This window comes from Emergencia sp. 1XD21-10, assembly GCF_009936045.1.
GTDB classification, from domain to species: Bacteria; Bacillota; Clostridia; order Peptostreptococcales; family Anaerovoracaceae; genus Senimuribacter; species Senimuribacter intestinalis.
Genome location: NZ_QWEQ01000019.1, coordinates 1 through 57,671, shown reverse-complemented (window position 1 = coordinate 57,671; position 57,671 = coordinate 1). Strand labels below are relative to the sequence as shown.

51 protein-coding genes and 1 riboswitch are annotated in these 57,671 nt (G+C 46.7%); of the genes, 39 read left to right on the top strand and 12 right to left on the bottom strand.

Features of this window, described 5'->3' with window-relative positions; translation table 11 throughout:
* Window positions 1-52: 52 nt before the first annotated feature.
* The 13 genes from D1151_RS12190 (at window position 53) to D1151_RS12130 (ending at window position 12,044) form a co-directional block, all read left to right on the top strand.
* Complete coding sequence (locus D1151_RS12190; RefSeq protein WP_161909073.1) at window positions 53-997, top strand: dimethylarginine dimethylaminohydrolase family protein; 945 nt, start codon at window positions 53-55, stop codon at window positions 995-997.
* A 31-nt stretch (window positions 998-1,028) separates the two neighbouring features.
* Window positions 1,029-1,988, top strand: a complete 960-nt coding sequence (locus D1151_RS12185; protein WP_202620433.1) for a dimethylarginine dimethylaminohydrolase family protein — start codon at window positions 1,029-1,031, stop codon at window positions 1,986-1,988.
* Window positions 1,989-1,992: 4 nt separating this feature from the next.
* Window positions 1,993-3,621 (top strand): amidohydrolase, encoded by a 1,629-nt coding sequence (locus D1151_RS12180; protein WP_161909072.1) that lies wholly within the window; start codon window positions 1,993-1,995, stop codon window positions 3,619-3,621.
* A 2-nt stretch (window positions 3,622-3,623) separates the two neighbouring features.
* A complete protein-coding gene (locus D1151_RS12175; RefSeq protein ID WP_161909071.1) occupies window positions 3,624-4,442 on the top strand; it encodes a polysaccharide deacetylase in 819 nt (272 codons plus the stop codon).
* Between the two features lie 601 nt (window positions 4,443-5,043).
* Window positions 5,044-5,478 (top strand): EamA family transporter, encoded by a 435-nt coding sequence (locus D1151_RS12170; RefSeq protein WP_161909070.1) that lies wholly within the window; start codon window positions 5,044-5,046, stop codon window positions 5,476-5,478.
* Window positions 5,479-5,596: 118 nt separating this feature from the next.
* A complete protein-coding gene (locus tag D1151_RS12165) occupies window positions 5,597-6,289 on the top strand; it encodes a hypothetical protein (protein ID WP_161909069.1) in 693 nt (230 codons plus the stop codon).
* A gap of 277 nt (window positions 6,290-6,566) precedes the next feature.
* Window positions 6,567-6,782: a ferredoxin family protein gene (locus D1151_RS12160; RefSeq protein WP_160201736.1), complete on the top strand. Its 216-nt coding sequence runs from the start codon at window positions 6,567-6,569 to the stop codon at window positions 6,780-6,782.
* Window positions 6,783-6,787: 5 nt separating this feature from the next.
* Complete coding sequence (gene vorB / locus D1151_RS12155; RefSeq protein WP_160201737.1) at window positions 6,788-7,870, top strand: 3-methyl-2-oxobutanoate dehydrogenase subunit VorB; 1,083 nt, start codon at window positions 6,788-6,790, stop codon at window positions 7,868-7,870.
* Window positions 7,870-8,619, top strand: a complete 750-nt coding sequence (locus D1151_RS12150) for a thiamine pyrophosphate-dependent enzyme (protein ID WP_160201738.1) — start codon at window positions 7,870-7,872, stop codon at window positions 8,617-8,619. The genes vorB and D1151_RS12150 overlap by 1 nt, the downstream gene beginning before the upstream one ends.
* A gap of 3 nt (window positions 8,620-8,622) precedes the next feature.
* The gene (locus D1151_RS12145) at window positions 8,623-9,171 is read left to right on the top strand and encodes a 2-oxoacid:acceptor oxidoreductase family protein (RefSeq protein WP_160201739.1); all 549 of its coding nucleotides are present in this window, start codon (window positions 8,623-8,625) and stop codon (window positions 9,169-9,171) included.
* 551 nt (window positions 9,172-9,722) lie between these two features.
* Window positions 9,723-10,091, top strand: a complete 369-nt coding sequence (locus D1151_RS12140; protein ID WP_161909068.1) for a BlaI/MecI/CopY family transcriptional regulator — start codon at window positions 9,723-9,725, stop codon at window positions 10,089-10,091.
* Between the two features lies 1 nt (window position 10,092).
* The gene (locus tag D1151_RS12135; protein WP_161909067.1) at window positions 10,093-11,244 is read left to right on the top strand and encodes a CCA tRNA nucleotidyltransferase; all 1,152 of its coding nucleotides are present in this window, start codon (window positions 10,093-10,095) and stop codon (window positions 11,242-11,244) included.
* Window positions 11,241-12,044, top strand: coding sequence for an EFR1 family ferrodoxin (locus D1151_RS12130; RefSeq protein ID WP_161909066.1), 804 nt, complete (start codon window positions 11,241-11,243; stop codon window positions 12,042-12,044). Before D1151_RS12135 ends, D1151_RS12130 begins: the two co-directional genes overlap by 4 nt.
* Window positions 12,045-12,163: 119 nt before the next feature.
* Here D1151_RS12130 and D1151_RS12125 read toward each other — a convergent pair whose 3' ends face one another.
* Entirely contained in the window at window positions 12,164-13,783 is a 1,620-nt protein-coding gene (locus tag D1151_RS12125; RefSeq protein WP_161909065.1) for a PucR family transcriptional regulator, read from the bottom strand.
* Between the two features lie 256 nt (window positions 13,784-14,039).
* On the opposite strand from D1151_RS12125, the gene D1151_RS12120 reads away from it, so the two are divergent.
* From D1151_RS12120 to D1151_RS12110, 3 genes are read left to right on the top strand one after another with little or no spacing between them, the layout of a single operon-like run.
* Entirely contained in the window at window positions 14,040-15,329 is a 1,290-nt protein-coding gene (locus D1151_RS12120) for a cytosine permease (protein WP_161909064.1), read from the top strand.
* Between the two features lie 3 nt (window positions 15,330-15,332).
* Window positions 15,333-16,274: an aminopeptidase gene (locus tag D1151_RS12115; RefSeq protein ID WP_161909063.1), complete on the top strand. Its 942-nt coding sequence runs from the start codon at window positions 15,333-15,335 to the stop codon at window positions 16,272-16,274.
* Window positions 16,275-16,301: 27 nt separating this feature from the next.
* Entirely contained in the window at window positions 16,302-17,426 is a 1,125-nt protein-coding gene (locus D1151_RS12110) for a DUF917 domain-containing protein (RefSeq protein WP_161909062.1), read from the top strand.
* Between the two features lie 61 nt (window positions 17,427-17,487).
* On the opposite strand, the gene D1151_RS12105 is transcribed toward D1151_RS12110, so the two are convergent.
* Window positions 17,488-18,168: a TIGR00266 family protein gene (locus D1151_RS12105; RefSeq protein ID WP_160201746.1), complete on the bottom strand. Its 681-nt coding sequence runs from the start codon at window positions 18,166-18,168 to the stop codon at window positions 17,488-17,490.
* A gap of 145 nt (window positions 18,169-18,313) precedes the next feature.
* On the opposite strand from D1151_RS12105, the gene D1151_RS12100 reads away from it, so the two are divergent.
* Window positions 18,314-19,963, top strand: coding sequence for a glutamine--tRNA ligase/YqeY domain fusion protein (locus D1151_RS12100; RefSeq protein WP_161909061.1), 1,650 nt, complete (start codon window positions 18,314-18,316; stop codon window positions 19,961-19,963).
* A 328-nt stretch (window positions 19,964-20,291) separates the two neighbouring features.
* Here D1151_RS12100 and D1151_RS12095 read toward each other — a convergent pair whose 3' ends face one another.
* Window positions 20,292-21,698 carry a basic amino acid/polyamine antiporter gene (locus tag D1151_RS12095; RefSeq protein ID WP_161909060.1) on the bottom strand — a complete coding sequence of 469 codons (1,407 nt, stop codon included), beginning with the start codon at window positions 21,696-21,698 and terminating at the stop codon, window positions 20,292-20,294.
* Window positions 21,699-21,836: 138 nt separating this feature from the next.
* Between D1151_RS12095 and D1151_RS12090 the strand changes: the two genes are divergently transcribed.
* From D1151_RS12090 to D1151_RS12065, 6 genes are all read left to right on the top strand, one after another.
* A complete protein-coding gene (locus tag D1151_RS12090; RefSeq protein WP_161909059.1) occupies window positions 21,837-22,544 on the top strand; it encodes an A24 family peptidase in 708 nt (235 codons plus the stop codon).
* 136 nt (window positions 22,545-22,680) lie between these two features.
* Window positions 22,681-22,977 carry a ribosome assembly RNA-binding protein YhbY gene (yhbY, locus tag D1151_RS12085; protein ID WP_160201753.1) on the top strand — a complete coding sequence of 99 codons (297 nt, stop codon included), beginning with the start codon at window positions 22,681-22,683 and terminating at the stop codon, window positions 22,975-22,977.
* Window positions 22,978-22,993: 16 nt separating this feature from the next.
* On the top strand, window positions 22,994-23,803 hold the full coding sequence (gene truA, locus D1151_RS12080; protein WP_160201754.1) for a tRNA pseudouridine(38-40) synthase TruA: 810 nt from the start codon (window positions 22,994-22,996) through the stop codon (window positions 23,801-23,803).
* Entirely contained in the window at window positions 23,796-24,269 is a 474-nt protein-coding gene (locus D1151_RS12075; RefSeq protein WP_160201755.1) for a cytidine/deoxycytidylate deaminase family protein, read from the top strand. The genes truA and D1151_RS12075 overlap by 8 nt, the downstream gene beginning before the upstream one ends.
* A 30-nt stretch (window positions 24,270-24,299) precedes the next feature.
* Window positions 24,300-25,415 (top strand): glycosyltransferase family 4 protein, encoded by a 1,116-nt coding sequence (locus D1151_RS12070; protein ID WP_160201756.1) that lies wholly within the window; start codon window positions 24,300-24,302, stop codon window positions 25,413-25,415.
* Window positions 25,412-27,262, top strand: coding sequence for a S8 family serine peptidase (locus D1151_RS12065; RefSeq protein WP_161909058.1), 1,851 nt, complete (start codon window positions 25,412-25,414; stop codon window positions 27,260-27,262). Before D1151_RS12070 ends, D1151_RS12065 begins: the two co-directional genes overlap by 4 nt.
* Before the next feature lie 60 nt (window positions 27,263-27,322).
* Here the strand turns inward: D1151_RS12065 and D1151_RS12060 are convergent, their stop codons facing one another.
* On the bottom strand, window positions 27,323-27,586 hold the full coding sequence (locus D1151_RS12060; protein WP_160201758.1) for a helix-turn-helix domain-containing protein: 264 nt from the start codon (window positions 27,584-27,586) through the stop codon (window positions 27,323-27,325).
* Window positions 27,587-27,827: 241 nt separating this feature from the next.
* Here D1151_RS12060 and D1151_RS12055 point away from each other — a divergent pair, with 241 nt between their 5' ends.
* The gene (locus tag D1151_RS12055; protein ID WP_161909057.1) at window positions 27,828-30,128 is read left to right on the top strand and encodes a vitamin B12-dependent ribonucleotide reductase; all 2,301 of its coding nucleotides are present in this window, start codon (window positions 27,828-27,830) and stop codon (window positions 30,126-30,128) included.
* 115 nt (window positions 30,129-30,243) lie between these two features.
* A riboswitch (TPP riboswitch) is annotated at window positions 30,244-30,354 on the top strand.
* An 84-nt stretch (window positions 30,355-30,438) separates the two neighbouring features.
* Complete coding sequence (thiC, locus tag D1151_RS12050) at window positions 30,439-31,743, top strand: phosphomethylpyrimidine synthase ThiC (protein WP_161909056.1); 1,305 nt, start codon at window positions 30,439-30,441, stop codon at window positions 31,741-31,743.
* A gap of 44 nt (window positions 31,744-31,787) precedes the next feature.
* On the opposite strand, the gene D1151_RS12045 is transcribed toward thiC, so the two are convergent.
* Window positions 31,788-32,465 carry an aspartate/glutamate racemase family protein gene (locus tag D1151_RS12045; protein WP_161909055.1) on the bottom strand — a complete coding sequence of 226 codons (678 nt, stop codon included), beginning with the start codon at window positions 32,463-32,465 and terminating at the stop codon, window positions 31,788-31,790.
* A gap of 310 nt (window positions 32,466-32,775) precedes the next feature.
* Between D1151_RS12045 and D1151_RS12040 the strand changes: the two genes are divergently transcribed.
* The 13 genes from D1151_RS12040 (at window position 32,776) to D1151_RS11980 (ending at window position 47,591) form a co-directional block, all read left to right on the top strand.
* Window positions 32,776-33,693, top strand: coding sequence for a DMT family transporter (locus D1151_RS12040; protein ID WP_161909054.1), 918 nt, complete (start codon window positions 32,776-32,778; stop codon window positions 33,691-33,693).
* Between the two features lie 59 nt (window positions 33,694-33,752).
* A complete protein-coding gene (locus tag D1151_RS12035; protein ID WP_161909053.1) occupies window positions 33,753-34,052 on the top strand; it encodes a nucleotidyltransferase family protein in 300 nt (99 codons plus the stop codon).
* 4 nt (window positions 34,053-34,056) lie between these two features.
* Window positions 34,057-34,380, top strand: coding sequence for a DUF86 domain-containing protein (locus tag D1151_RS12030; protein ID WP_306770898.1), 324 nt, complete (start codon window positions 34,057-34,059; stop codon window positions 34,378-34,380).
* 287 nt (window positions 34,381-34,667) lie between these two features.
* Window positions 34,668-36,047, top strand: a complete 1,380-nt coding sequence (locus D1151_RS12025) for an aminopeptidase (RefSeq protein ID WP_161909051.1) — start codon at window positions 34,668-34,670, stop codon at window positions 36,045-36,047.
* Between the two features lie 68 nt (window positions 36,048-36,115).
* Window positions 36,116-36,997 (top strand): EamA family transporter, encoded by an 882-nt coding sequence (locus tag D1151_RS12020; RefSeq protein ID WP_161909050.1) that lies wholly within the window; start codon window positions 36,116-36,118, stop codon window positions 36,995-36,997.
* Between the two features lie 87 nt (window positions 36,998-37,084).
* Window positions 37,085-38,290: an L-serine ammonia-lyase gene (locus tag D1151_RS12015; RefSeq protein WP_161909049.1), complete on the top strand. Its 1,206-nt coding sequence runs from the start codon at window positions 37,085-37,087 to the stop codon at window positions 38,288-38,290.
* Between the two features lie 150 nt (window positions 38,291-38,440).
* Window positions 38,441-39,334, top strand: a complete 894-nt coding sequence (locus D1151_RS12010; protein WP_243151216.1) for a YitT family protein — start codon at window positions 38,441-38,443, stop codon at window positions 39,332-39,334.
* Window positions 39,335-39,429: 95 nt separating this feature from the next.
* Complete coding sequence (locus D1151_RS12005) at window positions 39,430-40,314, top strand: YitT family protein (RefSeq protein WP_160201767.1); 885 nt, start codon at window positions 39,430-39,432, stop codon at window positions 40,312-40,314.
* Window positions 40,315-40,695: 381 nt separating this feature from the next.
* Window positions 40,696-41,643 (top strand): MoxR family ATPase, encoded by a 948-nt coding sequence (locus D1151_RS12000; protein ID WP_161909047.1) that lies wholly within the window; start codon window positions 40,696-40,698, stop codon window positions 41,641-41,643.
* A gap of 10 nt (window positions 41,644-41,653) precedes the next feature.
* On the top strand, window positions 41,654-42,745 hold the full coding sequence (locus tag D1151_RS11995) for a DUF58 domain-containing protein (RefSeq protein ID WP_161909046.1): 1,092 nt from the start codon (window positions 41,654-41,656) through the stop codon (window positions 42,743-42,745).
* Window positions 42,735-44,915: a transglutaminase domain-containing protein gene (locus D1151_RS11990; protein WP_161909045.1), complete on the top strand. Its 2,181-nt coding sequence runs from the start codon at window positions 42,735-42,737 to the stop codon at window positions 44,913-44,915. Before D1151_RS11995 ends, D1151_RS11990 begins: the two co-directional genes overlap by 11 nt.
* 10 nt (window positions 44,916-44,925) lie before the next feature.
* Complete coding sequence (pepT, locus tag D1151_RS11985) at window positions 44,926-46,143, top strand: peptidase T (protein ID WP_160201771.1); 1,218 nt, start codon at window positions 44,926-44,928, stop codon at window positions 46,141-46,143.
* A gap of 170 nt (window positions 46,144-46,313) precedes the next feature.
* On the top strand, window positions 46,314-47,591 hold the full coding sequence (locus D1151_RS11980; RefSeq protein WP_161909044.1) for an ATP-binding protein: 1,278 nt from the start codon (window positions 46,314-46,316) through the stop codon (window positions 47,589-47,591).
* Window positions 47,592-47,685: 94 nt separating this feature from the next.
* On the opposite strand, the gene D1151_RS11975 is transcribed toward D1151_RS11980, so the two are convergent.
* The 7 genes from D1151_RS11975 to D1151_RS11945 all read right to left on the bottom strand — a co-directional run bounded on the left by D1151_RS11975 (window position 47,686) and on the right by D1151_RS11945 (window position 56,201).
* Window positions 47,686-49,194, bottom strand: coding sequence for a carboxypeptidase M32 (locus tag D1151_RS11975; RefSeq protein ID WP_161909043.1), 1,509 nt, complete (start codon window positions 49,192-49,194; stop codon window positions 47,686-47,688).
* 32 nt (window positions 49,195-49,226) lie between these two features.
* Entirely contained in the window at window positions 49,227-49,763 is a 537-nt protein-coding gene (locus D1151_RS11970; protein ID WP_160201774.1) for a LuxR C-terminal-related transcriptional regulator, read from the bottom strand.
* Between the two features lie 442 nt (window positions 49,764-50,205).
* Entirely contained in the window at window positions 50,206-52,095 is a 1,890-nt protein-coding gene (locus D1151_RS11965) for a Xaa-Pro dipeptidyl-peptidase (RefSeq protein ID WP_161909042.1), read from the bottom strand.
* An 18-nt stretch (window positions 52,096-52,113) separates the two neighbouring features.
* Window positions 52,114-53,394, bottom strand: a complete 1,281-nt coding sequence (locus D1151_RS11960) for a nitrate/nitrite transporter (RefSeq protein ID WP_161909041.1) — start codon at window positions 53,392-53,394, stop codon at window positions 52,114-52,116.
* A 198-nt stretch (window positions 53,395-53,592) separates the two neighbouring features.
* Window positions 53,593-55,308 carry an aminopeptidase P family protein gene (locus tag D1151_RS11955; RefSeq protein ID WP_161909040.1) on the bottom strand — a complete coding sequence of 572 codons (1,716 nt, stop codon included), beginning with the start codon at window positions 55,306-55,308 and terminating at the stop codon, window positions 53,593-53,595.
* Between the two features lie 13 nt (window positions 55,309-55,321).
* Window positions 55,322-55,846, bottom strand: a complete 525-nt coding sequence (locus D1151_RS11950; RefSeq protein ID WP_161909039.1) for a Gx transporter family protein — start codon at window positions 55,844-55,846, stop codon at window positions 55,322-55,324.
* Window positions 55,830-56,201, bottom strand: a complete 372-nt coding sequence (locus D1151_RS11945) for a NusG domain II-containing protein (protein WP_161909038.1) — start codon at window positions 56,199-56,201, stop codon at window positions 55,830-55,832. The genes D1151_RS11950 and D1151_RS11945 overlap by 17 nt, the downstream gene beginning before the upstream one ends.
* A 31-nt stretch (window positions 56,202-56,232) precedes the next feature.
* On the opposite strand from D1151_RS11945, the gene D1151_RS11940 reads away from it, so the two are divergent.
* Window positions 56,233-57,252, top strand: coding sequence for an FAD:protein FMN transferase (locus tag D1151_RS11940; protein ID WP_243151215.1), 1,020 nt, complete (start codon window positions 56,233-56,235; stop codon window positions 57,250-57,252).
* The last annotated feature ends 419 nt before the right edge of the window (window positions 57,253-57,671 follow it).

The following is a 57,671-nucleotide window of genomic DNA, read 5'->3' as shown; positions in this document are numbered from 1 at the left end:
GGCACGGGAATTGCTATATAAATTGATAAATGAAAATGGAGGTGAAGGCAATATGAGCCAAATAAAACAAGATATTGATGCTATACCTGGTGAAAGATGGTTTCCAAAAGAAACTGCTTTTGAAGACGATATGAACGAATACTGGGGTGATTTCGGCGTTTGTTCCGAAGTCGACACCCTGCGGGCAGTACTGATGAGAAGACCCGGCAAAGAAGTAGAAGATTTTGATGCTGCGGCAGTTAGATTTTCTGATGAACCCATCGATGTGGAGCTGATGAGAAAACAGCATGACGATGTAGTAAAGGTCTACACAGACTTTGGCGTCAAAGTACATTATGTAGAAAATCAGAGAGAAGACAGACCCAATGCAATTTTCTGCCGCGACCTGATGTTCATGACACCGGAAGGCGCTATCCTGACAAGACCAGGGATGGCAGCTCGCAGAGGGGAAGAACGCTATATTGCAGAAGCACTGGGAAAGCTCGGTGTACCGATTCTGCGCACGATCGCAGGTGACGGCATGTTTGAGGGTGCAAATGGCATGTGGGTGGATAGACATACCTGCGTCTTATCTACTGGCAGCCGCTGCAACCAAAGCGGCTTTGAGCAGGTAAAATATGAACTGGAACGCATGGGAGTCACTGTATATCACATGCAGCAGCCTTACAGCAATATTCACATCGACGGACTGATGAACCCACTGAGCCACGAACATGTTCTGGTTCACGCTTCTCAGGTACCTTACGATATTCTCGATATGCTGAAGAAAAAGGGTTATCGCATTTTAGAGGCACCATCACAGACCGAAGTCAGAGAGACTTTTGCATGCAACTTCGTAGCATTGGAACCTGGTCATATCCTCATGCCGGAGGGCAGTCCTAGAACTCAGGAGCTATTGGAGAAAAGCGGTATCAAAGTGCAAACTGTCAATATTTCTGAAATTATCAAAGGAAAAGGTGCGCTCCACTGTATTACCGCTTATCTGAAGAGAGGCTAATTTGACATCGATTATATACAAGGAGGAAATTATGAACGAAAAACAAGGAATGAACAACACTGTAGATATTGATGCGCTTCCAGGAGAGCGCTGGTTTGCGAAAGAATCTTCTATCATTGACGATATGCCGGAGCTTTGGGGAGACTGGGGCGTCTGCTCCGAGGTCGATACCCTGCGCGCCGTGCTCATGCGCAGACCGGGAAAGGAAATTGAAAACTTTGACTGGGAAGCAGCCAGATTTAAAGCTCCTATCGATCCTGAGCGTTTTCGTCAGCAGCACGATGCACTAGCGCAGATTTACAGAGATCACGGTGCGACTGTGCACTATATCGAAGAACAGCGGGAAGACAGACCGAATGCTTTGTTCTGCCGCGATCTGGTCTTCATGACCCCAGAAGGCGCCATCGTTACACGTCCAGCGATGGAGGCAAGACGCGGCGAAGAACGTTATGCTGCAAAAAAACTGGCCGAACTAGGTGTGCCTATCATTAGAACTGTCTGCGGCAGCGGAACCTTTGAAGGGGCTATGGGGCTTTGGATTGACCGTCATACCGTTGTCCTGGCTTCCGGTGTGCGCACCAACCGTGAAGGCTACGAAATGGTTGAATCCGAACTTCGCAGAATGGGTGTTACAGAAATTCTGCACATGCAGATTCCTTACGGTCATGCACACATTGACGGGCTGTTAAACATGGCAAGCCATGACGTTGCAATGATTCACGCATCGCAGGTGCCTTATGACGTGTGTGACGCGCTGAAGAAAAAAGGCATCAAGCTGCTGGAATGCCCTTCCAGAATTGAAGCAAAAGAGAGCTTTGCCATCAACTTTGTTGCCATAGAACCAGGCACGATTGTAATGCCTGCAGGTAATCCGCGCTCACAGGAGTTGCTTGAAAAGAACGGCATCAATGTCATTCCTGTAGAATTTGATGAAATCATGAAAGGATTCGGTGCAATTCACTGCTGCACTGCATTTTTGAAGAGAGGTTAGAACAATGAGAAAAGCATTTGTAAATGGCAGAATCAGAACTATTGATACTGAAAATACCCTCGTGGAAGCAATGATTTGTGAAGATGGAAAGATTTCTGCTCTAGGAACCACTGAAGAAATCGAAAAGCTGGCGCAGGGCTGTGACATCATTGATCTCGAGGGAAAGGATGTACTGCCCGGCTTCATCGATGCACATATTCACCTTTTAAATCACGCAATCTTTGAAAAGAAAACAGCATCGCTGGGCGCTGCCCGCAGTGCGGACGAAATGGTAGAAATCGTAAAGCAGTATATCAAGGATAACCAGATTCCGGACGGCGAATGGGTCACCGGGTTCGGCTGGGATCAGGAAGTATTTCCAGGCGGAGAATTTCCAACGGTTAAAGATTTAGATCGGATTTCTGATACCCATCCGATTATGCTGGACAGACGCTGCGGAACAATCTGCGCCGCAAACTCAATGGCGCTGAAGATCGCCGGCATCGACAAGAACACACCTGACCCCCAGGGCGGCGAACTGGTACGTTTTCCCGATGGCTCTCCAACTGGCGTCATGCTGGAAAGCGCAATGAGCCTGATCGGTGATCACGTGCCAAAACTGACGGATAAACTGCAGATGAAAGAACTGCTGGAATTTTCTTTCCGCGAAATGGTGAAAAACGGCGTGACCGTCTGCCATACGGAAGACTTCTATTCTGTCGACGATAAACGGGCGCTGTGGGAAGCTTATTTGGAACTTTGCGCAGAAGGAAAAATGCCGATTGACCTGGTTTTACAGCTGCGGATTCACAGACCGGATCAGCTGCAGGAATTCTTTGATTATGGATTCCACTCCTGGCAGCGGTTTGGAAAAATCAAAATCGGACCGATTAAGTTCCTGGGCGACGGCTCACTGGGCGCATGGTCTGCAGGTCTGAACGAGCCTTACAGTGATAAGCCGGATAGCTGCGGCTGCCTGTATTGGGATAAGGAAGAACTTTCAGCTATCGCAAAAGAAATCGTGGATCACGATTTTGATCTGACGATTCATGCCATCGGAGACGCTGCAGTAGAGACCTTCCTGGACGGATGCATTTCTGTAAAAGATACCATCAAAGAAAAACAGCTGCGTCCTTCTATTATCCACAGTCAGATTATGAACGAGCGCATTTTCGAGAAGTACAAGGAAGTCGACGCGATCGGCTTGATTCAGCCGATGTATATTCATTCCGACTGGAGCATCGCAGATTCTCGTGTCGGCGAACGTATGAAGACCAGCTACTGCTTCGGCAGCATGCTGAAACAGGGCATCCGTCTGGCGGCTGGCTCCGATCTTCCGATTGAATCGGTCAATCCGCTGGAGGGCATTCAGGTCAACGTGACCAGAAAAGATCTGTCCGGACAGCCGGAAGGCGGATGGTATCCGGAAGAGAAAATGAGCAGACTGGATGCAGTCAAACTGCATACCATTTATGGCGCTTATGTTTCTAAAGATGAAGATTCTCTCGGCTCTCTGGAAGTCGGCAAGCGGGCAAACTTTGTCGTGCTGTCAGACGATGTATTCAGCGTGCCGGAGGATACGATTAAAAATATTCAGGTGATGAAAACCTATATTGACGGCGCGCTTGCCTTCGATATGGAAGAGGAGGAATAAAAATGAGAAAGAATTGGCCGGAAGGCGTAAAAATGGGCGTAGCCCTGACTTTTGACTTGGATGCGGAAACTTTCTGGTTTTCCCGCACCATGGACAGCTTAAACAACCCAAATTTAATGGCAGAGGGCGCATACGGTCCTAAAGTTGGCGTGCCGAGGATTTTAGATATGCTGGATAGACAGCAGCTGAAAGCGACTTTCTTTATTCCAGGCTGGGTCATCGAGCAGCATACCGAAACCTGCCAGGAAATTGTAAGACGCGGACACGAAATTGGCTATCACGGCTATCTCCACGAAACAACCTATTTCCCTGAACAGGACAAAGAACTGGTCGCAAAATCAAAAAAAATCATGAAAGAACTGCTGGGCGTTGAGCCGCTAGGCTACAGAGCGCCGGAAGCAATTTTAACCGAAGAAACCATTCGGAATGTCATGGCAAGCGGCTTTGAATATTCCTCAAACACCATGGCATGTGACTGGCCTTATTTCCATGAAAGTGAAGATGGTCAGAAATTAATCGAGCTGCCGTTCTCCTGGCTGTATGATGATACTTCCCACTTCTTCTTCACACTGCAGCAGCCGGAAAGAAGAAGAATCTGCTCTCCGCAGTATGTAAAAGATATTTGGCAGAGCGAATTTGACGGTCTCTATGAAGAAGGCGGTCTGATGACCCTGGTGCTGCATCCGCAGTGCATCGGCAGAATCAGCCGTATTAACATGCTGGAAGATTTAATCTGCTACATGAAGACAAAGCCGGGCGTTGCAATCGGACCGGCGCTGGAAATCAGCAGATTGGCACGTAAAGGTTTGGAACAAGCATAATCAAGACAATCCAATGTAGATGTACACTCCTTTGGTACAGCAGCGCGCCCGGTGGGAATCCACCGGGCGCGCTGCTTGTCTGCACTTTAGCGGGTTGAGCAGGGTCTGCGAGGCAGCGCCTGCTCGATCAGACTAGGCGCTGCCTGCGGTAAACACATGAAAAGAGCATTCACCCATCGACGCTGACTAAATTTTGGATTTTGCTGAATTTTGTCAGCAAATCGTGAAGAATTAGGTTTCATATTCTTAAAATCCTGACAAAGCAGACAAAATCAAAAGAATTTGTCAGTTTTGTCAGCGTTTTTAGCTAAAATGCTGACAGATTTGACAAAAAACTAAAAAAATGTCAGTTTTGTCAGCGACATAGAAATTTAAAACTTTTTCGTGTGTTCACCTTGGCACATTGCTGTATTCCCATTGACTTTTTCTGCAGGCGCATGTACACTATACCTATAAAACTGAAAGAAAAACGCAGATGATGTACCGCCGGGTAGATGATTTTAGCGTCCTAATCCATTCCGTTAGGCCTTAGAAGGAATGGTGCGGGGCGCTTTTGTTTTCTTGTCAGGAGGTATTTTGCGGCGTTGAAGGAGGAAAGCGTATGAGTATTTTTACATTTTGGTGGCCTATAGCACTGCTTCTGGTGGCGCACACCTTTTATCAGGTCAGCGCAAAATCTGTGCCGGAGGCAATGGATCCTTTCGCAGCGGTATTTTTTAACTATGTGGTGGCTGCGGCTGCAGCCTTTGTCCTGTGGATGGTCATGGGGCAGGACAAAAACCTGGCGGTGCAGTTTGGGAAGATGAACTGGGCACCGGTTGTCATGGGATTTACCATTACGGCGGTGGAAGTAGCATCGGTCTTTATGTATAAGCTGGGCTGGAATATCAGCGTGGGAACGACCATTGTAAATATTGCTCTTGCCGTAGTCCTTGCGGTGATTGGAATACTTTTTTATAGAGAGGTTTTGACGGTACAGCAGATGGTGGGAATTGGTCTTTGCATTGCCGGTGTCATCGTAATAGCGAGGAGCTGAAAATTCGCAAAAATGCACCAAACAAAAAGTCATAATCTCTGAAAATTAATTTGACATTTCCGTCACAATTCGTTAAAATATAAGTGTAAAGTGAGAATGCAAAATGGGAGAGTTTTCGATGAAAAGCATTTTAACAGAAATGATTAAGACTAAGAAGAACTTCGTCTTTGTAGGCGAAGCAGGCAGCGGTAAGAGCGAAATTGCAATTAACTTTGCCTTCCAGCTTGCAGAGCTTTCTGATAAGAAGGTGCACTTCTTTGATATGGACCAGACGAAGCCGCTGTTTCGTTCCAGAGATATCAGACATCAGATTGAGGATGCAGGCATCGTCTTCCATTATGAGGAACAGTTTTTTGACGCACCGACCCTGCCGGGTGGCGTGAGAAACTATATGGCGGACGAGGATAGTATCGTAATTATGGACGTAGGCGGCGACCATGTCGGAGCAAGACTCATCGGTGCATTTTCACCGTTTCTCAACCGAGAAAATACACAGAACTTCTTCGTCATTAACGCATATCGTCCGTGGTCGAAGGATTTAATCAGTATTGACGGTACCATGGCCCGCGTATTGGGCATGGCTCGCATCGATTTAGCAAATGTCTCAATTTTGAGTAATCCCAATGTGGGAATTACTACTACAGCGGAGGAAGCGCTTGATGGCAATGAGAAAGTCAAAGCATTAATTGGAGAATATTTGAATGTCGACTACATGTGCGCTCTTGCGCACCTTTGTCCTGAGATTTCAGGAAAGACAAATACCCCGCTTCTTCCGGTGAATTTGTATCTGACCTATGAGTGGGTCGATTAGAAATGTCAACTACCCTGGCTTTGCCTGGGGTTATTGAATAACGGTTTGAGAGCCTTTGCTTTTCGCTGGCTCAGTACACCATGTTACGACTAGAGCCAGCCCAAAACAAGTTTTGGGGCTCTAAAGCATAAGGTCTGCCAGACTGCTCACTGAGTTCGCAGGGCAGGACCATTATACGACGCATTCTAAACCGGCTAAAGACCGGAGAATGCCAGCATAAGGTCTGCCAAACTGCTCACTGAGTTCGCAGGGCAGGACCATTAAGGAGGTAATCAAAATGGCAAAAGGAAAAGTGGAAATTAGAGCAGAGAGCTGCAAGAGCTGCGGTTATTGCGTTAAATTCTGCCCTAAGAAAGTGCTCGCTATTGGCGACAAAGTGAATTCTAAAGGCTACCAGTATGTTGTTGCAGCAAATCCGGACGACTGCATCGGCTGTGCCGCTTGCGGAGTTGTCTGTCCAGACGCAGCAATCGAAGTTTATAGGGAGGTTTAGAAAAAATGGCAAGAGTATTTATGAAGGGCTGTGAAGCAATCGCAGAAGCAGCTACCAGAGCTGGCTGTAGATTCTTTGCCGGCTACCCAATCACACCACAGAACGAGATTCCGGAATACTTTGCAAGAAGAATGCCGGAAGTTGAAAACGGCGTATTCGTACAGGGTGAAAGTGAAGTCGCTTCTGTCAATATGCTGTATGGCGCAGTACAGACAGGAACAAGATCCATGAGTTCTTCTTCCAGTACTGGTATCAGTTTATATAGTGAAGGTATTTCCTATTGCGCTGCTGCGCGTCTTCCAATCGTATATGTAAACGTGCAGAGAGGCGGTCCTGGTATCGGTGCAATTCAGCCGGCACAGCAGGACTACATGCAGGCAACCAAGGCTTCCGGCAACGGTGGTTTTGAAATGATCGTACTGTCTCCTTCCACTGTACAGGAAGCAGTAGATATGACCTATGAAGCATTTGACCTGGCAGAAAGAGACATGAACCCGGTTCTGATTCTGACAGACGGTGTAATGGGTACTATGATGGAGCCTGTTGAACTTCCTCCGATGAAGAGCGATGAAGAGGTTGCTGCACTGAAAGCAGCTCGCAAGGCTGTTTCCGCAGTTGGACACAAACCGGAAGAACAGGTTAGAATCCTTCCTGGCGGCGTAGGCGGCGGTTTTGAGCCAGTAAACATTGAAGCTGCAAAACTTTATGAATCTTGGAAAGAAAATGACGTTAGAGTAGAAGAAATCATGGTTGATGACGCAGAAATCATTTTGACCGCTTATGGTATCTCCGCTCGTATCGCTAGAATTGCAGTAAAAGAACTGAGAGCAGAAGGCATTAAGGCTGGACTCATCAGACCGATTGCAATTCATCCGTTCCCATATAAGTCCTTTGAAAATCTGGACTTCAACAGAGTTAAGGGTATCTTAGACATCGAAATGTCCATCCCTGCACAGATGAGATGGGACGTAGACCACGCAGTTCATGGCAGATGTCCAATCAAAGAATGTCTCAGATCCGGCGGTGAGCTGATGACAAAAGAAAGAGTTATGGCTGCAGCACATGAACTGGTAAAGGAGGTATTATAATGGAAAAAGTATATAAGAGAACCATTGGTATCAAACCTGAAACCGTATCCGGATTCTGTCCGGGCTGCATGCACGGAACCATTCACAAACTGATTGGTGAAGTTGTTGAAGAATTAGGCATGCTGGACAAATTAGTTCGCTGCGAAGGTGTTGGCTGCTGTGGACTGGGTCAGTTATACGTATCCCACGACCTGAACATTTCTGCACACGGCAGAGCTTGCGCAGTTGCAACAGGTCTGAAGAGATCCAATCCGGATTCTCTGGTTTATACATATCAGGGCGATGGAGACCTTGCTTCCATCGGTCTTGGCGAAACAGTTTCCGCTGCCAACAGAGGTGAAAACTTTACCGTTATCTTTGTAAATAACGGTATCTACGGTATGACTGGCGGTCAGATGGCACCGACTACACTGATCGGCATGAAGGCTACTACTGCACCGAAGGGCAGGAATCCGGAAGAACACGGATATCCAATCCATATGTGCGAAGTTTTGAGCCAGCTGACAGCTCCTGCTTATCTGGAAAGAACCAGCTGCAACACACCTGCTAACGTTCGTAAGACAAAAGCGGCTATCAAGAAAGCATTCCAGAACCAGATTGACGGAAAAGGCTTCTCCATGGTTGAAATTGTCACTACATGTCCAACAAACTGGGGCATGAGCGAAGCAAAAGCACTGGATTTCTTAGAAGAAAAAATGCTGAAAGAATTCCCGCTGGGTGTATTCAGAGATAAATCAAAGGAGGAATAGAACATGGAAAGAAATTTACTTGTTGCCGGATTTGGCGGACAGGGTGTCATGATGCTAGGAACTCTTTTGGCTCAGGCAACTTGCGAATCAACTGATAAACACGTAACATATTTCCCATCCTACGGCGCAGAAATGCGTGGAGGTACAGCTAACTGCTACGTTGTAATCTCCGATGACGAAATCGGTGCGCCTGTTATGGAAGCAATGGAAGATATGATTGTCATGAACGATCCTTCCCTGCATAGATTCCTTGACAAGCTGAAACCAGGCGGAAACCTGCTGATTAACAGCTCCATCGTAATCTCTCCAATCGAGAGAGACGACATCAAGGTCATCAAAGTTCCTGTAACTGAAATGGCTCTGGAAATGGGAAATCCGAAAGTTTTGAACATCATCATGCTGGGCGCTTACATCGGCGCAACAGAAGTTGTTCCAAAAGAAGTTATCATTGAAACTATCAAGAACAAACTGGGTAAGAAAAAACCAGAGTTCCTGCCGATGAACTTAGAAGCTTTCGAAAAAGGATTTGCGATTGGCGCAGCTGCAAAATAAAATATATATTTTAAAACCACCTGCAGGCAGGAAACCGTTTGCAGGTGGTTTTTCTGTATGGTGAAGCTTGGGCTCTGACGGTAGCGACTGTGTCTGGTTGTAGCGCCGGTACCGGAAAGCAGCAGTGCCGCTTTCCGGCCTCTTCCTCACGCTGGCGTTGACAAAATTGACAAAAAATCGTGATTCTGTCAATTCGGGCAATGTTTTCGGTGAAAAACCTTGACAGAATTGACATTTTTGCAGAAATTTGTCCAATTTGTCAAAAACAAGGGTGAAATAGCCGGTATTTTAGAGTGAAAATCTTGATTTATTGACAAAATTGAAGAAAAATCAAGAATTTGTCAATGTAGGCAGTCTGCGGAGGCTAATGCCGCTTCGGTGCAGCTGTGAACTAGCACGGCCTGCCGGAGCTGACCGCAGTCACCGGAGAGCGATGCCGCTACCGCCGCTGACGCCCGATTTGGTAGGTAGTCGCATATATTTCCCTTGACACATGCCTCCTACAATTGTAGTATATAGATAAGAATACTACAATTGTAGGAGGTTTTTCTATGGGCAGACTGTCAGAAGCCGAGCTCAACGTGCTCGGTGTTTTATGGGAAAGAACAGAAGGCTTTGGGCTTGGTGAAATTGTGGAAGCCTTGAAACCGGTAACTGGTTGGAGCAGAAATACGGTGCTGACCTATTTGACACGTATGGAACGAAAGAGGCTGGTAAAAATCGATCGGAGCGGTGATCCGCACCGCTATCTGGCAGAGGTCAGCAGAGAGACCTGTGCTGCGCCGGAGAGACGAAACCTTTTGGAAAAAGTATACGGCGGCGCAGCAGGAGATTTGATTGCGGCTTTTTTGAAAGAAAGCAGAATTTCGGAAGAAGAGAGAGCGCAGCTGAAGCAGCTTTTAGATGAGATGGAGGTCTGATATGACGAATATTTTTAAGCTGCCGGATTATATAAGCAATGTCCTTGCGGCTCTTGAGCAGCAAGGTCACGAGGCTTACGCCGTAGGCGGCTGCATCAGGGATCTGCTTATGGAGCGGCAGCCCTCTGACTGGGACATTTGCACTTCGGCGCGTCCGGAGGAGACGACGGCGTGTTTTGGCGAGGAAAACGCCGTGCAGACCGGTGCAAAACATGGGACGGTTACAGTTTTAACAGAGGAAGGTCCAGTAGAAATTACCACCTACCGCATTGACGGCGACTATCTGGATGGGCGACATCCGGAGGCTGTGGCATTTACAACCAATCTTGAGGAGGACCTGAAAAGGCGGGACTTTACCATGAATGCCCTTGCCTATAATCCAGAGCGGGGGCTGGTGGATTTGCATAACGGCGCCTATGATATCAAACATAAAATGGTTCATTGTGTGGGGGAGCCGCAGAAACGCTTTGAGGAGGACGCACTTCGGATATTACGCGCTCTTCGGTTCCGTTCAGTACTGTGTTTTCAGATGGATATGGAGACGGCGGAGGCGGTCCGCAGCTGTGCTCATCTGCTGACGAAAATTTCCAGGGAACGAATCAATGGGGAACTTTCCAAACTGGTGCTGGGACCTGCTGTGGACACGGTCATCGGCAGCTATTATGAGGTGCTGCAGGTGTGCTGCCCTGGACTTGTGCCGGCTTCTGTAAAGAAACTTCCGAAGGAACTTTCCGTTCGTCTTGCAATGCTTTTTCCTGAGGGGACAAAAGAAGCCCTGCGGGAATTGAAGTATGATAACAGGACGGTAGAGCAGGCGGCAGCCATTGCGAGACTTCTGGAGGCGCAGCCAGAACCGCAGGTCGATCGGCGGGCGATTTGCCGCATGCTGAAAGCAGAGGGGGAATTTGTTACCAGAATGTATTATGCAGCCTTTGGTGAAGAGTCCTGCGTCAAAGCTGTTATCGACAGCGATGTCTGTTGGAATCTGAAACAGCTTGCTGTAAGCGGCGGCGACTTGATTAAGCTGGGTGCAGTGCCCGGACCCGCCATCGGCAGCATACTAGATGAAATGCTGGAACTTGTGATAGATGGGAAACTGGAAAACTCCGGCGAATGTTTGCTGGATTATGCGAGAGAGAGGGGGCTCTTATGATAAAACAAATTTGGGCAGTATACTTCAGCCCGACAGGCAGCACGAAGGGGCTGATTGTTCGCATAGCAAAAGCCGCAGCAGAAGCGCTGGGCGCTGCTGCGGTGCGGGAGTTTGATATCACAAAGCTGGAAAATCGGCAGAGCAGGGCGGAATTCGGAGCGAGAGATTTTGTCATATTCGGCATGCCCACTTATGCGGGCAGATTGCCCAACAAAATCATGCCCTATATCAGAGATTCGGTGAAAAGTGCAGGCGCTTCCTGCGTACCTGTAGTAACTTTCGGTGGTCGTAGTTTTGATGACAGTCTGGCTGAACTTTCGGATTTGCTGGAAGAAACAGGCTTTAAACTGGCGGGCGGCGGGGCATTTGTGTGCCATCACGCCTTTGCAAAGGTGGCGGAGGGAAGACCGGCAAGAGCAGACTTTGAAAAAGCGGCAGAGTTGGGAGAAGGTGCGATGAAGAACTTGCAGACAGGTCATACCCTCAGTGCAGAAGTATTTCCGGGAAATCATCCGGCAGGACCTTATTATGTGCCGAAGGGACTCGAGGGCACGCCGGCAGTTTTCCTGAAAGCCAAGCCAGTGACCGATTCGGGTAAATGCACCGGCTGCGGTCTTTGTGCGGAGCACTGCCCCATGGGGAGCATTGGAACGGATGGCATTTGTATTAAATGTCAGGCATGTATCGCTGTTTGCCCGCAAAGCGCAAAATACTTTACCGATGGGGCATTCCTCAGTCACAAAGCTATGCTGGAGCGGGATTTTGCCGACAACAGGGTGGAAAGTCAGATTTGGATATAATGTGGTTTTCGAAATCTGCGAAAAAGTTTGCTTTTTTACAAACAAAATCGCCATTTTGAAAACCATCTCTTAAAAAACTGAAAACTGGCAGAAAGATACATTGAGCTTCACGAATAAACCTACACCTCAAACAGCTCCGGATGGAGTCTGTAGCAGGCGATGGCCTGATACATAAGGTTGTTGGACAGAAAATCGTCGGTCTTGAAATTGGTAATTGCATGAATTTTTGCCAGCCGGTATTGAATGGTATTTCTGTGGACGAAAAGCTGGCTGGCGGTAGCCTTGACTTCACAGCCGGCGTCCAGATAATAAACGCTGAGGGTTTCCAGCAGTGCGTCACTGTCAGCGTCTTCCAGCAGCGGCTTTAGAATGTTGCGGCAGATGCGGAAAGAATCATTCTTTTCGCAGCAGATGGTTTCGCATTGGTGGGCGAAGAGAATGTCACCGTAGGAGAATAATTTCCGGCTTGGGAAGATGGAAATGGCGAGAGGAATGGTTTCGCTGTACAGCAGATAGGTTTTGCGGGTTTCCTCTGCTTTGTTGTCACACGGGAAGAAGGAGATAGTATAGTTTGTGCAGAGCGTATCCAGCCGTTCTGTCATCTCCTGGAGATATTCCCTGTCCGTGTTGTCGGTGGAGGAGTACATAATGAAGCTGACGATGAGGGATTCATAGGTATCCACGATGACAGTTTTGCCCCAGTCTTCAGAGCAGGATTTAATCTGCTGCACCATTTCTCTCTGCAGGCGAAGTTTGCCCTGGGGCTCCAGACCGATGAGGGAAGGGCGCAAAAATACTGAAGTATTGATGGTGCGAATATCGATAGAAAGTTTTGTGGAAATCTGGCGCATTTTTTCCGAGTCGCCGTCCAGAATGGATGAAATCAATGAGTTTTCCAGAATGTTGTCTGCGTCCAGGTTCCAAAGCTTGGAGAAAATTTCCAGTAGTTCGACGACGTCGTACATGTCGTCCATAGTGAGAGAGCCGAATTCGTCGATGGCGTAAATCGAGAAGTTACGGTATTCAAAGACAGTGAAAGGCAGGCGAAAAATGCGCAGCACCCGTCCCTGCCAAAGACTTTCTGCGCCGTGGGAATCTGAACATCCAGTTTTTTCGTAAAGCTGGTGTATGTCAGAGGCTGTGATGTCGTTGGAAGCGGGATATTTGGACAGACAGACGTTGTTCATGACCGTATCAGAAAGAAGCACTGTGCACTTGAGCGAATCGCTGATAAGACGCAGCAGATTCGTCAGATTTTTGCGGTCCTCCGGCAGTCTCGAAAATAGGGCTACCACGTTATTAATCAGGTCTTTTTCTTTATTTTTTGCATGGAAAATCGCTTTATAAACATCATAAAGAACCTCCCGATAGAAGCAGTCTATCCGACCTTCGGGCATGATAATTAGGGGAAATCCAAGGCGGTCAGCAGTTTCGATGAGAGAAGGATGAATCTCTTTCAGGTAAATTCCTACGTAGTAAATCACTACGGCGGCGTCACCCAGACTGTGCATTTGCTCAATATGCTTGCACTGCAGCTCATAGTTATCTGCGATGGCGCGGAAAGAGGTCAGCGTCATGTCGCTGTCGTTGACCGGGGCTTCCAGCGAAAAGAGTTCGGCATCGTAAATTTCCAGTACAGAAACATTGTTGACGATATTGGAAAGCCCTTTATGACCTGCGATGACTTTGGCGCTGCGCAGAGAAGGGAGTTTCAGACAGTCGGAAACAGTAAGGCTCATTAGATTACCTCCATATTAATTGTAATGTCTATATTCTATTCCAAGGGAAAGGGAAACGCAAGAAATAATTGTAAATATAAATAAATAATCGTGAAATTTTTCCGTATATTCGCTGAGAAATTATTTCATGATTGTTTACGTGCATAAAAATATAAAGACTTTTTCCGCAATTATGCTAATGACAGGGGATATCCCCTGCTGCTATACTTACTACAACGCAATAATACCTTTGTTTATCCTGAAAGGAGGAAACGATATGGCTGAAGCAAAGAAAAGTCATGTTGAAACCATCACGCTGGAACCGGTTCCGGACAGTGAGAAAAAAAGCTGGCCTTCCATTGCCTTTATCTGGGCAGGAAATGTCATTTGTGTACCTGCGCTGATGGTAGGCGCTATGGTATCGGCTGGGCTGAATTTTAAAGATTCCATTTTGGCGATGTTTATCGGCTACGGAATCGTCGTAGTGCTGATGATGTTAATTGCAGCGCAGTCTGCACAGACGGGAAGACCGACTGTAATGGCAGTATCAAGAGCGCTGGGAGACAGAGGATCTCAGTATACCTTGTCTCTGATTATCGCCATTTCTATGATTGGATGGTACGGCTATCAGACTATTGTCTGTGCGTCTTCATTCTGCTCACTCATGCAGTCCAGTTTTGGTATCGCATTTCCTGAGTGGCTGGCATGTGTGCTTTGGGGCACTTTAATGCTGGTGACTGCTTTCTACGGCATTGGTCTGACAAAGATTCTCAACGTTGTCAGCGTACCACTTTTGTTCGTATTTTTGATTTATGGTGTGTCCATTGCCCTGGGTGATGGCGGAGCTGCTGTTCTGTCAGCGTATCAGCCGGAAGGTGGCGGCGGCATGATGGTCGGCATTACCATTTCTGTTGGTGGATTCATCTCTGGTGCGGCAACCTGCGGTGACTATAACCGTTACAGCAAAGACGGAAAAAGCGCTGCGCTGTCCTGTCTATTTGGCGTCATCCCTGCAGGCGTTGGTGCGCTGGCATGCGGTGCAATTCTTTCCATTTGTTCCGGCGATTCAGATATTACAGTAATGTTTGCCAATGTAGGTCTTCCGGCGGCAGGCATGCTGGTTCTGATTCTGGCAACATGGACAACCAACGTAGGAAACGCTTATTCAGCAGGTATCGCAGTCGTAGATATTTTTAAAATGAGAGATGACAGAAGAGCCATCGTGACAGCAATCTGCGGTATCATCGGGATTCTGCTTTCTCTGGGCGGTATCGTTTACTATTTCGTAGACTTCCTGTCCATTCTCAGCTATCTCATTACTCCAATCTGCGCCGTTCTGATTGCAGATTACTGGGTTATGGGTCGCGGCAAGGCTGAAGGCTGGGAGCCGTTCCCGGGTGTCAACTGGCTTGGCATTATCGCATGGATCTGCGGCGCGCTGACTACATACTTCGATAAATTCTTCATTCCAGAGCTGATCGGTATTGCAGTAACAATCGTAGTTTACTGGATTCTCTGCACTGTAGTGAAGAATCCGAAATACAATCCATTTGTTAAGGAGGCGTAAACTATGAATACTTATGAAGTAGCAAAAATTTCTATTGCATCCTGCATGGGCGTAAAAGCGGGAGAAAAATTTCTGATTCTTACCGATATCGAGCAGCTGGATCTTGCGAAGGAATTTGTAAAAGCAGGAAATGATTTGGGAATTGAAACGATTATGGCAGTGGGACCTGTCCATCAAGGCGGAGAAATGCCGCAGCTTTGTAAAGCGGCCCTCGACGAGGCGCAGGTGTGCATGATGATTACCACCGGCTCTTACACCCATACAAAAGGCAGAGCCGAAGCTACAGAAAGAGGCTGCAGAATTGCTTCCATGCCGGGCATCACCGAAGACATCGTAAAAATGACTTTGGGCGCTGATTACGATGAGGTAGAGCGCATCGGAAACATTCTGGCAGAAAAGCTGACAAGGGCTGAAAAGATACATATTACAACAGAGGCTGGCACTGATTTAACCCTTTACTGCGGCGGCAGAAAAGGCATTGCAGATACTGGAAAACTGACAGAGTCCGGCGCCTTTGGTAATCTGCCGGCAGGCGAAGCCATGGTCGCGCCTATTGAAACAAAAGGCAACGGTGTGCTGGTGGTTGACGGCGTTATCGCAGATTTTAAGGTGATGGAAGAACCGTTGACTTTGACCTTTGCAGACGGCAGAATTGTGAAGACAGAAGGCGCTGACGCAGAGATGTTTGAGGAATTTGTCGGTCAGTTTGAAGACACTGCAAAGAATGTATGCGAATTCGGTATCGGCACCAATCCAACCTGTGAAATTATGGGCAATGGCCTGGTCGACGAAAAAGTGTTCGGCACCATTCATATTGCCTGCGGCAACAACTTGTTCATGGGCGGACAGCAGGACTGCGATATGCACTACGACATGATTATCAACGCACCGACTGTCTGGATTGATGACGAATGCGTGATGGAAAAGGGAAAACACGTTTATTAAAGAGAAAATAGATTTGAGAGGTAAAAAATGGCAAGAGAATTAAGACGTGAGGAACTGACAAGTATTGTTTACGGCTCCAGCTTTTATGGCGGTGGCGGTGGCGGCAGCGCTGAAGAGGGATTGGCGCTGATTGAAGCTATGTATGCGGAAGACCCTGATGCATTTATCAAAATGATTGATATTGTAGAGATGGAGGACGATCCAAATGTTGTTTCCACGATGATTGCAGCGCTGGGCTCTCCGGTAGCAACCAAGGGCAGAACTTTCCAGGACGAATCTGTCAACGCTGTAAAGGGGATGAGCGAAGAAGCAAGATTTTTGGGCAAAGAATTGAAATATGTGTATTCCGGCGAAATGGGCGGCGGAAACACCATGCTTCCACTTTACGCAGCTTGGAAATGCGGACTGCCGATTATCGATACAGATGGAAACGGTCGTGCCGTTCCGGAGCTGAATACAGGACTTCTGCCGGTACACGGCGTGCCAACCAGTCCGGTTATTTTAGCCAGTGAAGCTGGTGACACCATCGTTGCGAGGACAGAAGATTCGATGGATGGCGCAGCCTGTGAAAAAATCGCAAGATACATGTGTCAGGCATTCGACCAGGGCATCGGCTTTGCTGCATGGATGATGAACAAAGACCAGCACAAGGATGCTTCCGCACTGGGCCAGATGACCCTGGCAATTGAAGTGGGCGATATTCTGATGAAAACGCCTGCTGCAGAGGCTGTGGAAAAACTGCAAAGCTACTTTGGCGAGAAAAAAATTCCGTTTAGTCCAATCGTGTCTGCAGGAACCATTGTGGATATTCAGATTGACTCAGCAGGCGGTTTTGATACAGGTGTGACGACGGTTCGCGCAGATAACGGCGAGGAATTTAAGGTTGTATTCCAGAACGAGAACCTCTACGTGGAAGCTGGCGAAAAGACGCTGGTTACCATTCCGAGCATCATCTCCACTTTAGATTTGGGCGACGAAAAACACGCAGTTCCTGTATCCAACAGTGAAACCTACGTGGGGCAGAGAATTGCACTGACCGCAGTGAAAGCAGACGATCGCTGGTATGACATGCCAGAATGCTACGAATGCTGGAACGAAGTCATGGTCAGCGCCGATTACAGAAATGCAAAACCAGAAGTGAAGTTCTGGTAAATAGAGTATAATAAAAAGGGCGGAAGTGAATTCCGTCCTTTTTCAATTAATATGTGATTGATTAATTGCTGGTTACAATAAACGGATTGATAGCGCCAGCGACTACGTTAATTGGCATGGTCTGCAGAATGATTTTTCCTGGTCCTTTTACCAACGTGTTGAAAATGCCTTCGCCGCCGAAGAGCATGTTCTTTACGCCCGGAACGGAGACAACCTCAATGGAGCAGGTGGAATCCATAGCAGCCAGATATCCTGTGTCTACGACCATGGACTGACCGGCCTGCAGATTGTATTCTACTGCGTAGCCGTCGATTTCAATAAAGGCAGTACCGTGACCTGAGAGCCTCTGCATGATAAAGCCTTCGCCGCCAAAGAAGCCAGCGCCTGCCTTTTTCTGGAAAAATATGGACAGTTCTATAGTGGATTCGCTGGCGAGGAAAGCCTTTTTCTGTACAACCAGGTCATTGCCCGGGGTGATTTCTACAGCTTTGATGGAACCCGGAAAACTGGAAGCAAAGGCAATCTGTCCAGGACCTCCCTGTGCAGTGTATCGATTCTGGAAAAGGGTTTCGCCGGAAAACATTCTGCCGAGGGCTTTTCCGATACCGCCGTTGCTCGTAGTTTCCATCTTCATGTTCTGGGTCATCCAGCTCATGGCACCGCTTTCTGTGATTAAGGTTTCGCCTGCTTCCACGTCGCAGATGACAGCAGGAAGCGGTTCACCGACAATATTATATTTCATTGCTTCAATCTCCTTTCACAAACATGTTCGTAACTTTTATTTTAGCAGAGGCGGAAAGTGCTGTAAAGGTGAAAAATTTGTTTTGAATTGGGATATAATTATGGTATACTAAGTCTATTGATAACAATATTTGGAGGAAACAACTATGACAGAACCTGTTTCAACGAATTTTATTCATAGCATTATTGATAAGGATTTGGAATCGCAGAAGAACGGCGACAAGGTATATACCCGTTTTCCACCGGAACCTAACGGCTACCTGCACATCGGGCATGCTAAGGCGATTTGCATCAATTTCGGAACCGCCGAGAAGTACGGCGGTATGTGCAACCTGCGCTATGACGATACCAATCCGGTCAAGGAAGATGTAGAATATGTCAGTGCAATCGAAGAGGATATTCACTGGCTAGGCTTTAAGTGGGATAAGCTGCTTTGGGCGTCCAACTACTTCGACAAGATGTACGAAGCAGCAGTCGAGCTAATCAAGAAGGGCAAGGCTTATGTCTGCAGCCTGAATGCTGAGCAGATTAAGGAATACCGCGGCACTCTGAAAGAGCCGGGCAAGGAGAGTCCGTGCAGAAACCAGAGCGTGGAAGAAAACCTGCGTCTCTTTGAGGAGATGAAAGCGGGTAAGTTTGCAGACGGCGAGCGCGTACTTCGTGCAAAAATTGATATGGCATCGCCTAATATCAATATGAGAGACCCTGTTATTTACAGAATCGCCCACAGCCCGCTGCATCACAACACGGGAGATAAATGGTGCATTTATCCAATGTACGATTTTGCGCATCCGATTGAGGATGCCATCGAGGGCATTACGCATTCCCTATGTTCTTTGGAATTTGAGGATCATAGACCACTTTACGAGTGGGTGCTGAAGGAGGTCGGCTGGTGGGAAAACCTGCCGCAGCAGATTGAATTTGCAAGACTGAACATTACCAATACCGTGATGAGCAAGCGCTACCTGCGCAGCTTTGTAGAGGATGGCGTGGTAGACGGCTGGGATGATCCGAGAATGCCGACTTTGGCAGGGATGCGCAGAAGAGGCTATACGCCGGAATCCATTCGCGATTTCTGCGAGAGAGTAGGCGTTGCAAAATCCAACAGCACAGTGGACATTTCCCTGCTGGAACATTGCATTCGTGAGGACCTAAAGACCAAAGTACAGAGCAGAAATGTGATTGAAAATCCGATTAAAGTCATAATCACCAATTATCCGGAAGATAAGACTGAGATGATTGAACTTGAAAATAACAAAGAAGTGCCGGAGATGGGTGTGCGTGAAATTCCGTTTTCCAGAGAACTTTATGTGGATGGTGCAGACTTTATGGAGGTGCCGGCAAAGAAGTATTTCAGACTGTTCCCGGGTAACGAAGTTCGCTTTAAGGGCGCATACTTCATCAAGTGTGAAGAGGTCTTCAAGAACGAAGACGGTTCCATCAAGGAACTGCGCTGTACCTATGATCCGGAAACAAGAAGCGGTAGCGGGTTTGAAGGTCGCAAGGTCAAGGGAACCATTCACTTTGTAGACGCGAAGACTGCAGTTAAGGTAAAGATTCGCAACTACAGTTACCTGATGGTGCCGGATGAAAATGGCGAGAATGTTCTCAATCCTGATTCTATTGAGGAAACCTGGGGCTACGCTGAGCCTTCTTTGGCGGAGGCGGCGCCGGGCGAGCGGTTCCAATTTTTCCGTCACGGCTATTATGTAGCAGACAGCAAACTGACGACAGATACTGAAAAAGTCTTCAATCGGATTGTCGATCTGAAGAGTTCCTGGAAGCCTGCAAAATAAGGTGAATAGAAATAGCACCCTACTTGCGTAATTTGTGCAGTGGGGTGTTTTTGTACTTAAAATTTATGGGTTTATTTTACAATTATGGAAAATAAATCTTGAAGCAGGGAGGTAATTGTGGTAGTATGTAAAAGAACAGAAGGAGCGGTGAGATGTCTTTTGAGTGCAATAGATGGAAAAAGTGACCGCATTTGAGTCATTTTTTCTAGTTACGGTCAAAATCGCGGTTACAAAAAATAAAAAAATGACCGCAAACGCTAATTTATAGAGCGATGCGGTCATTTTGCACAGTTCACCCCACAATAGTAATGAGGGGAGGACGGAATGGTTAAAACCACACCATTGAATATAAAAAGCCTGCCATGATAATCACGAAGACACCGACATCCAGTGCACTTCCAAAGAATTTTTCGTGGGACTCACGGCGAGCCCAGAAGTAGAACAAGGCACCAGGCGCAAACATCAGGGCTGAGATGATGATATTGCTGATACCTGTGGCGTACAGCATCCAGAAGCCGTAGATGACGCCAAGTGTAGAAATGAACCAGTCTTTGAAACCGGCAGTCCTGTGTCCGGTGCGGCTGTCTTCAAAGCAGGTTTTCAGGCAGTACAGGGCAGAGAGCACGAATGGAATCATAATGGCGCTGGTTGCCAGGGTATACAGCGCCTGATAGGTAGAAGACTGGAAATAAATGATAATCAGCAGCACCTGGATGATGGCTGCGGTGAGAAGCAGCGCGCCGCTGGGCGCATGGCACCGGTTTTCTTTCCGGAGAAAAGCAGGAAAGCAGCCCTGCAGGGCTGGCGCATAGGCGCTGTCGGCGGTAACAATCGTATAAGAAAACATGGCACCGGCGATGGAAATAATTACACCGATGTTGATAAGGGTTGCGCCGAAAGGTCCGACAACATAGGAAAGAAGTCCAGCCATAGCGGGGTCGCCCAGAGCAGCAAGTTCGCTTCTTGGCATAATACCCATGCTGAGAATAGAAATCAGTACATAGAGAATCAGCAGTGACAGGAAGGAAAGAGTAGTGGCTTTCCCAGAGACAGCAGTCGATTTTGCACGGGCGGAAATGACGACCGCTCCCTCAATTCCGGTAAAAATCCAAACTGTAGTGTAGGTGGTTTCCAGCACTTGTTTGCCCAGGGAATAGCCGGTATCCTCGCCCATAAAATTGTCCAGAAAAATATCCAGATCAAAAGCACCGAGAAAAATAACAAATAGAATAAATGCAAAAATGGGGATGATTTTGGCGATGACGATAATCGTGTTAATAGTAACCGCTTCCTGCACGCCGCCCATCACAAGAAAAGTGAAGCCCCAAATCACAATAGATGCGCAGACTATGGAAGCCAGATTGTTGCCGCCGGCAAACAGGGGCATGAACTGACCTAGCGCAGCGAAGAGCAGAGTCGCAAAAGATACCTGTGATAAAATCGCGCTAATCCAATAGCCCCAGGCGGAGTTAAATCCGATGTAAGCGCCGAACCCCTCTTTTGCATAGGCGAAAATACCGCTTTTCAGAGAGGGTCTTACGATACTGAGCCTGTTGAAGCACATGGCAAGGCTGTACATGCCGATACCGGCGATGGTCCAACCAATAAGTACAGAAAGAGTGCCTGCGCCGTTTCTTGCCATATCGCTGAACATGTTGAAAACGCCGCTTGCCAGCGTTGTACCGATGGCAAAAAAAGTTAGTTTAAAAAGTCCAAGACCTTGTTTGTCCTGCATGATAAATTCCTCGCAATCAAATAAAGTTACTGATACTATGTGCAGAAGGCGAATCGCTTATACGTAGAAAGACGCAGAAACTTGTTTTGCGAGATGCAATTTTGTGGTAAGATACCAAGTGAGAAAGAGAGAAAAAATATGACTGATACATTAATCATAATTATAAAATGTCTTGCGGCGATTCTGGTCGGCGTTTTCGCAGGAAACGGCGCAGTATATTTCTTTAACAAAATGCCGGCGCAGTGGCTTTGCGACTATGACGAGGAGCCATCCGATGCACTGAAAGATCCATATACACAGCGCATCAAAAGTTACCCATGGAAGTTTATCCTTACCATGCTGTTTGTCGTCATCGATATTAAATTGGTAATAGACGATTGGCAGTTTGCGGTGGCGGCAGTTTGCAGTCTTTGGTTGCTTTTGGAAATTGCCGTGGCTGATGCGAAGTACCGCATTGTACCAGATCAGCTGGTACTGCTTCTTGCGGTAACCGCCATGGGATTTATTGTCTTTCATGATGGATGGAAAGACTGTTTGTATGGAGGGATTGCCGGATTTGGTATCATGGGTGCCACTGCACTACTTGGCAAGCTGGCGTATCGCAGAGATACTCTTGGCGGTGGAGATATCAAGCTTTTTGCGGCGCTGGGTTTGATTGCCGGGCTTCGGGGAATACTGCTGATATTTGTGATGACTACACTCTTTAGTGCTGGGCATCTAATCTGGCTTCTTGTGAGAAAGAAAATCCGGCGCACCGATACTGTTGCGATGGCGCCGTATATTGCACTAGCGGCAGCGGTCCATTTGATTTTTTTGTGGGATTACATGCCAGTGCTGTTGTTATAAGATGTAGTAGGAGATAGTTTATCTAAAGCCGTGTCCTTTTTTGTGAATCTTTATCTTTTCTTCGCACAAAGTGACAAGTTTTATGGTATACTATAACGGATTGAATGCAGAATTAAGATGAAATGAGGATAGATTTATGATTACAAGCAAGCAGAGGAGTTTTTTGAGAGGACTTGCACAGACCACAGACCCTACGGTATATATTGGAAAACAGGGACTGACGGAGAATATCGTCAAGGAAATTGACACCGGACTTTACTGCAGAGAGTTGGTAAAAGTGAAGATTCAGGAGGGCTGCACTTTGAGCCCGAAGGAAACCGCCAATGAAATTGCCGAGAAACTGGGAGCAGAGTTTGTTCAGGCCATTGGAAGAAAATTCACCCTGTACAGAGAGTCTAAGGACAACAAGCAGATTGAGCTTCCGAGAAAGTAAGGCATTAGAATCAAACATGGAAAGAAATATTCTTTTGACGATTGAATATGACGGAACAGGTTTCTCCGGCTGGCAGAGACAGCCTGGCGTGCGGACGGTGCAGGGCGAACTGGAGAAGGCGCTGAGCCATGTATGCGGAAAGCCGGTACAGATAAACGGTACCAGTCGTACCGACGCCGGTGTACATGCGCTTTCCCAGCGGGCGTCTTTCCGGGGTGAGTTTGGGATTCCTACTGACAGAATCCCTTTGGCAGTCAATAACTATTTGGCAGGGAGTCTGGGGAGCGGATACGCCTGCGGTGATGTGCGGATTATCAGGGCAGAAGAAATGCCGGCAGACTTTCATGCACGGTTTGACTCCAAGGGGAAGACTTATCGGTATATCTTAAGACACGGCAGCGCAGCCAGTGCGTTTTCGCGAAATTACTGTTACCACCTGAAAGCCGCTTTGGCAGCAGAGCCTATGCGTAAGGCAGCAGCTTTTATCGAGGGAACTCATGACTTTGCTTGTTTCCAGGCTGCGGGGGGAACCGTGCGCGAGACTACCGTGCGCACGATATATGACCTTCAGATCAAAGAACCTGTGGCAGGAGAGATGCACATAGAGGTGACCGGCGATGGCTTTCTCTACAATATGGTGCGGATTATTGTGGGTACTTTAGTAGAAGTTGGACAAGGGAAGAAGTCTGCAGAGGACATTCCGGCAATTCTGCAGTCGGCAGACAGACAGAGAGCGGGGCACACAGCACCACCCCAGGGCTTGTACCTGGTGGAAATATATTACGATGAAAAACCAATGAAAGAAAGGAACGACGATCATGGCTGATACGAAGATTTTAGCAAAAGATAACAGACCTACATGGGATGAATATTTTATGCAGATGGCAGAGCTGACAGCAAAGCGCTCTACCTGCCTGCGCAGACAGGTTGGAGCAGTTATTGTAAAGGACAAGCATATTGTGGCCACAGGATATAACGGCGCGCCCAGAGGCATTGCCCACTGCGACGAAAAGGGTGGCTGCCTGCGTCAGAAGATGGGAGTTCCATCGGGACAGCGCCATGAGCTTTGCAGAGCGCTTCATGCGGAACAGAATGCGATTATCCAGGCGGCAACGCTGGGACAGAGCATCGAAGATGCGACCATCTATGTTACCAATCAACCTTGCGTAATTTGTGCAAAGATGATCATCAACGCAGGAATTAAACGCATTGTGGTAAAAGAGGGTTATCCAGATGAGCTTTCTGTAGAGATTTTAGATGAAGCGGGTCTTAAGATCGTCATGCTGGACTAATAGAATACAAGTACGAAGGATAACAAATTTATGGAAATTACGAGACTGACGCTGCTGGCGGCTTTTGTAACAGCTTTTGCGCTGGCACTTTTGTTTACGCCGGTTGCGATTAAGATTGCTCCTAAAATCGGTGCGATTGACGTGCCGAAAGACGGACGAAGGATGCATACTAAGGCAATGCCTCGCTTTGGTGGATTGGCAATCTTCGTGGGAACTATCGGTTCTCTTGCAATTTATGCAGGCGATAATGAAAAGATGATACCGGTTTTGATCGGCGGCACTATGATCTATATTCTGGGCGTGGTTGACGATTTAAAGAATCTGAACGCGAAACTGAAGTTCGGCGGGCAGCTTTTGGTTGCGATTTTGATGTATTATATGGGGCTTCGGATTAAGTTCATTGCAAACTATTTTGGAGAAGGAAAGCTCCTTTTCGGGGAAGTGGTCTGCTTTATCGTGACGGTGCTTTGGATTGTAGGGATTACCAATACCATCAACCTCATTGACGGACTGGACGGACTTGCGGCTGGAAACGCAGCGATTTCTGCCCTTTGCATTGCCTATGTTGCCTATATTCATGGAGATCAGTATGGTATGATGATTGTTTGCCTTGCTATGCTGACTCTTGCCGGCGGATGTTTGGGATTTTTGCCCTTTAACTTTTTTCCGGCAAAGATTTTTATGGGAGACGGAGGCTCGCTGTTTCTCGGGTTTATGATTGCTGCTCTGTCGGTGGTAGGACCGCTGAAACGGTCGACCATCATTGCAGTTGTAGTGCCGGTCGTGGTGCTGGGAATTCCAATCTTTGATACGTTTTTTGCCATTTTACGTAGGCTTGTAAATAAAAGACCGATTATGGAAGCGGACAAAGGTCATCTGCATCACAGGCTGATGGCATCGGGATACGGACAGCGAAGAGCTGTGTTGATGCTTTACGGCGTTAGTGCAACCATGGGAATGGCGGCTGTGCTGATTAGCAGAGAGCTTTATAAAGACGCTTTTGTTTTGGTAGGGATTGCGACTATATATTTGTACGTATTCCTCACCGATCCGAATCATAAAATGCCGCACATCAAGGCAGTCAATATTGCAAAAGAGGAGCGGATGGAGGAGAAAAGAAGCGAAAAATCGGAGGCAACAGAATGAAAAGGTTAAAGAAAAAAGGCATAGTTTTATTTTTAGCCATGGCACTGGGTGTAACTATGGTGCCGGTGATTTCTTTTGGTACGGATACAGCAGGAGATACCTCTGCAGAGGTCAGAAAGCAGGAATATATCTTAACAGCTACTTCAGATTTGTCAGAGCTGAAGCTGCCGTCTTATGTAGAGGACATCAGCTTTGATGGAACCGATTTGGCACTGATTAAGGTCAAAAACGGTATTACAGAAGATCAGATTAGAGAGGATTTGGAGGCGCAGGCAGAGAACTTTTCTGTACAGCCGAATTTTGTATATGAAGCGACAAGGGTTAATGATCCTTTTTATGGCTTGCAGTGGGGCTTGCATAATGAAGAAACCGGCGTGGATATCGGTTTTGAAGAAAGCTATGATTTTATCATGGAACATCTGAATGAAATGAGCGAAACTGTAGTGGCAGTTATCGACACCGGTATGGACTATACGCATAGCGATTTAGCTGCAAATATCTGGGTAAATTCTGGAGAAACCCCAGGAAATGATAAGGACGATGACGGAAACGGCTATCGGGATGATGTTCATGGATATGATTTTGCCAAAAACAGACCTCTCAGCGATGGCGCAATCAACAACTACTATGCCCATGGAACTCACTGTGCAGGCATTATCGGCGCAGCTACTAATAATGGGAATGGGATTGCCGGAATTGCCTCTGCTACAGGCAAAGTTTCCATCATGGATTTAAAGGTACTGGAAGGTCCGAAGGGACTTGGAGACAGCTACGATGTGGTTAGAGCTATTCGCTATGCAGAGAGAAACGGTGCAGATATCTGCAACTTGAGCATGGGTTCCTATGTCGACGATGAGACTTTGTATAGGACCATTGCGGCATCAGATATGCTGTTTGTCTGCGCAGCAGGAAATGATGGACTGAATCTGGACAATAAGCCGATTTATCCGGGCTGCTATGACTTGAGCAATGTAATCTGTGTCGGCAATGCACAGAGCAATGGCAGACTGAACAGTAAATCCAATTACAGCAGTAAATCTGTAGATATTGCGGCGCCGGGAACCGTGATTCACAGTACAATTCCTAACAATAAATATGATGATATGTCAGGAACCTCCATGGCGGCTCCTTTTGTAACGGGGGCGGCAGCGGTGCTGCATTCCTACTATAAAGATATCAGCGCAGCAGGTATCCGCCATTTGCTTCTTTCCGGCGCCCAGAGAAAGAGTTCTCTAAACGGAAGAGTGGTGTCGGGAAGATTTTTGGATTTATATAAGTCGCTGACAGATTACAGTGAAGATGATTATCAGATTGATGTCAAGGCACCGCAGCTAAAAGCATCGGTATCTAAAATCAGCGGTTCCTATAAACAGAAACTGAAAATCGCAGCAAGCGATGACAGTGGTCTTTTGCCAACTGTGCGATATGCTAGGGGCAGTCAGTCTCTTTCCTACTTCCGAAGCGGGGCAGGCACCAAGCTTTCTTTGAGTGCAGATGGGACGGTCAGCAAAACCCTAACCATTCCGGGCATTTATTCGGTATATGCGGTGGACGCAGCAGGAAATGATGTACTGGTGAAAGCAACCTGCACTGTTAATGCGGTTAGCAGTCTAAAACTGAACTATTCGAAGAAGAGTCTCGCAAAGGGGAAAGCCTTTACCTTGAAAGCGACTCTTTCTAAGAGTGGCGTCAACGGCAGAAAGTTGACCTATACTTCTTCAGACAGGACTATTGCTGTCGTAAACAGCAAAGGAGTGGTTACTGCAAAGAAAAAGAAAGGTACAGCAACCATAACTGTAAAAACAAGTAACGGACTTTCCAAAACGTGCAAAGTGACAGTAAAATAATTCCTGAAACAAAACAAAAACCTCCAGATGACACCCTGTATGGTGCAGCTTCTGGAGGTTTTATATTTTAGGCTCTGAATCCTTTCGCTTCTTTTTCGGTACGGCGTTCTTTGATCTGGGATAAGGCGTGGGATCGTCAGTGATGCCATAGATATAGTCGAGACTGGTTTCAAAGAGAAAGGACAGTTCCTTTGCCTGCTCCGTTGTAGGATAGCGTTTGCCATGCTCCATCTTTGAATAGTCAGCCTGGTCTATACCGGTTTCGATTTGCACTTTGACCTGAGTAAGACCTTTTTTCTTTCGAAGTTCTTTGAGTCTATTCACTGTCACGCCTCCTTTCTAGAACTATTATGGCAAATTGACCTACAAAAAATAGGGGAAATTGACCTATTTTAGAATTTCTTTCGTTCCGCTGCTAGTCTTTTAAGAAATAGGATAAATTGCGGCGTGCGCAGTCTTCTTATAAAGCTATCGTGAATTTGTTGGAAGAACTTGTTGCTATACACTACATATAGTGATATAATTATCTCTGTGACAATATATAAAGTGTATAGCGGAGGGAAATATGGCAATTTCAGAAATCAGCAAGAATGCTTTAACAGTACTGGAAAAACGATATCTGGGCAAAGATGGAGAAGGTAACCTGACGGAAACAGTAGAAGGTATGTTTCGCAGAGTTTCAGATACCATCGCTGCAGCAGATGCAAAATACGATAACACGACAGATACGAAGGCGCTCAGCGATCAGTTCTTCGAACTGATGACGGATTTGCGCTTTTTACCAAACTCCCCGACTCTGATGAATGCGGGCAGAGTTTTGGGACAGCTTTCAGCCTGCTTTGTTTTGCCGGTGGAAGACAGTATGGAAGGAATCTTTGATTCTGTAAAGAATGCGGCATTGATTCATAAGTCTGGTGGGGGTACGGGATTTTCTTTTTCAAGACTTCGTCAGAGCGGGTCAGCCGTTAGATCTACGGGCGGCGTTGCCAGCGGACCTATCAGCTTTATGAAGGTATTCAATGCGGCAACGGAGGCTGTGAAACAGGGTGGCACTAGACGAGGTGCTAACATGGGTGTACTTAGAATTGATCACCCGGATATTTTGGACTTTATCAACTGCAAAGCAGACAATAAAGAGATTACAAATTTTAACATTAGTGTTGGTATTACGGAAGCTTTTATGGAAGCGGTAGAGAGCCAGAGTGATTATGATCTCATCGACCCGAAGACAAAGCAAGCGGTAGGACATCTCAGCGCAGAAAAGGTCTTCGACCTTGTCGTTGACCATGCGTGGAAAAACGGAGAGCCGGGCATTATTTTCCTGGACAGGCTTAACCGCGATAATGTGACCCCGACGCAGGGTGAAATTGAAAGTACCAATCCGTGCGGAGAACAGCCGCTGCTGCCATATGAAAGCTGCAACTTGGGCTCCATTAACCTGGTGAAGATGCTGAGAAAAACGCTGACGGGCTATGAATTTGACTTCCGTCTTTTGGGAGAAACTGTAGAGCAGGCAGTGCATTTTCTGGACAACGTCATTGACGCCAATAATTATCCTCTGGATAAGATTGCAGAAACGACCCGTGCGTCCCGTAAAATCGGACTGGGCGTAATGGGATGGGCAGATGCTCTTTTAATGCTGGGTATTCCATATAATTCTGATGAAGCTGTGGAGCTTGCTGAAAGAGTCATGGGGTATATCAATACAGCAGGTCATGCGGCAAGCAGTAAGCTGGCAGCAAAGCGCGGAACTTTCCCGTTATTCTCGGTCAGCACTTTAAAGGATGGGGCGGCTATGAGAAATGCGACGGTGACTACCATTGCTCCGACCGGTACGCTTTCTATCATCGGCGGATGTTCTTCCGGTGTAGAACCAGTCTTCGCCTACGCATTTATCCGCAATATTATGGATGGCACAGAGATGATTGAGGTGAATCCGGTTCTAACAGAGAAATTGAAAGAACTGGGGCTTTATAGTGATAGACTGCTTCGCAGAATTGCATCAGAGGGAACTATCGCTCACTGTGAGGAAATCCCGCAGGAAGTGCGCGATGTTTTCGTTTGCTCACACGATATCAAGCCGATTGACCACATTAAAATGCAGGCAGCTTTCCAGCGCCATACGGACAACGCCGTTTCAAAGACTGTAAACTTCCCTAAGGAAGCCACCAGAAACGAAGTGCGAGAGGCATATCTTCTGGCATACAAAGAAGGCTGCAAGGGTGTGACTATTTATCGTGACGGCAGCAGAGAAGAGCAGGTACTTAATATCGGCAAGGTAAACAGAGAAGGTGCATCTGCGCAGACTGCGGCAGCTTGCCCGACCTGCCAGGAGGAACGCTACGGTCATATCGAACCGCGTCCGCGTCCTGACGTAACCCGCGGCTTTACAGAAAAGATGAAAATCGGCTGCGGAAGCCTTTATGTGACGACCAACTACGACGAAAACGGCATTTGCGAAGTGTTTACCAGTACGGGAAAAGCCGGCGGCTGCCCAAGCCAGAGCGAAGCTACAGCGAGATTGGTATCTGTAGCGCTGCGCAGCGGTATCTCTATTCAGGAAGTTTATGATCAGCTGAAGGGAATCAGATGTCCGTCTACCATCAGACAGCAGGGCATGGGCTGCACATCCTGTCCAGACGCTATCGCAAGGGTGATTATGAAAGTTTCTAAGATTATTGAGGAACAGTCAGGTGAAACCGCAGCGTCGGCAGCACCAACTGCTGCAGCAGTACCTGCACAGCAGAGCCAGAAAGTACCAGCATCTGCCAGTGAGATTCATGCTTGCCCGGAATGCGGAAGTGTAGTGGAACATGAAGGCGGCTGTGTGATCTGCAGAAACTGTGGATTTTCTAAGTGCGGCTGATAAATGCGTCTTGCGGATGGCGAGCTGCGTAACGCATACCGCAGTCGCGTGCCACCGCATCGGATTGTAAAGAATTTCTTGCAATTTGTAAGATACAGTGCTAAGATAAATATATAAATATAAAAAAGGGAGCTCATAGTAATGGGCTGAGAGGGAGCTGATACTGCTTCGACCTGCAACCTGATTTGGATAATGCCAACGTAGGGAAATATTGACGAGTATACTGCCAATGGACCTGCGGGGACATTGGCAGTTTGTTTTTTTGCGGCGGCTGCAGATGTCCGAAGATACGTAAGGAGGAAAAACGAAAATGAGAGCATATGCAACACAGATGGAAGCTGCACGCAAAGGGATTGTAACCCCGGAACTTGAAATTGTAGCAAAGAAAGAGCGCATGACGACAGAAGAACTGCTGCCTCTTGTGGCGTCTGGCAAAGTGGCGATTTGCGCCAATAAAAATCACAAATGTATCGATCCGGAGGGAGTCGGTTCTATGCTGCAGACGAAAATAAACGTAAACCTGGGTGTCTCCAGAGACTGTAAGGATATGGATGTGGAACTGGAAAAGGTCATGGCGGCAGTCAATATGGGAGCCCATGCCATCATGGATCTGTCTTCTCACGGAGATACAATTCCCTTCCGCAGAAAGCTGACCGGTGAATGTCCGGCGATGATTGGTACTGTTCCCGTTTATGATAGTGTGATTCATTATCAGAGGGATTTAGATACGCTGACCGCAAAGGATTTTCTGGATGTAGTAAGGCTTCATGCAGAGGATGGTGTAGACTTCGTAACCCTTCACTGCGGGATTACAAGAAAAACCATCGATCAGATTAAAAAGCATAAGCGGAAGATGAATATTGTTTCCCGCGGCGGCTCTCTGGTCTTTGCATGGATGACTATGACCGGTGAGGAAAACCCGTTTTACGAGTACTTTGATGAAATTTTGGATATCTGTAGAGAGTACGACGTAACTATTTCTCTGGGAGATGCCTGCCGTCCAGGCTGTCTTGCCGATGGATCCGATGTCTGCCAGATTGAAGAGCTGGTGCGTCTTGGCGAACTGACAAAGCGTGCCTGGGAAAAAGATGTGCAGGTAATGGTAGAAGGACCTGGACATATGCCGATGGATCAGATTGCGGCGAATATGAAGCTGCAACAGACCATCTGCAGCGGCGCACCATTTTATGTGCTGGGTCCAATTGTGACAGATATTGCTCCGGGTTACGACCATATTACCTCTGCCATCGGCGGCGCTATCGCAGCGGCTTCCGGCGCAGCATTTTTATGCTATGTAACCCCGGCAGAGCACTTGGCACTGCCGAACGTGGAAGACGTAAAACAGGGGATTATCGCTTCCAAAATCGCAGCCCACGCAGGGGATATCGCAAAGGGTGTTCGCGGGGCTCGTGAAATGGACGACCGTATGGCTGATGCAAGACGAGAGCTGGATTGGGAGGCACAGTGGGCATGCGCCATTGATCCTGAGACGGCAAAGGCAATCCGTGAGGAACGAAAACCAGAACATGAAGATACTTGCTCTATGTGCGGAAAGTTCTGCGCTGTCAGAAGTATGAACAAAGCTCTGGCAGGGGAACATATTGATATATTATAAGAAAATAAGCAAAACAGCCGTTTCGATAGCGGCTGTTTTTTAGTTTATTCAATCGCCATCTTTGCGGCGGTTTCTCCGTGTATGATTGTCGTATCAAAGAGTGGGATTTCGGTGTGTTCCTGCTGCATCAGCATGCCGATTTCGGTACAGCCGAGGATAACGCCCTCTGCGCCGGAAGCAGTCAGCTTTTCGGCAATCCTGTAAAACTCTTTTGAGGATTCTTCTTTGACAATGCCGAAGCCAGTTTCTTCAAAGAGAACCTTGTCGATAAAAGCGCGGTCTTTTTCCTCGGGAGTCACAACCTCCAGACCTTTTTCCTCCAGCCTGCCGCGATAAAAATCTTCTTCCATGGTGATACGGGTTCCCATGAGACCAATACAGGAAATACCTTTTGCGAGAATTGCGTCAGCAGTGGCGTCTGCGATATGCAGCAGCGGCGTTTTTATGTGCGCCTGCAGGAATGGAGCATGCCTGTGCATGGTGTTGGAACAGATAATATAAAAATCACAGCCAGCGGCTTCAATTTGGCGCGCGCCTTCCAAAAGTACCTGCTCCTGTTCATCTTTGCGGTTGATGAAGACATCTTGCAGGTTGACGTTGGCGAGAACCATTTTGGCGCAGTTGTATTCGCCCAGTGCATTTGCGACATAGTGATTGATGTATTCGTACATTTGCAGAGAGGAATGCCAGGACAGACCTCCAATCATGCCGATGGTTTTCATGATAACACCTCCAGTGGGATTTTTCATAGTTTTCTTTAGTTTACTTGATGGGACAGAAAAAGTCAATGCGAGGCAAGACGAAGGATATGACAAAGGCACGAAAAATATGTCAAGATTGAATTCACGCTTTGCCGTGGGGAAGAGAAGGGATTCATGGCTTTACTGTGATAAGCTGCAGCATAGCATGGTTTTAGAAAATTTCCAATGAAATAGGTATTGTACCAATCATTCTAAAATTACACCCTTTTAAATGCTTTTTTCTTCATGCTACAATATAAGCTAGAGTTGGCTAGAGCTAGGAGGAATTGCCATGAATCAGGGAAAGAGCGTTTACAGCAAGGGAATTATTATTGCAGTTTTCAGCGAAGTTCTCTTTGGACTAAGCTTTATTTTTATTAGAATGTGCGTCAACGATGTGTCGGTATTTACACTGCTGTCGTGGCGTACCATCGTAGCGTTTTTCGCCATGACCATTTGCGCAGTGCTGGGCATTATTAAAATCGATTTAAAAGGAAAAAATTTGAAGCCGCTTCTGCTTCTCAGCTTTTTTCAGCCGGTTTTATATTTCATCATGGAAACTCTGGGCGTGCAGAGAACTACGGCGGCGGAAAGCGGAGTGCTTCTTGCCTGCATTCCTATTATTACTATGCTGTTTAGTGCAGTATTTCTGCGGGATAAGCCGACCAAGCTGCAGATTGCATGCATGATAGTAACTGTGGCCGGCGCAGTGATGATTGGAATGGGTGGTGAGCTGACAACTTCCAGCAGCTTTCTTGGATATCTGTTTCTGCTTGTTGCTATGTGCAGTGAGTCAGCGTATGCTATTACTTCCCAGAATATCAAAGGCTTTAACAGTGCAGAAAAAACTTATGCGATGATTGTCAGCGGTGCGGTAGTGTTTACCGGCTGCGCCCTTGTGGAGCATGCAATGAACGGAACGGTTGTCGAGTTTCTGACCCTGCCTTTACATAACAGCGGTTTTTTGGTGTGCATTTTGTATCTGTCTCTGGGGTGCAATCTGATTGCGTTTCTCTGCGCAAATTATTCCATCTCTATCATCGGTGCGACAAAGCGTGCCGCCTTCGCAAGCATAGCTTCCGTAACGTCAGTCCTTGGCGGAGTATTTTATCTGGGTGAAACTTTTACGAAAACCCAGATTATAGCAACGGTGCTGGTACTTGCAGGTGTTTATGGGGTAAATCGGTTTGGAAAAAATGGGGAGGAATAAAGGAAAAGCTTTTATTCTTGCAGACAGCGTGGTATACTGAATATAGATGAGGTGATTTTATGCTTCCATATAGTATTGAGGAATTAAAACGTATTATATCGCCGATAGCGGAACAACACGGTGTAAAAAGTGTGTCTCTATTTGGATCTTATTCAAAGGGTACCGCAACGGCTGGCAGTGATGTAGACTTGAAAATTGAAAAAGGAAAACTTCGATCGTTATTTCAGCTAAGTGGCTTCCGGCTGGCAGTTGAGGATGCATTAAGCCTGTCGGTCGATATAATAACAAGTGAGTCTTCTGATATTGAATTCTTAGATATGATAAAAAAGGAAGAGGTGCTGCTTTATCAAAACGCGTGATAGGTTGGTCCTTAATAAGATAGTAGAATATTGCTTGCGTATTGAGAATAATCTTAGTCGTTATGCATATAACTTTGAATCTTTTGAAAGAGAGTATCTGTTTCAAGATGCTTGCTGCATGTGTGTTGTTCAAATTGGAGAATTGGTTTCTCAGCTTTCAGAAGAAATTAAGGAGCAGAACAGTGCCATTCCTTGGCGTATAATCAAAGATACGAGAAATTTTTATGTGCACTCCTATGGCTCTATTGATGTCTCCTCTGTATGGAACACGCTGCTTTACGATATTCCGGAGCTGAAAAATGCCTGTGAAACTATATTGCAGAAATAAAAATTGATTTTCTTGTAAATCCACGGTTCTAATTGCCGTGGATTTTTTACCAAATATTTCCTTGCATTATTTCTGTCTTTAGGCTAAGATAAAGATGAGTATAGCATTTCGCAAATAACCAGCCCAAATCACTTGCCTGCTTTCCCGCTTGCACTGGGCAAAAAGCCTCAGCATAGTCTCGCTACGCCTTGCGTTTTTTGCCTGGCACACTCGAAAAAGTATTCGGCATGATTGAACCGGTTATTTGCCGAATGCTATACTAGAAAGAAGTAAAGGAGTGATATCAAATGGAAAGACCAAACGCTTGGAAAAGCTATAAGGAAAATGATTTAAAGGCTCTTGAGGCTCTTTGCGAAGAGTATAAGGATTTTTTAGACAAAGGCAAGACCGAAAGAGAATGTGTAAAGAATACCATCGAAATGGCAAAAGCTGCAGGCTATAAAGACCTGGCGGACGTAATCAAAGCTGGAGAAAGTCTGAAGGCTGGCGATAAGGTTTATGCGGTTTGCATGGGCAAGACCATTGCCCTGTTTCACATCGGCAAAAAGAATATCGAAGACGGCATGAACATTTTGGGCGCTCACGTAGACTCTCCGAGACTGGATGTGAAGCAGAATCCGCTTTATGAGGACTCTGATTTTGCATACATGGATACGCACTACTACGGCGGTGTGAAGAAATACCAGTGGGTAGCGATGCCTCTTGCCATTCACGGCGTAGTGGCAAAGAAAGACGGCCAGGTTATCGACGTAGTAATCGGTGAGGACGAAACAGATCCTGTTGTCAGCATTACAGACCTGCTGCCGCACCTTGGCGCAAAACAGATGGAAAAGAAGGCGGGCTCTGTCATCGAGGGCGAAAATCTGGACGTACTCATCGGCAGCAAACCCCTTGAAGGTGAAGAAAAAGACGCAGTAAAGGCTACAGTTCTGAAGCTGTTAAAAGAAAAATACGACATGGAAGAAGAGGATTTTCTCTCTGCTGAGCTGGAAGTAGTTCCGGCGGGCAAGGCAAGAGACACGGGTCTTGACCGCAGCATGATTATGTCCTACGGTCAGGATGACAGAGTTTGCGCGTTTACTTCCCTGAAAGCCCTGCTGGACGTGGAAGATATAGAAAAAACGGCATGCTGCATTCTGGTAGATAAAGAAGAAATCGGCAGCGTAGGTGCAACCGGTATGGAATCCAAGTTCTTTGAAAATGCAGTAGCAGAACTTCTTGATAGAATGGGGCAGTATAGCGAGCTTACGCTGCGCAGAGTGCTGGCTAACTCCAAAATGCTTTCCTCTGATGTAAATGCTGCTTACGACCCGCTCTTCGCAGACGTTTACGAAAAGAAGAACGCTTCTTTTGCAGGCCGCGGTATGGTATTCAGTAAGTTCACAGGTTCTCGCGGCAAATCCGGCTCCAACGACGCCAACGCTGAGTATATTGCTGAAATCAGAAATATCATGGACGATGAAGGAATCCACTATCAGCTGGCAGAACTGGGTAAAGTCGATATCGGCGGCGGCGGTACGATTGCGTACATTCTGGCGCTTTACGGCATGGACGTTATCGACTGCGGTGTAGCGGTACTGAACATGCACGCACCTTGGGAAGTAACCAGCAAAGCTGACGTTTACGAAACCAAGAGAGGCTATGAAGTATTTCTGAAAAGAATGTAATTAAAATGACATAAAACGGGCTTTTTTCGTTTAAACTACTGGAAACAAAACGAAAGGAGCCTGTTTTTATGTGGCTTTTACTTGCGGTGATTTCTACGCTGTTTATCGGTGTATCGACCATACTTTCTAAAATCGGAATTAAGGACGCCGATGCTTATGTGACCGGTGCGGTGACAAATACGGTGCTTCTTGCGGCTTTTGCAGGAACAGCACTTTTTTCTGGCAGCTTCGGGCAGGTCAGTGATATGACCATGCATACATGGCTTTCGGTACTTGCGTCCGGCATTGTCTTGTCCATCTCATGGGCATTTTATTTTCTGGGACTCAAAGGCGGCAGTGTCAGCGTATTTCTTGCCATTCAAAGTCTTACCATCGTCATTTCCATGATTCTTTGTGCGGTATTTATCAAAGAAAAAATTACTGTATTCATGATGGTTGGAACGGCATTGATTATTACTGGAACCTTACTGATGATGGACAGACAGGAACTTGCAGCGCTCTCAGGCAAAGGTCTTTTGAATAGTGAGCAGCGATGGATTCTTTTTGCGGGACTTTCCGCGGTTTGCGCGTCTATTTCCTATGTCATCGTAAAGTCGGATACTGAGCCTATCGACACCAATGTGACTTCCACTTTTCGTTACATCATCGTGGTTGTAATGCTCTGGCTTTTGCTGGCGAAGAAAGGAAAGGGCAGAGAGTTTGGGGAAATTTCCCCAAAGACATGGCTGTTTATTCTGCTGGGCGCAGCAGCTTCCGGAGCCGGTCATGTGCTGGTGTATAAGGCTCTTTTCCTTGGAAAAGCGGCGGTCATTATGACTATTTACCGTATGGGCATGGTGATTTCCATCATTCTGTCCCGGATTTTCTTGAAGGAAAAACTTTCAGCAAAAGGCTGGGGCGGGTTTGGACTGCTGGTTTTGGGCGTCATATTGTTTGCGGTGGGCAGATAATTTTAGGGTTGCGAGGTAAGGAGATTTCCGTATATAATGCTAGATGAAATGATTTGATTTAAGTCTAAAAAAGAAAGAAGGAATATTATGGAATCACTTCGTGAACTATACAGAATCGGCAGAGGACCGTCCAGCTCTCACACCATTGCACCGACCCTGGCGGCGGAAATCTTTGCAGCGGAGGCAAAAGGTGCTGCTGGCTATAGAGTTACCTTGTATGGCTCTCTTTCAAAGACGGGAAAGGGTCATATGACCGATACAGCGATTTTAGATGTCCTCGGTCATGACAAGTGTGAAATGATTTTCAGCGATAAGCCGGATGAAGAATTGCCGCATCCTAACACCATGTTTTTCGAAGCGCTGGACGCTGCGGGCAGTGTGACATGTCAGATGGAAATTTACAGCGTGGGCGGCGGCCGTATTGCCGTCAAAGGGCAAAAGCCTGCAAAGCCGCAGGATGTATATAAGCTGGAATCCTTTGAGGAAATACATGCTTACAGCAGAGAGAGGGATATTCGCCTTTGTGAATATGTTTATGAGACGGAAGGCGAAGAAATTCGTGATTATCTGCATGAAATCTGGAACCAGATGAAAGAAACTGTGCGCCGGGGGCTTTCTGCAGAAGGCACTTTACAGGGCGGGCTTTCCGTTCAGAGAAAGGCTAGGTATCTGTATCGCCAGAATCATATTGATGAAAGCCCGCAGACGAGAGAAAACAGGCTGGTATGTGCTTTTGCCTATGCGGTCAGTGAAGAAAATGCGGACGGTGGTATGGTGGTAACTGCACCGACCTGCGGCTCCTGCGGTGTGGTGCCGGCAACCCTTTACTACATGCAGAAAAACAGAAAGTATTCCGATGAGCAGATTGTGGATGCGCTGGCAACGGCGGGGCTTATCGGAAATCTGATTAAGACCAATGCCTCTATCAGCGGAGCTGAGTGCGGCTGTCAGGCAGAGGTAGGAAGCGCCTGCTCTATGGCTGCTGCAGGACTTGGCGAGCTTTTCGGTATGGAAATTGACCAGATCGAATATGCGGCTGAGGTCGCTATGGAACACCACCTTGGGCTGACATGCGATCCTATCAGCGGATTGGTGCAGATTCCATGTATTGAGAGAAATGCTGTTGCGGCTATGCGTGCGATTAATGCGGTAAGCTTGGCGAACTTTTTGACTCACACCAGAAAAATATCCTTTGACGTGGTGATAAAGACCATGTATGAGACAGGCTGTGATTTGTTCAGCAAATACAGGGAGACCAGTGAAGGCGGCCTGGCAAAGACGTATTTTGAATAAAGTTTAAAACAGTATGAAGAAACTGCTGCGAGGTAAGCTTGCAGCAGTTTTATATTATATTATCTCTTTACCATGCTAATGGGGGTCTATTGACAAGGGCGAGGCTTTGCTTTAGGATAGGTCTCAGTTATGATGTGAGGAGGCATGGTGTTGAAAAAAGAATTAAGTTTAAGGGATAATGCGGCGAGAGTCCTTTGCGTGATTGCAGGTAATGTTATTTATGCGCTGGCGGTGAAATTTTTTCTGATTCCGGGCGGATTGGTGACAGGTGGCAGTACCGGCATAGCCCTGGCGGTTAATCATTTGAGTGGAATTTCGATTTCAGGTTTTGTGCTGGTGTTTAATGTGATTATGCTGGCGGCGGGATTCCTTGTGCTGGGGAGCCGCTTTGCGCTGACCACCATTATCAGCACCTTTACATATCCGTTGGCTCTGGAAGGGCTTGACAGACTGTTTCCGGGCGCATTTATTACAGACGATGTGATTCTGTGCACGCTGTTTTCCGGTCTTGGTATTGGTATTGCAGTTGGCGTGGTGATTCGCGCGGGCGCCTCTACCGGGGGTATGGACGTGCCGCCACTGATTTTGCAGAAGTTCTGCAAGGTGCCGGTGTCAGTCAGTCTGTATGTGTTTGATACCTGTATTTTGCTGGCACAGGCATTTTTTACCGGTTCAGAAAAAATCCTTTATGGTATTGTGCTGGTCATGATTTATACGATGGTTATTGATAAGCTGATGCTCATAGGCACGACCCAGACAGAGATTAAAATTATCAGCGAAAAGTCAGAAGAAATCAATGAGGCAATCGGCGTGCAGCTTGACAGAGGAACGACACTCCTTTCTGCGAGAGGCGGTTATCTTGCACATCAGACAGAGATGGTCTTTACTGTAGTCTCAAACAGAGAAGTGCCCAAGGTGGAACGGATTGTTCATGGAATCGATCCTGCGTGCTTTATGACAGTCAGCAGAGTCAGTCAAGTCAGCGGCAGAGGATTTTCTATGGGGAAAGAATATAAGAAAAGCAAAACTGTAAAAGATGAATAAAAAATTAATCAAAATACGGATTAAATTTGTTTTAATAGACCAAAAGTTGTGATATAATCCTTTTCGGACGACTTTATAAGAGAAAGGGAAATATCATGAAACGGATCATCATTAACTATATTGCAGTTTTTGCAGGACTTGCCATCGCAGCATTTGGAATCGTGGCATTTGTGCTGCCTAGCGGTGTTATGATTGGAAGTTCCACGGGTGTAGGCAGAGTAATGGAGCACTTTTATGGGATTCCGGTATCGTATACGGTAATGGCATTTAACGGGATTTTGTTTCTGGCAGGCTGGATTTGTTTGGGGAAAAAGTTTGCCGGCTCGATTATTGTCAGCACTTTTGCGTATCCGATGTTCATCAATCTCTTTGAGCATACAAGATTTGCAGACGGAATTACGGACAATGTAATGCTGGCGACTATCTACGGCGGGGTACTGGCAGGCGTTGGCATGGGGATTGTAATAAAATGCGGCGCATCCACTGGAGGCACGGATATTTTAGCGATTATCTTCAATCGTAAGCTGGGCATTTCAGTGGGACTTCCCATGTACTTCATCGACTTTGCGATTCTTCTGACGCAGGTGATTTTTGCAAGGAACATGGAGGAAATCCTGCTGGGGATTCTGCTGACCTTTTTCTATTCTATGGTGGCGGACAAAGTGGTTCTCATGGGCGGAAGCTCGGTGCAGATCTTTATTATTAGTGAAAAGCATCAGCAGATGAGACGGGCTTTTGCCGATATGGTCATTGGAAATACAGTGTTTTATGGGGAATCCGGCTATCAGGAGAATAAGCAGGATATTTTGCTTTGTGTGCTCCCTGCTCGGGAATTGAACCGAGTGCAGCGAGCGATTTTAAGCATTGATCCGGAAGCCTTTTTTACTATAAGCAGTGTCAAGGAAGTGAAGGGCAGGGGCTTTTCCTTTGAGACGGGCGCAGCGAAACGGATAAGGCGGGAAAAATCAAATTTAACTTAAAACAGATTTTTCTCCTTAAAATGTATAAGTGAAAGGGCAAATCTTAACCGAGAATCGTAAAATGTCATAAAAATGTATAAAAGTATTTGTCGTCGGTAGGCAGCGGCGGCTAAACTTATATGCATTTTTACGTTTTATGCAAGAAAATTTCGGATTTGCTGCATATCTTGCAAATGATGTAAGTCTACTGCGCTTTCAGAACAGCGTTCTTATACATTTTTTTGAACATTTCTTGATTTGGGTTAAGTTTTCGTCTAAGAGTACCCGCCCCTTTTTTAAAATAGAATCAAAAGGAGAGAAGTGCCTTGAAAGCAGAAGATAATATATGATAAAATAAGAATATAGTTATCAGACAAGTCTGAATAGAAAAGGGGTGCTACCATGAATGAAGCAAGAACTGCGTTGCAGCAGGTAATGAAGGATGTAAACAGTATAATTTTAGGAAAAGAGGAGCAGGTAAAGCAGATAATTTTAGCACTGCTTTCCGGCGGACATGTCCTGCTTACGGATTTGCCGGGGACTGGAAAGACTACTTTGGCAGAGACCATTGCAAGGGAAATGGAACTGGACTATAAGCGGGTGCAGTTTACGCCCGATGTGCTGCCTTCGGATTTGACGGGATTTTCCATGTATCAGAAGGAAACGGAGCAGTTTGTTTATCAGCCGGGCAGTGTTTTCTGCAATCTGCTTTTGGCGGACGAAATTAACAGGACTTCGCCGAAAACGCAGTCAGCCCTTTTGGAGGTCATGGAGGAAGGTACGGTCAGTGTGGAGGGTGTTACCAGAAAAGTGCCGAGTCCTTTCTTTGTCATTGCTACGCAAAATCCGGAGGGAAGCGCCGGAACGCAGCCTTTGCCGGAATCACAGATGGAGCGCTTTATGATTTGTCTGTCTTTGGGCTATCCGGATTTTGACAGCGAGCTTGCTATGATTATGGGAAAAGGCGGAAGAACTGCGATTGAAACAGTAAAACAAAACCTCGACATTCAGACTCTGCAGATGGTGCAGAAGCAGGTCGACGAAGTCTTTGCCGGTGAAGAGGTTTCTGCATATATTGTCAATCTGGTGCGAGGAACCAGAGTGCATCAAAGACTCCTTCAGGGAGCAAGTCCCAGAGCGGGTATCGCCCTTTGTCAGATGGCAAAGGCAGCTGCATGGCTTGACGGACGGGAGTTTGTTATGCCAAAGGATGTACAGGAAGTGTTCCCTTATGTGATGGGGCATCGTATTCGGACAGACCGCAGCGGCGAAGAGAATCAGGCGGAAAAGGCTGAAATCTTATCGGAAATTCTAACGAGAACCAAGAAACCTGCCATGGGTAAAAAATAGGAGCCAAGCTATGAAAAAAGTGTTTTTAATTTCACTCTTTTTGGTCAGCTGGTATTTGGCAGGATTTTTCCATGCAGCGCACATCATGGTGCTGGCAGCAGCGGAAACGATGTTATTTCTTGCCATGTATCTTCTCAGTTGGTATTTGCGAAGTCGTGTGCAACTGAGCGCGGAGTCACTGCAGAACCTGCGGCTTCATACAGAAAAGGATGCCCTTTGCTCTGTGACAGTGGAAAATACTGGCGTGCTGCCAGTGACAAAGGTGCTGCTGAAATGGAATTGGGGATATCGCAGAAATCAGACGGCGTCTAAAAAGATGAAGCGAGATAAGAATTGCCGCAGGAGAAAGGAAAGTCGGAGTATTTCCTTAGATGCAAAGGAGGCGCTGCTGCTGAAACTGCTGGCTCGTGCGGAACTTTGCGGTCTTTTAGATGTAACCATAAAAAAAGCGTATCTTTGGGATTATTTGGGACTTTTCAGAAGGCGCTTTGCGCAGAAGACATCTATAGAAATCGCAGTACTTCCGCCAAAACATGTGCTGCGTATTTGCCTTGAAGGGAGCAGCGCAGCGGAGGAAGAGACAGAGCGGGAACTTTTTCAGATTCGCGAATATCAGCAGGGCGACAGAGCCAGGGATATCGCATGGAAGCAGAGTGTTCGTTCAGATAATCTCTTCGTAAAGGAATATCGTGAAATCAGTGACGCATGCAGTGAACTGTTTCTGGATTTAGCCGGGTGTGACGAGTATGAACCGGAAAAAATCAGTGCCTTTTATCAGGTGCTGTATGGGGTAGTTGCCGGACTCTTGGCGGTGGGAAGGTCTCTAAGAGTGTGCTGGCGGTGTGAGAACAACACGCTGCAGAGCGCAAGGATTAGTTCTGAGAGGGAAATAGACCTGCTTTTATGCAGACTTTACCGTGAAGAAGACCGGTTTAATGGATTGACAGCCGGCGATGAGGCGGCTTGTGCAAAAGGATTTTGTCTGGATTTAGAGCTGAATCTTTTCTATGGAAAGAAAAGGGTTGCGATTTTTGAGGCGGAAAAGCTCAGCGAACAGCTGGCGCAGACCGTTTATATCGGGGAGGGATTTGATGAAAAATAGAAATACCGTTTTCCATCTGATTCTTCTCTTGATTGGAATCTTGGGAATATTAACTTATGTGTTTGACATAGAGGACTTAATTTGCCAAAGGCAGCTGGTTGTCTTTGCGGCGGCTGCGCCATGCCTTCTATTTTGGAGCCTTTACGGGATTAAGGCGAAAGCGCTGCCTGTTGCAGTCGCTGTGCTTTTTGCAGGGTGCGTTCTCATTTGGGACGACTGGATTTTGGCACAAATTCAAATGTTTCCATATTTTCTCGGCTGTATAGAGGGTAGGCTTTACTGGTACATGTACGACATGACCGGATTTTTGGTCTGCGTCTTTGGCGGACTTTCTGTATTGCTGTTTTTGACAGAGTGCGTTTTGGGCTGGCATTTTATCATGTGGGTGCTGTCCATGGCGCTTCTGCTCAGCGTGCCGATTACCGGAATCGACCCCGGCTGGCTCTGTATTATTTTGCTGGGACTTTATCAGGTGCTTTTTACAGCGGTTCACTTTGGAGAAAAGGCAGAAGGAAGTCCAAAGGTGATGCGAAAAGCCGGAGGTATTACGGCAGGGATGCTGGCTGTTTTGCTGCTGGTCTCTCATGTAATAGCAGGAAGCGGCGATGGGTTTTTGTATCGCTGGGCGGAAGCGATTGACCCGACTTTGCAGCAGATTGAGAGTGAAATCACAATTACTGTGAAAAACCGGCAGAACGTGCGGAGAATTAACAGAGGAAATCTGTACACATCAGACACGGTGGTCATGGAAGTCCGTGCTGAGGAAAAGCCGACGGAGACCATCTATCTGCGGGATTTCAGCGGAGGTACATATAGCAACGGAACTTGGCTTCCCGCGGCGGACAGGGAGATTTTGAATGAGATAGATAGCAGAGCCGATACGGTAAATCGTTTTATTAATATGTATTACGACGTGAACCGTGCAGGCGCAGAGAAGGAACGGATTCTCTACGTAAGGCGTGCAGATCAGGACTCGCAGTCTTATGGGATTTACTATAGTCAGTGGCACAATGCCTCCTGGGAGAACCACGTGCTGCAAGCCGGGGAAGAGGGCTATGCATATTTTGAGAAAAAGGATATGGAGCCGGATTGGGATGCGATAGTGACTTCTCGCTTTGTTGTGGGATTTGATGAAAATGACGATAATATATATAGACAGCGACAAAATCTTCTCTTTGAAAGAGAGCGCAGTCTGCATAGGAAATACGCAGATGCGGCGCAGCGTGCTTACACACAGGTGAACAGGAAGAGTCTTCCAAAGCTGAGCAGCCTGCAGCAGGAGAATCCTATGAAAGGGGAAGCGGATATTACAGCCTTTATCAAAAATTATCTGCTGACTCACGGTACATATACGCAGTCTCCGGGAAGAATTCCGTTGGGGCGTGAGCCGATAGAATATTTTCTTTTTGAAAGCCAGCGAGGATACTGCCAGCATTTTGCTTCGGCGGCGACGATGCTATACAGGATGTACGGTGTACCTGCCCGTTATGCCATGGGATTTGCGGTGAAGCCGTCGGACTTTGTACAAGGAGAGGATGGACTATATTATGCAGTGGTCACAGATGGAAATGCCCACGCATGGCCGGAGATTTTTGATGATGAGATGGGCTGGACGCCGGTTGAAGTGACGCCTTCAGATGAGGGAGCAGAGAGCAGCGCAGAAGCTGTGCGACCGGATTTTGAGAGAACAGAAGGTGAAACGGATGAGACAGAGCGTCCTGATACACCTGATAAGAAAGATGATGAGCCGGAGACAGGCTTGGATCAGAATCCGGAAGAGGAGGAGAGCGGACGCAGCACGCGTCTTGAAGTGATAGTCCTGGCACTGCTTGCGGCAGTATTCGTGACCATAGCCGCCGCAGTTTTGGGAAGAAAGTTGTATGTGCGTTCCCTTGACAGGATGAACTGCCGAAAGGCATTTGCGAAAATGCTGGAAAAACTGCAGGGTGCGGGAGTACTTTCCGGTTATGACGGCAGTGAAGAGGATTTTGCGCAGAAACTGGCGATAGCGGTAGCGGAAGTCAGCGAGGAGGAAGCACAGCGGGCGACGGAAATCGTCAGCAGGGCAGCTTTTGGAAATACGCCAGTAAGCGAAGAAGAGGAAGAAGCGGTCAGACAGCTTTACAGGAAAATTGCTGCCTGGGCAAAGAAAAATAAAAAGATTTTATAGGAGGAAAAGAATGAAACTACAGGAAAGATTTTTGAAGTATGTGATGATGAACACCCAGTCGCTGGAGGGGACCGGTACGGTGCCGAGCACGCCGGGACAGAAGGATTTTGCGCAGGCACTGGTAGATGAGTTGAAGGACCTTGGCATTGCCGATGTACGCCTTGATGATATGGGATATATTTACGGCAGTATTCCGTCAAATTTGGATAAAAATGTGCCGACCATCGGTTTTATTGCGCATATGGACACGGCTGACGCCCATCCATCACCGGTAAAAATGCCTCGCGTCATTGAAAACTACGACGGCGGTATAATTACCCTGGAATCAGGGGCTGTGCTGGATCCGAAAACCGATGAAAATCTGCGAAATGCTAAAGGATGCAGCCTGATTGTAACTGATGGAACAACCCTGCTGGGCGGTGATGATAAAGCCGGCGTTGCAGAAATTATGACGGCACTGGAATATCTTACGGCTCACCCTGAGACGAAACACGGCAAGATTGCATTCTCTTTTACGCCTGATGAGGAAATCGGCACAAGTCAGGACAACTTCAATGTGGAAGCATTCGGCGCAGAGTTTGCTTACACGGTGGACGGGGCAGATCTTGGCGATATCGAATATGAGAATTTCAACGGCGCTTCTGCCAAAATCACCGTGCAGGGTGTAGAAACCCATCCGGGAGAAGCTAAGGACAAAATGAAGAACGCCATGCTCATTGCTATGGAGTTTAACGCTATGCTGCCGCCGTTTGAAAGACCGGAGCACACGGAAAACTACGAGGGATTTTATCACCTCATGCACATGGACGGCGATTGCAGTACCGCGACCTTGCGCTATATCATCAGAGAACACGATGCTGAAAAGTTTGCAAAGAGAAAAGATACAGTGCGCAAAGTGGCGGAACTGCTCAACTTTAAGTACGGTGATGGCACAGTGACTGCAGAAGTGACCGACGGCTACCGCAACATGACGGAGATGGTAAGACCTCACATGCACTTGATTGACTACGCGAAAGAAGCGATTGCTGAGCTTGGCATTGCACCTCGTGTGCCGGCTATTCGCGGCGGTACAGACGGTGCGGAGCTTTCTTTCAAAGGCGTGCCTTGCCCGAACCTTGGAACCGGCTCTTGGAATCACCACTCCGTGACCGAAGTTGCCAATATCGACCATATGGAGAAAACCGCGGAATTGATACTGGCGATTATCGGAAAGTATGCGGAGAGATAAGAGGTAGAATATAAATAGAAAACAACCGGCGACCTTGCAGGAATCCGGTTGTTTTTTTAAAATTAGTAGGGTTGAAAATGTGAAATCAATCGGGTTGAAAAAATAAAATAAATAGGAATAAGGTTGTAAAATCTATCGGATTGGGGTACAATAATGGTAGAGGTGAGAGCATGGACAAGAAATATTATATGCCGAGAATCATTGATAAAACCATTGAAGAATATCTGCAAGTTTTCGGAGCGGTATGCGTAGAAGGACCTAAATGGTGCGGGAAGACTTGGACGTCTTCTTTTCATAGCAATAGTGAAATTTTAATTGGCAATCCGGAAGGTAATTTTCAGAACAGGAAATTGGCAGAGTTATCGCCGGAGTTGGTTTTAGAGGGGGAAACACCTAGACTTGTTGATGAATGGCAAGAAGTGCCGCTTATATGGGACGCAGTTAGACATAAGGTGGATCAGACGGGGGAAAAGGGGCAATTTATTTTGACCGGTTCAGCGACGCCTAATCACAAAGGGATTCTGCATAGTGGGGCAGGGCGAATTGCGAGATTGCGAATGCGTCCGATGTCGCTGTATGAGTCGGGTGATTCTTCAGGAGAAGTTTCCTTGGAGAAACTCTGTAAGGGTGACTTCCAAGCTGTAATGACAGGAAACGTGGATTTGCGAAAATTGATTTTCTATATCATTCGTGGAGGATGGCCGGGTAGTTTGGGATTATCACAGGAGCAGGCAGCAATCATACCTGAGGAATATTTAAGCGCGGTCATTGAAGATGACGTATATCACATAGATGGGGTAAAGCGAAATACTGTTAAAATGGAGAAACTGCTGCGCTCCCTTGCCCGAAATGAGAGCACAACTGTTACAAATAAAACCTTAAAAAATGATATGAAAGAAATAGATGATGAGGATATTGATATCGAAACGGTAAAAGAATATCTGGATATTTTTGCAAGACTGTTTATTACTGATAATCAGCCTCCGTTTTCAACTGAAATTCGCTCCTCTGTTCGTGTAAAACAGGCGGTGAAGAGGCATTTTTCGGACCCTTCCTTAGCGTGTGCTTTGCTGAAAGCTACACCGGAAAGACTTCTCGGCGATTTAGAGACGTTGGGATTTCTCTTTGAGTCTCTATGCGAGCGGGATTTAAAGATTTATGCGGAGTCTTTTGGCGGAAAGCTCTATCATTATCAGGATTATAGAGGCGGCGAAATTGACGCTGTTGTTGAAATGCCTGATGGAAAGTGGAGTGCTTTTGAGATTAAGCTGGGTGCCAATCAGATAGAAGCAGCAGCAGAAGCCTTACTTCGCCTTAAAAAAGATATTGAAAAAGAGCCCAAAGGGAAACTGCCTGCAATTTTGTGCGTGATATGCGGTATGTCAAATGCAGCATATCAAAGGGAAGATGGTGTATATGTTGTACCCATTACTGCTTTGAAAAATTGATAACGATTTAATAAAAACCGGCATGAAGCCGGTTTTTGTTTAGCATAGATTTCTCAAAGGATGCTGCCATGATATACTCACTGCGCCTTGGAAATTATAATTTGTACACTTCTGTATATTTTTTCTGCAGATAAGCCATGTAGGGCTGGGATGACAGCGAGCTGCCGGAAGCTGATTTTAGGAGCTGGCTGGTGGAATACTGTGCCCCGTAGGTGAAGATATTTTCTTTCAGCCATTGGTTGATTGCAGCGAAATCTCCTTTTGCTATCAGATCGTCCAGATGGCCGCAGCTGGTATCGATAGCAGTTGCCAGCTGTGCAGCTGCAAGATTTGCGACCAGATAGGTCGGAAAATATCCGACATAACCGGCAGCCCAGTGGATATCCTGCAGCACGCCTTCTCCATCGTTGGCAGGTGTGCAACCCAGCATTTCCTGGTATTTTTGATTCCAAACCTCAGGCAGATCGGAAACCTTAAGACGGTCATTGATGAGATCCCGCTCGATTTCATAGCGAATGATAACGTGAAGCAGATAAGTCAGTTCATCTGCCTGCAGACGGATTGGGGCCTGTGTTACTGCATTGACATCTTCATAGAAACGCTGAGCGGAAAGCAAGTGGCTGCCGCCAGAGAAAACCGAAAGTTCCCGTGTAAAAAATTCAGCAAAGCCTTTGCTCCTTCCGATGATGTTTTCATAGAACCGCCCGATTCCTTCTTCCAAGGCGAAAGAAGGTACCTTTGCCAGAAAAGTACCCAGCAAATCCTTGCTGATGGACTGCTGGTAGATGCCTTTGCCTGCAGAGTGCATGACATTGAACAGACCGAAAACTGTATTATCTTCGCGGTAGGCGTTGACAATGCGCACATCATCGGGAGAATTGGCAAGAACTGTGGGGTGTGAACCGATATCCACGCGCCCAGTATGAAAGCTGAACCCCATTTTTTTAAGAAGATGCTCCCAAAGGGCTTTCTGGCTGCTGCCGCCCATGACTGGAAGGATTTCGCAGGAAGAAAGGGAGGAACGGTTTAACTGCTGAATCTGACTGTAGAGATCTATGAGAAAAGGCTTTAGCTTCACCAAATAATTATCAATCGTTTCTGTTGTGAGTCCAGGCTCATAATAGTTCAAAAGAGCGTCATAAGGATCTTTTTCATATCCCCAATACTTCGTAAAACTTTTAAAAGTGCTGAAGATTTTTTCTAAATATGGCTGAAATAAGGCAAAATCACACTTCTCCTTTGCCTCTTCCCAAACTTGCTCAGAAACGGCAATCAGCTGGATATATGCCTGGTATTCATCTTCGGGAATCCGCCGTACGTATTCGGCGCTCTGCTTTATCTGCGCAATCATGGACTTGGTCAGAGCGTCATTTTTCTTGTGATGATCAAAGTAAGCCATGTAGCTGTTGAATTCTGCAGAAGACATAAATCTGTACTGCTCATCTGCCAGAAAAGCGAGGACTTTGGCACGATAGGAGATGGCGCCAGGCGGCATATAGGTGAGCTTATCCCAGTAAATCAGAGAATTTTGCGTATAGGATAAATACTCTATGCGGCTGATCAGTTTTTTAAACTCTGCGAGTTTGTTGTAATATCCGATCATAGTTTTAACTACCTCCTGAAACTCTTATGTCGCTATTTTAAGTCAAATGTAGTGAAGAACGGGTGCAGGGTGTTGCGGCAGAAATCCTGATTTGGCTTTGGAAAATCTATCGGTGCCTTTTCTGCACTCTCATCTGACAGCTGTTTTCTGGCTGCTACCAGTTCCTCGTCCTCAATTTGTGCGAGAATTGCCAGCAGAATCTGTGCCTGACGCTTCGTTTTCTGTATATTGAATTTGTGGGTGCGAACTGTAGCGGTACTGATGTGAAGTTCTTCGCCCAAGGTTTTGTTATCGATATCTTCATACATGCCGGTGAGAATATCTTTCTGCACTTCGGAGAGACCGTTAATCTGCTTGTCCAGCTGAATCAGCCCGTGAAATACGCCGCCGTGTCGGTCGAAGATATGCTCTGCTATGGCGCGCTGAGCCGTGACATTTCTTCCTCGGGAATTATAGATAAGTCCTTCCTCAAAAGCTTCGCCGCAGAAGATGCAGGTAAGCTGTCCGGTTTCCTTTGAACGGTAATAGCCGCTAGAAAGTTCGGAGACTGTTAATTCTTTTAATTCCATTAAAATCCTCCTGAATGCAAAAGTCTATACAAAAACGATATCATATTTTGCTTTGAATGGCAAGTGTTCTTCCTGCTATACACGGCAAACGCACGAAAAACGTTTAATGATTTTCTGGAACTGACAAAACTGACAGCTTTTTAGATTTATGTCAGTTTTGTCAGTGTTTCTTTCAAAATTCCTGCCAATACTGACAATTATTTTTGATTTTGTCAGTTCTGTCAGGATTTCAGGCGTATTAAGATGGATTCTTTACGATTTACTGACAAAATCCTGCATTCTGCTATCATTTTGTCAGTATTGATGGCTAATGATATTTTTCATGCCTTTGCCATGCTGCTATATATGGCTGCCGCAGCCACAAGGGCTATAGATTTTGGCATTGCAAATATGAGCAAAGGCCGCCGGGAAGGCAGCCTTTGTAATAGTTTTAATTATGTGCCTAAAGCAGAGGAATTTGTACCCGGATGCTGTCTGTAGGAATTTCAATTCTGGTGACTGTATCCGGCCGCAATGTCTGCTGGGCATCAATGCCGTATAGAATAAGCGCCAGTTTATGACCTTTTTTCAAGCTGTGATCTGTCGGAACCATATCAAAATCGTAGCTGTAAATCTGTCCAGCTATAATATCTTCCTTGCTCCAGAGACAGGTTCGATTCTGCGCATTGAGCCAGCCGCGGCTGATCACTTTATATGCAGATGGGGAGGCTTCCGTGCCAAAGACGAAAGTATTATCCCCTTCGACAGGCACTTGCTCAGCGGTAATTCGGCAGTCTGCGCCTATATCTACCAACATAGCGCTGAGAATAGCCGTTTTTTTATCGATGGCTGCATCAAAGGATACTTTGATGGTGCCGGAGATGCGCAGTTCATCGGCGCTGCAGTGAGCTGTTTTCTGCGCTGAGGTATCTGCTTCCCACGGATCCCAGAAAAATCTGCAGCGGTATGGTGCGTCTTTTTCTTCGGCTAAAACCAAGTTGTCCAGCCACTCTTTCTGATTGTCGGAAGCTTTGTCGTAGGCTGTTTTAGATAGATCATCGACGATAACGGAAGTCTTTTGATTGCTAGCGCTGCGAATCGGGAAGTCCACATAAGACCAGTCTGCCGGAGGCCATGTATCAGAGGCAAACCAGCGGGATTGATCTGTGTTGCTTTCTACCAAAACTTTTGGTTCTTTTTCAGCGCCGTTATCGATGCCCTTTAGATAGTGATCCAGCCAGCGTTCCAGCATAGAGAGCACCCCTGCGTCTTTCAGCGCATATATGTAGACATGCTCACCCTGATGAAGCAGAAGCTTTCGCTCAACTCCTTGCTTTTCCAGAGCCTGAAAAAGGGGAATGCACTGATTTGTCTTTACATTCCAGTCGTTGAGACCGTGAATGATAAATACTGAGGCTTTGAAGTTTTCGATTTGTCTCAGATAGTTGCGCTGATCCCAGAACCGGTTGTAATTGCCGGAATCCCGGTCTTCGTTTATGAACAGATTTTCCAGCTGCTGGGCATAAGCGTCTTTGATTTTTTCGTAGTCATCTGGATCTTTAGCCCTGCTAAAACAGTACTTTGCAAGGATGTCCAGATCGTCTCCCTGCCAGTCAAGGGCAGGTACAGTCAGCCCGTTGTATCGATAGTAGTCGTACCAGTTGCAGATGCCTGCTTCGGGAATAATGGTTTCCAGTCCTTCCACGCCGGTAGCTGCTACGCCGATACACATAGTTCCGAGGTAGGATTTCGCTGACATAGCGACTTTACCTGTGCACCAATCTGCTTTAATCTCAATGTTGTCGGTTTTGTTGGTAAAAGCACGACATCTGCCGCAGAGCCAGTCTATGACGGAACGGAAAGCAAGAATCTCTTCGCGCGAACCCGACAGTGTAAAGCCTTCGGAGCCTCTAGTGCCCAGTCCGCCACAGAATACGCAGCCATAGCCTCTTGCGTTAAAATGATCGTAAATGGGATTGATGCCTTCCAGTTCAACCTCTTCCGTGCAGGGAGAGGTCTTAGCATAGCCGCTGGTCTTACGATGCTCCGTGACTGCAAGGGTTGGCTCCTTGGAAAAGTCGTAGCGAATATCTTCCTCGGCAATGTTTTGTGCAGGATATACTTTTACTTCCTGATTTACATTGTGCGGCGCATACCAGTTCTCATTACAGGACAGCATATACGGATTGGCCACATAGATAGCAGGAACTTTTTCGCCGTGAAGTGTTGATACAGGTCGTCTGATGTAAACGGCAATCAGGTCATACCTGCCGTCGCCGTCAGTATCGACAGGCGTTTCTACATAGACCCTTTCAAATAATATTTCTTTGTTTACACTTTCTTTTTTCATCATAGTTACCATTCTAATTGCTTATGCTTCTTGATTTGTTGTGTTTGCGTTGTTTTTCTTCAGGAATCTAATCCATACTACGGTGATGACAGCGCCAAGCAGCAGCATGCCGATCATGAATCCGAAGAACTGTCTGTAGCCGCCAACGCCTGGGTTTTGGTCAATCATGATACCTGCCATGACGGAGACGAAGATTTCAGGCAGATAACCAACAGTGGAGATGATACCTGCCGCAGTGCCGGAATATTTTTCAGGGATTGCGCCTTCGTCCATCATTGCCCAAGTTTGCGCATAGTTTACACTGTAGAAGATATAAATGATCATGAAAATGACAGTGAATGCAATGATGCTCTTAGCATTAGTCGGCAGCAGTAAAATGCCTGCGGTACCTGCAGCCATAATTAAGAAGGATATCAAAATCGTTTTGCCTGTTCCGATTCTGTCACTCATATAGCCGCCTGCCACACTGCTGACAGTACCAAGCCATCTTTTCAGAGCGGCTAGAGTTGCAGCAAAAGTAACGGTAGCGCCTAAAATACCTGTAGCATACGGTGTGAAGTAGTACAGGGAAAGGGTGAATACATAGTTGCAGAAGGTAACGAATCCGATAATCCATACTGCAGGCAGCTTCAGAACCTGACCAATGCCTTTGAAGGAGATTCTGTCGCTGGCTTCCATCTTGCCGTCTTTAACGGTGAGGAATGCTAAAATTCCCATCAGAATAGTCAGAACAGAGTAGTATATGATAACGTATTTCATTCCCTGTGCCTGATTGTCAATTTGACCGATACCGATTCTGAATGCGACTACTGCGCCCATCGCCATTAAAGCGGCGCCGATGCCTCTGCCGCCTTCAAAGAAGCCGAAGGCTTTACCCTGGTCGCCGGAACCGGAGAGTATACGCACTGCTTTAACACAGGCAGGCCAGAATGCAAACAGGGAGGAAATTCCCCAGAATGCGTAGAGACATAGAAGAGCAGTGTAGTTTAGCGGGAGCAGATGAGCAAATCCGCCCAGACCTGTTCCGATCAGCGATACGGTCAGAATCATTCTGGTGGAGAATCTGTCGGCGACAATTCCTCCGAATAGGTAGGAAATCATACCGAAGATACCCAGTACACTGCCGAATACACCCATCTGGGTATTGGTCAGATGATAGGTTTCCAGATAAACATCGTAATAGTCAAATCTGAAATATGGCAGACCATAGATGATGGCACCACCGAAAGCGACGGTTAGAATTGCCCAGAAATTCCTTGACATCTTTTCGCCTAAACCGATTTTTTGAAGTAGTTTTTGCATAGTTCTCTTGTCCTTTCTTCAATAATGATAGATTAATAATGACATGTGCCGTTATAAATAAACGAATTTATAAAACGTTTATTTATAAACAAACGATACTACAATATGTTTTGGATGTCAAGAGAATTTCGAGAAACCAGAATAAATTAAACACAGCGACTGGAAAACCAGCCGCTGCTTTGAATTTTATATATTCTTTTATATCTTCTCTGTTTGCTCTTTCAGCCAGGCGGAAGTTTCTGCGGATACCCGCGGTGCGATTTTTTCGTAGACTTCTCTGTGGTAGTTGTTGAGCCATGCCAGTTCCTCTTCTGTCAAAAGCTCTGGAAGAATTGCCTCCCTGTCAAATGGGCAGAAAGTCAGGTTTTCAAAGCCCAGTTTTCCGTTTGCAGCGTCAACACAGAGAATTTCATTTTCCAGCCTGATTCCGTATTCTCCTTCCAGATAAACGCCCGGCTCATTGCTAGTGATCATGTTCTGATAAAACGGCACATCACAGCCAGGTTTACCGCTGATGGTCTGGGGCCCTTCGTGGACGCTGAGCAGATGACCGACGCCGTGCCCAGTGCCGTGGTTGTAGTCAAGACCGATGGCATGAAGCGGCTGTCTGGTCAAAGTGTCAAGCTCACTGCCGGTAGTACCCACGGGGAATTTTGCCATGGCAAGACGAATGTGACAGCGAAGCACTGTGGTGTAGTGCTCTTTCATTTTCTGCGACAAAGGTCCTAGGGCGATGGTTCTAGTAATATCGGTGGTGCCGTCCTCGTACTGTCCACCGGAATCCACCAGAAGAAACCCTTCTGGTTTTAGTGTCTTGTCGGTTGCCGGCGTCGCTTCGTAGTGGACGATAGCGCCGTTTGACATATAACCGGAAATGGTGGTAAAACTGAGGTCATAACAGCCTTCCTGCTCTCTGCGGCATTGTTCCAGGTAATCAGCAGCAGAAATTTCTGTGATTTCCTCTTTGCCGACGGTATGCTTCAGCCAGTAGATGAAGTTTACCATAGCAGCGCCGTCTTTTAGATGGGCATTTTTTGTACTTCTGGTTTCGTCCTCATTCTTTAGGGCTTTCATCATGGTAACCGGACTGCTGCTGTTGATGATTCGTACTTTTTCAGGCAGAGAACGCACCAAAGCATAGCTGACGACATCTTCATCCAGCAGGATTGTACCTTGCGGAATCATCTTGATGTCTTCAAAAATCTGGAAATATGGACGGACGTCTTCTTCTTCAAAGGCTTCGTCCATGACATAAAGGTATGCGTGATCCCTGGCAATCAGCGCAAAGCTGAAGAATACCGGGGTATTGGCGACATCGTCGCCGCGCACGTTGAAAAGCCATGCGATTTCTTCTAGTTTCGTGATGAGATGATAGTCAGCGCCCTTTTTTTCCATATAGCTGCGAACCCGCGCCAGCTTGGAACCAGCTGTTTCACCGGTGACAGAGGACGGCAGCCCGTAAATCCTAGACGGTTTGATAGCGGGGCGGTCTTTCCAGATGTCACCGACCAGATCCAGTTCGTAGTTTACTTTGCAGATGCTTTCCAGTTTGCAGCCAAAGGCGTAATCGCAGACTCTGCCGTCAAAGCCGATGGTGTTTTCCGGCGTCAACTTTTCTTTTAAATAAGCGTCGATGGTCGGAACCCCTGGCTGCCCCATTTTCATCAGGCCGATGCCGGTATCTTTTAGCTGATCCGTCGCTTGTAGAAAATATCTGCCGTCCGTCCAGAGATATGCTTCCTCCTGTGTGACAACCACGGTTCCCGCGGAGCCTGTGAAACCTGAAAGGAATTTGCGGCATTTGAAGTAGTCATTGACATATTCGGAGCCGTGAAAATCTGTGGTTGGAATGATGTAGGCGTCAACGCCTGCCTGCTGCATGCGTGTGCGCAGGTCAATTAATTGCTGTTTCATAAAAAACCTCTTTCTATCTAAATATACTTTTTGGTATTTTGTTGTCGATGACATATGCGACAATGCCCATGAGAATGCCGGTTACAAGCCCACTGAACATCAATATCGGAAAATACAGGAACATGCGCAGATTGGATACGATGGCGGCGGCGACCAAAAGCTGCCCCATGTTGTGCGCCACGCCGCCTGCCATGCTGATGCCGACCATGCTGAACAGTTCGGTCTTTTTCAAAATCCACATGACGAGTAGGGACAAAATGCCGCCAGCCAGTGAGTAAAGCGCACCGAATACGCCGCTAAACAAAAGTCCTGCCAGCAGGATTCGGATCATGTTGATGACAAAGGCGTAGCGAAAATTCAGCTCGTACAGGGCGATGACAATGACTAGATTGGCTAGCCCCAGTTTGACACCGGGGATTCCGATGTTAAAAGGAATTATTGCTTCTACATAGGAAAAAATCAGCGCAAGACAGGCGAACATGGCAGAAAGGGCTAGCGCCTTAGTTCTTCGGGTACGAGTACTAATTTGAGATTGCATCAAGCTCCCCCTCTCCGCCGACGATTTCGACCATGACTTTGTTTGGCAGGCAGACAATGCTCTGATTTGCCATGCGAACCTTGCCGTCTTTGACGCACACCTGGTTGTGGCAGTCGGAATAAGTCATTTGCACCGTGCCGTCTTTTATGGTAATCTTATTAAGATGATTCTTTTGCTGAATCTCTATCGTCTGATTTTCGAAGAGGCTGTAGGTGCCATAGTGCTGTCCGTTCACCGTGACGATGACCTGTTGCCCAGCACCGCCCGATGTGAGGGACCACGCAGAAAGACCAAGACCCATGAGAAGCAGGCAGAAAAAGAGCACGATATCAGCCTTGTTGATGATTTTGAACATAAAAACTCCAATAAAGTTTGAGGTATATGTAATGAAAAAATTTCTTTCCATTGCGGTCATTGCGATAATGACTGCTTCTATTATTATAACACAGACTGGCTGTACAGAAAAGCCGGTATCAAAAACAAGTTACTACATGGACACTCTATGCCAGATTACGATTTACGATATGGAAGCTATGGGGCAGGAGAATGCGGAGAATGCCATTAACACAGCTTTTGCATTATGTGCGGAGTACGAGTCGCTGATCAGTGCGACCATTGAGGGCAGTGATATTTACAAGGTAAATCATGCAGACGGCAAGGCTGTTGCATGCGACCTGCGAACGGTTTCTTTGCTGAAAAAGGCATTGTATTATGGCGATCTTTCCAGCGGAAAGTTTGATATCACCATCGGAAAAGCAGCTGCTTTGTGGGATTTTCATGAGTCGGAGCCGAAGGTGCCTTCTACGGCGGCAGTGGAGGAAGCTATGCAGGGTGTTGACTACCTGGCGGTGAAGATTGACGGAAATGATGTAACGCTGGAAAATCCTAAGGCGGAGATTACCTTAGGCGGCATAGGAAAGGGCTATGTGGCTGACCGTGCGGCGGAGTGTCTGGAAGAATTGGGCGTTACCAGCGCCGTTGTCAACTTTGGCGGCAATATTATCGTAATTGGCGATAAGGGCGGCGATGCCTTTAAAATTGGTATTGAAAAGCCGTTTTCTGATAGTGGAGAAATTGTCGGCTATGTGGAGACCGCAAATAAAACGGTGGTGACCTCCGGTATCTACGAGCGCGGATTTGAAGGAGCGGACGGAACTTACTACCATCATATATTAGATGTGGAAACCGGCTGGCCGGTGAATAACGATGTAGTTAGCGTAAGTCTCGTGGGTGATAAAGGAACCTCTGCCGACTGTGACGCTATGGCGACTATATGCCTCATGTTGGGCGTGGAAGAGGGTATCGACTTTATTGAGGGTATTGACGGTGTGGAAGCGCTTTTTGTGGACAAGGACGGCGTACTGACGAAGACCAGCGGATTCACTGGGTTCACGGAAGAAAAATGAGTGCAGCAGGAGGTAAATCGGCGAGTGGAGAAAAATATTATTCTGTTGCAAGATTTGCAGAAAGGATACCGTAGCACCTGGTTCACGAAACTTTAAGCGAAATTTTCGTGCGCCAATTTTGGGCTTGATTTCTGTATACATGGTGTAGACCTATGAGAAAGTGCCAAATCCAAAACCTTTTTAAGGCAAAATGGCGGCGGCAGAAAGAAATGCAGACAGATAGCCGGAAAAACTTTAGCGTCCTACAGTAAAATATCAAAAAAGTGGATATCAGGCGGCGTACGCCAGTTTTTTAGAAAATCAGTCCCAATCTGGCGGTTTTCATGGGGTGGACGCCGGATGTCCAAAAAAATCTTGAGATTATGGCGCGCCGGTTTCTCTGCAGCACAGGCTATTACATATTAATCATATTAAATCAG

Bases quoted from the DNA above. Each gene is read 5' to 3' on its own strand.
- D1151_RS12190 (WP_161909073.1), top strand. From the start codon at position 53: ATGAGCCAAATAAAACAAGATATTGATGCTATACCTGGTGAAAGATGG.
- D1151_RS12185 (WP_202620433.1), top strand. From the start codon at position 1,029: ATGAACGAAAAACAAGGAATGAACAACACTGTAGATATTGATGCGCTT.
- D1151_RS12180 (WP_161909072.1), top strand. From the start codon at position 1,993: ATGAGAAAAGCATTTGTAAATGGCAGAATCAGAACTATTGATACTGAA.
- D1151_RS12175 (WP_161909071.1), top strand. From the start codon at position 3,624: ATGAGAAAGAATTGGCCGGAAGGCGTAAAAATGGGCGTAGCCCTGACT.
- D1151_RS12170 (WP_161909070.1), top strand. From the start codon at position 5,044: ATGAGTATTTTTACATTTTGGTGGCCTATAGCACTGCTTCTGGTGGCG.
- D1151_RS12165 (WP_161909069.1), top strand. From the start codon at position 5,597: ATGAAAAGCATTTTAACAGAAATGATTAAGACTAAGAAGAACTTCGTC.
- D1151_RS12160 (WP_160201736.1), top strand. From the start codon at position 6,567: ATGGCAAAAGGAAAAGTGGAAATTAGAGCAGAGAGCTGCAAGAGCTGC.
- vorB (WP_160201737.1), top strand. From the start codon at position 6,788: ATGGCAAGAGTATTTATGAAGGGCTGTGAAGCAATCGCAGAAGCAGCT.
- D1151_RS12150 (WP_160201738.1), top strand. From the start codon at position 7,870: ATGGAAAAAGTATATAAGAGAACCATTGGTATCAAACCTGAAACCGTA.
- D1151_RS12145 (WP_160201739.1), top strand. From the start codon at position 8,623: ATGGAAAGAAATTTACTTGTTGCCGGATTTGGCGGACAGGGTGTCATG.
- D1151_RS12140 (WP_161909068.1), top strand. From the start codon at position 9,723: ATGGGCAGACTGTCAGAAGCCGAGCTCAACGTGCTCGGTGTTTTATGG.
- D1151_RS12135 (WP_161909067.1), top strand. From the start codon at position 10,093: ATGACGAATATTTTTAAGCTGCCGGATTATATAAGCAATGTCCTTGCG.
- D1151_RS12130 (WP_161909066.1), top strand. From the start codon at position 11,241: ATGATAAAACAAATTTGGGCAGTATACTTCAGCCCGACAGGCAGCACG.
- D1151_RS12125 (WP_161909065.1), bottom strand. From the start codon at position 13,783: ATGAGCCTTACTGTTTCCGACTGTCTGAAACTCCCTTCTCTGCGCAGC.
- D1151_RS12120 (WP_161909064.1), top strand. From the start codon at position 14,040: ATGGCTGAAGCAAAGAAAAGTCATGTTGAAACCATCACGCTGGAACCG.
- D1151_RS12115 (WP_161909063.1), top strand. From the start codon at position 15,333: ATGAATACTTATGAAGTAGCAAAAATTTCTATTGCATCCTGCATGGGC.
- D1151_RS12110 (WP_161909062.1), top strand. From the start codon at position 16,302: ATGGCAAGAGAATTAAGACGTGAGGAACTGACAAGTATTGTTTACGGC.
- D1151_RS12105 (WP_160201746.1), bottom strand. From the start codon at position 18,168: ATGAAATATAATATTGTCGGTGAACCGCTTCCTGCTGTCATCTGCGAC.
- D1151_RS12100 (WP_161909061.1), top strand. From the start codon at position 18,314: ATGACAGAACCTGTTTCAACGAATTTTATTCATAGCATTATTGATAAG.
- D1151_RS12095 (WP_161909060.1), bottom strand. From the start codon at position 21,698: ATGCAGGACAAACAAGGTCTTGGACTTTTTAAACTAACTTTTTTTGCC.
- D1151_RS12090 (WP_161909059.1), top strand. From the start codon at position 21,837: ATGACTGATACATTAATCATAATTATAAAATGTCTTGCGGCGATTCTG.
- yhbY (WP_160201753.1), top strand. From the start codon at position 22,681: ATGATTACAAGCAAGCAGAGGAGTTTTTTGAGAGGACTTGCACAGACC.
- truA (WP_160201754.1), top strand. From the start codon at position 22,994: ATGGAAAGAAATATTCTTTTGACGATTGAATATGACGGAACAGGTTTC.
- D1151_RS12075 (WP_160201755.1), top strand. From the start codon at position 23,796: ATGGCTGATACGAAGATTTTAGCAAAAGATAACAGACCTACATGGGAT.
- D1151_RS12070 (WP_160201756.1), top strand. From the start codon at position 24,300: ATGGAAATTACGAGACTGACGCTGCTGGCGGCTTTTGTAACAGCTTTT.
- D1151_RS12065 (WP_161909058.1), top strand. From the start codon at position 25,412: ATGAAAAGGTTAAAGAAAAAAGGCATAGTTTTATTTTTAGCCATGGCA.
- D1151_RS12055 (WP_161909057.1), top strand. From the start codon at position 27,828: ATGGCAATTTCAGAAATCAGCAAGAATGCTTTAACAGTACTGGAAAAA.
- thiC (WP_161909056.1), top strand. From the start codon at position 30,439: ATGAGAGCATATGCAACACAGATGGAAGCTGCACGCAAAGGGATTGTA.
- D1151_RS12045 (WP_161909055.1), bottom strand. From the start codon at position 32,465: ATGAAAACCATCGGCATGATTGGAGGTCTGTCCTGGCATTCCTCTCTG.
- D1151_RS12040 (WP_161909054.1), top strand. From the start codon at position 32,776: ATGAATCAGGGAAAGAGCGTTTACAGCAAGGGAATTATTATTGCAGTT.
- D1151_RS12035 (WP_161909053.1), top strand. From the start codon at position 33,753: ATGCTTCCATATAGTATTGAGGAATTAAAACGTATTATATCGCCGATA.
- D1151_RS12025 (WP_161909051.1), top strand. From the start codon at position 34,668: ATGGAAAGACCAAACGCTTGGAAAAGCTATAAGGAAAATGATTTAAAG.
- D1151_RS12020 (WP_161909050.1), top strand. From the start codon at position 36,116: ATGTGGCTTTTACTTGCGGTGATTTCTACGCTGTTTATCGGTGTATCG.
- D1151_RS12015 (WP_161909049.1), top strand. From the start codon at position 37,085: ATGGAATCACTTCGTGAACTATACAGAATCGGCAGAGGACCGTCCAGC.
- D1151_RS12005 (WP_160201767.1), top strand. From the start codon at position 39,430: ATGAAACGGATCATCATTAACTATATTGCAGTTTTTGCAGGACTTGCC.
- D1151_RS12000 (WP_161909047.1), top strand. From the start codon at position 40,696: ATGAATGAAGCAAGAACTGCGTTGCAGCAGGTAATGAAGGATGTAAAC.
- D1151_RS11995 (WP_161909046.1), top strand. From the start codon at position 41,654: ATGAAAAAAGTGTTTTTAATTTCACTCTTTTTGGTCAGCTGGTATTTG.
- D1151_RS11990 (WP_161909045.1), top strand. From the start codon at position 42,735: ATGAAAAATAGAAATACCGTTTTCCATCTGATTCTTCTCTTGATTGGA.
- pepT (WP_160201771.1), top strand. From the start codon at position 44,926: ATGAAACTACAGGAAAGATTTTTGAAGTATGTGATGATGAACACCCAG.
- D1151_RS11980 (WP_161909044.1), top strand. From the start codon at position 46,314: ATGGACAAGAAATATTATATGCCGAGAATCATTGATAAAACCATTGAA.
- D1151_RS11975 (WP_161909043.1), bottom strand. From the start codon at position 49,194: ATGATCGGATATTACAACAAACTCGCAGAGTTTAAAAAACTGATCAGC.
- D1151_RS11970 (WP_160201774.1), bottom strand. From the start codon at position 49,763: ATGGAATTAAAAGAATTAACAGTCTCCGAACTTTCTAGCGGCTATTAC.
- D1151_RS11965 (WP_161909042.1), bottom strand. From the start codon at position 52,095: ATGATGAAAAAAGAAAGTGTAAACAAAGAAATATTATTTGAAAGGGTC.
- D1151_RS11960 (WP_161909041.1), bottom strand. From the start codon at position 53,394: ATGCAAAAACTACTTCAAAAAATCGGTTTAGGCGAAAAGATGTCAAGG.
- D1151_RS11955 (WP_161909040.1), bottom strand. From the start codon at position 55,308: ATGAAACAGCAATTAATTGACCTGCGCACACGCATGCAGCAGGCAGGC.
- D1151_RS11950 (WP_161909039.1), bottom strand. From the start codon at position 55,846: ATGCAATCTCAAATTAGTACTCGTACCCGAAGAACTAAGGCGCTAGCC.
- D1151_RS11945 (WP_161909038.1), bottom strand. From the start codon at position 56,201: ATGTTCAAAATCATCAACAAGGCTGATATCGTGCTCTTTTTCTGCCTG.
- D1151_RS11940 (WP_243151215.1), top strand. From the start codon at position 56,233: ATGAAAAAATTTCTTTCCATTGCGGTCATTGCGATAATGACTGCTTCT.